This is a genomic window from Luteimonas sp. GW821-FHT14E02, assembly GCF_058803905.1.
This window is the reverse complement of record NZ_JBXAPK010000013.1, coordinates 56,226-101,697: the sequence shown is the minus strand read 5'-3', so window position 1 is coordinate 101,697 and position 45,472 is coordinate 56,226. Positions and strand designations below refer to the sequence as shown.

Here is a 45,472-nt window from a genome sequence, read left to right as displayed (position 1 = left end):
CCGCGCTCGATACGGCCGGTCACCACCGTGCCGCGACCGGAGATCGAGAACACGTCTTCCACCGGCATCAGGAACGCCTTGTCCACGTCGCGCTGCGGCTCCGGGATGTACGTGTCCAGCGCGTCCACCAGCTGCAGGATCGCCGGCACGCCGATTTCGCTCTGGTCGCCTTCCAGCGCCTTCAGCGCCGATCCCTTGATGATCGGCGTGTCGTCGCCCGGGAACTCGTACTTCGACAGAAGCTCACGCACTTCCATCTCCACCAGCTCCAGCAGCTCGGCGTCGTCCACCATGTCCGCCTTGTTCAGGAACACCACGATGTACGGCACGCCCACCTGACGGGCCAGCAGGATGTGCTCGCGCGTCTGCGGCATCGGGCCGTCGGCCGCCGAGCACACCAGGATCGCACCGTCCATCTGCGCCGCACCGGTGATCATGTTCTTCACGTAGTCGGCGTGTCCCGGGCAGTCCACGTGCGCGTAGTGGCGCGTCGGGCTTTCGTATTCCACGTGCGCCGTCGAGATCGTGATGCCGCGCGCCTTCTCTTCCGGCGCCGCGTCGATCTGGTCGTATGCCTTGAACTCACCACCAAACCGCTCCGCGCCCACTTTCGTCAGCGCCGCCGTCAGCGTCGTCTTCCCGTGGTCCACGTGACCGATCGTGCCCACGTTCACGTGGGGCTTGGTGCGCTCGAACTTACCCTTGGCCATGGTTGCTTCTCGTTGAACAGTTGGATGACTGGAATGTTGCGTTGGTGGCCCCGCGCACGGGGCGCAGGCTTTGTATGGTGCTCACGAATGGAATCGAACCATCGACCTCCTCCTTACCAAGGAGGTGCTCTACCGACTGAGCTACGTGAGCGATGAAAATATGTCTGTATTACGGGAAATCAACGCTTGGAAGCATCAATGGAGCGGGAGACGGGAATCGAACCCGCACTAGTAGCTTGGAAGGCTACAGTTCTACCATTGAACTACTCCCGCGCCGTCACACTTGAACCGGCTTGGTGGAGGGAGGTGGATTCGAACCACCGAAGGCGTGAGCCAGCAGATTTACAGTCTGCCCCCGTTGGCCGCTTGGGTATCCCTCCGGTCGTTGCGCAAACCCGTGAAACAGCCCGCGATTTTGACGCTGGGCCGTTTTGATGTCAACGGCTGCCGACGGATTTCTAATTGCCGGGCGGGTGCGCCGGGGCTTCCGTGCGTGCCTGCCGCGCCCCGACGGGCATGGGCAGCTTCTCTTCCGCGTAGATCGCCACGTGCGGGATCCCGTCGGCGCCGATCCAGCCCCGGAACATGCCGTCGGTGTTGAACGGCATGGCGACGCTGCCGTCGGCGGCCAGCACGATGGCACCGCCGTCCCCGCCCAGTGCGGGAATCTGCCGGTTGATGACCGCCTCGCCGGCCTGCGCCGCGGTTTCGCCGCGGTAGGCCATGCGCGCGCAAATCTCATGAGCTGCCGAGACGCGAATGTAGAACTCGCCCCACCCGGTCCCGGAAACCGCGCAGGCGGTGTTGGCGTAGGTCCCGGCGCCGATGATCGGGGAGTCCCCGACCCGGCCGTAGCGCTTGTTGGTCATCCCGCCGGTGGACGTGCCCGCTGCCAGATGGCCCTGGACGTCCCGGGCGACCGCCCCGACGGTTCCGAAATGCTTTGCGGTCTCCGGATCTGAATAGGCCTGCCCGGCTTTCTCTTCCTTGCGGGCCTTCTGCAGCTGCCGCCAGCGCTCCTCAGTGCGGAAATAGCCCGGATCGACCAGTTCCACGCCTTGCGCCTGGGCGAAGGCTTCGGCGCCCTCGCCGGTCAGCATCACATGCGGGGAATGCTCCATGACCGCCCGCGCCAGCAGGATCGGGTTCCTGGCCCGGCGCACGCCTGCCACCGCCCCCGCCTTCAGCGTGGCGCCGTCCATCAGCGAGGCATCCAGCTCGTTGCGGCCCTCGTGGGTGAAGACCGCACCCTTGCCGGCGTTGAAGTGGGGGTCGTCCTCCAGGACGGTGATCGCGGCCGTGACCGCGTCCAGGGCCGGCTTGCCGGCGGACAGCTGCTCGTGGCCCTTGCGCAGGGCCCGCGCCAGGGCCGCCCGGACCTGTTGTTCGGACTCCGGCGTCATGCCCTTGCGGATGACCCCGGCGCCGCCGTGGATGGCGAGGACCGTGTCGCCGGCAGGCTCGCCCGCGAACGCCGGCAGGCACAGCAGCGCCATGGAGACGGCCAGGAACCCGCGCATCGCCTTCATCGTGCCCTTCCTCCGGAGTGATGTTCCGGAATCGATTCTAAGGGCTGGCCATTGCCCTGAAGACTGACGATCGCGCCTCAGACGTTGAAGCGGAAATGCAGGATGTCGCCTTCCTGCACCCGGTATTCCTTGCCTTCCAGGCGCAGACGGCCGGCATCGCGCGCGCCGGATTCACCCTTGTACTTGATGAAGTCGTCGTAGCCGATGGTCTCGGCGCGGATGAAGCCCTTCTCGAAATCGGTGTGGATCACGGCCGCGGCCTGCGGCGCGGTGGCGCCGGCCTTGACTGTCCAGGCGCGCACTTCCTTCACGCCGGCGGTGAAATAGGTCTGCAAGCCGAGCAGCTTGTAGGCGGCGCGGATCACGCGGTTCAGGCCGGGCTCGTCGAGGCCGAGATCGGTCAGGAAGGCGTCGCGATCGGCATCGTCGAGCTGCGAGAGCTCTTCCTCGATCGCCGCCGACACCGGCACCACTTCGGCGCCCTCGCCCACGGCGCGCGCACGCACGGCGTCCAGGTGCGGATTGTGCTCGAAGCCGTCCTCCAGCACGTTGGCCACGTACATCACCGGCTTGAGGGTGAGCAGGAACAGATCGCGCAGCATCGCCTTGTCGTCGTCGGACAGGCCTAGCGCGCGCGCCGGCTTGCCGGCGTCCAGGCCTGTGCGCACGCGGGCGAGCACTTCGACGCGCGCCTTTGCGTCCTTGTCGCCGGTTTTGGCCGAGCGCTCGGCCCGGGCCAAGGCTCGGTCTACCGACTCCAGGTCGGCCAGCGCCAGTTCGGTATCGATCGTTTCGATGTCGGCGATCGGATCGACCTTGTTGGCGACGTGGATGACGTCCGGATGCTCGAAGCAGCGCACCACATGCGTGATCGCGTCGACTTCGCGGATGTGCGCGAGGAATTTGTTGCCAAGCCCTTCACCGCTGGCCGCACCGGCGACGAGGCCGGCGATGTCGACGAACTCGACCGCCGTCGGCACCACCCTCACCGGCTTGACGATCTCCGACAGCGCGTTGAGGCGCGCGTCCGGCACCGGCACCACGCCGACATTCGGTTCGATGGTGCAAAACGGGAAATTGGCCGCGGCGATGCCCGCCTTGGTCAGCGCGTTGAAAAGCGTCGACTTGCCGACGTTCGGCAGGCCGACGATGCCGCATTTGATGCCCATGAGAATCCGGGAAGTGAGAAACGGGAAACGGGAGACGTCGCAAGGCAATAGCTCCCGTATCGCGTCTGATGACGCCGGTGACAATCAGTCGTTGTTTTTGTTTTTTCCCCCCGCCTCCCGCTTCCCGTCTCCCGGAACCGTGTGCAACCGCTTCATCGCTTCGTTGATATCGCCCTGCACTGCCAGCGGCAGCACGTCGAGCGCATCGTCGATGGCGCGGGCGATCTCGATGTCGTCGCCGCTTGATGCGCGGCCCAGCACCCAACCGGTGACCTTGTTCTTGTCGCCGGGATGGCCGATGCCGATGCGCAGGCGATGGAACTTGCCGTGCCCGAGCACGCGGATGGTGTCGCGCAGGCCGTTCTGGCCGCCATGGCCGCCATCGAACTTCAGGCGCGCGACGCCGGGCGGCAGATCGAGTTCGTCGTGCACCAGCAATGCTTCTTCCGGCTCGATCTTCCAGAAGCGCAGTGCGGCCAGCACCGACTTGCCGCTGAGGTTCATGAAAGTCGCCGGCTTGAGCAGCCATACCGAACGGCCGCCGATCTCGGCCTTGGCGCTTTCGCCGAACAGCTTGCTGTCGATGTTGAAGCGCGCGTCGGTCTTGTCCGCGAGCGCGTCGACAAAACGGAACCCGGCGTTGTGCCGGGTCCGTGCATGTTCGGGACCGGGATTGCCCAGCCCGACGATGAGTCGCAAGCCTGCCATCAATAAGCCAGAGACCGAAAACGGCGGATGGGGCTTCGATACCGCCTCATCCACCGGTTCGGAAGCACGTACCCGTGCTTACTTGTCGCCTTCTTCCTTCTTCTCGCCGTTGCCGGCCGCTTCCTCGCCTTCCGCAGCCGACTCTTCCTCGACGCGGGCGTGACGAGCCACCACGACGGCGACGTCATGGTCGGCGCCGAGCTTCAGCTCGGGGATTTCCACGCCGTTGGGCAGCTTGATCTGCGACAGGTGGATGGTGGTGCCGAGCGCGAGGTCGCTCAGATCGACCTCGATGTACTCCGGCAGGTCCTTCGGCAGGCAGCTCACGTTGATTTCGTTGAGCTCGTGCGTGACCACCACTTCGGTGGACTTGCCGGCCGGCGACTTGTCCTCGTTGAGGAAGTGCAGCGGCACCGAGACGCGGATCGCCTCGTTCTCGCTCACGCGCTGGAAGTCCAGGTGCATGATCAGCTGCTTGAACGGATGACGCTGCATGTCGCGCAGGAGCACTTTCTGCACCTTGCCGTCGACTTCCAGATCAAGGATCGACGAGTAGAACCACTCGTGCTGGCTGGCCAGCCAGGTCTTCTCGTGCTCGAGCTGGATGCTCTGCGGATCGGCGTGACCGCCGTAGATGACAGCCGGAATCTGCGCCGCACGACGCAGGCGGCGGCTCGCACCTTTCCCCTCGTCCTTGCGGCCAGCGGCCGTGATTGTGTGTTGGGTTGCCATTGCTGTTTACTCACTTGTTTGCGATGAACCGCCTCGCGGCGGGGATGAGACTCTTCCGCGACCAGAAGAGCCCTGAAGCGCCGGCCGAGGCCGGTTTGCGGAGCGGCGAGGCCGCCTCGCGAATTGCGTCAATCCAGACCGCTTAATCCAGATACAGCGAACTCACCGACTCGCCGAACGCGACCCGGCGGATCGTCTCGGCCAGCAACTCGGCGACGCTGAGCTGGCGGATGCGGCCGCAGCCCCTGGCCGCTTCGGTCAGCGGGATCGTGTCGGTGACCACCAGCTCGTCGAGCTGCGATTTGTTCAAGTTGTCGATCGCCGCGCCCGACAGCACGGGATGCGTGCAGTACGCGACCACCTTGGTCGCGCCCTGCGCCTTCAGTGCCGCCGCCGCCGCGCACAAGGTGCCCGCGGTGTCGACGATGTCGTCGACGAGCACGCAGATCTTGCCCTCGACGTCACCGATGATGTTCATGACCGTGGCCACGTTCGCCTTCGGGCGGCGCTTGTCGATGATCGCGAGGTCCGCATCGTCGAGGCGCTTGGCGATTGCGCGGGCGCGCACCACACCGCCGACGTCCGGCGACACCACGATCAGGTTGTCCGTGCCATGCGCGCGCCAGATGTCGGCGAGCAGCAGCGGCGAGGCGTACACGTTGTCGACCGGGATGTCGAAGAAGCCCTGGATCTGGTCGGCGTGCAGATCCACCGTCAGCATCCGGTCGGTGCCGGCGGCGGTGATCATCTTCGCCGCCACCTTGGCCGTGATCGGCACGCGCGAGGAACGCAGGCGCCGATCCTGCCGCGCGTAACCGAAGTACGGCACCACCGCGGTGACGCTGCCGGCCGATGCGCGCTTGAGCGCGTCGATCAGCACCAGCAGCTGCATGAAATGCTCGGCGGTGGGCGCGCAGGTGGGCTGCACCACGAACACGTCCTGCCGACGCACGTTTTCTTCAATCTCGACCTGCACCTCGCCGTCCGAGAACGTCGAGACCAGCGCCTTGCCCGGCCTCACCCCGAGTTCGCGACACACCGCCTGCGCCAGCGGCTTGTTCGCATTACCCGAGAAGATCAGCAAGTTGCTCTCTTCTTTCATTTTCCTGCTCCGCATCGCTCTGACCGAAGGGGCTCACTAGAACCACATGCCGAAACATGTGGGCTTGTTTGAAAAGCCCGCATACAACACGAGCTTTCCTTGTGGAAAATCCGCACATCGAACCACGCGATCAGCATGGTGAGGCGTGCGGGCCGAAGGGACCCACGTAATGGCAGGGGCGGCAGGATTCGAACCTGCGAATGCCGGGATCAAAACCCGGTGCCTTGGACCTCTTGGCGACGCCCCTGCACTGGCAACGCTGTAGGAACGCTCCTACGAATACGCACTTGCTTATGACAACCGATACATTTCGAGCGCAGCCAGCAACGGCGATCGCGACGCGCCTTCCGCCACCCAGGCCTTGAGCCCGGACGGAAGTCGCATCAACGCAGCCTCCGCGGATTCGCGGTCGGCGAATTCGACGAAGCAGCCGCTACCCGACCCGGTCAGACGTGGCGAACCCACCTGCGACAGCGCGGCGAACACAGCCTCGACGGCCGGTTCGCGGCGGCGCAGCACGGGCTCGAACGCATTCCCGAGCCTGGAACCCGAAACGAAGTCGGATATTGTCGCGGGCAGAGCATTTCTCGTCAATTCAGGCGCTTGGAACAAGGCCGCGGTGGCGGCATGGACGCCGGGATCGGCCAGCAGATACCAGGCCGGGGGCAGGTCCAGCGCCGTGAGCGCCTCGCCCACTCCTTCAGCCCAGGCGTTGACGCCGTGGACGAAAACCGGGACATCGGCGCCCAGTTGCAGGCCGAGAGCGGCCAGGCGATCGGTATCGAACCCGATGCCCCAAAGCTGGTTCAGCGCCACGAGCACGGTAGCGGCGTCCGAGGAGCCACCACCGAAGCCGGCACCGGCCGGAATCGCCTTTTCGACGACGATATCGGCACCTTTTCTGGAATTGGACGCAGATTGAAGCAATTTCGCCGCTCTGACAGCGAGATCATCCGCTTCCGCGACACCATCGACGGAGCTTCCATGCCGAGCAACGACACCGTCGGCACGCACCCGCAACCGGATCGTGTCACCCCAGTCCAGAAGCCTGAATACGGTCTGCAACAGGTGATACCCATCCGCCCGACAACCGGTGATCTGGAGAAACAGGTTCAGCTTGGCCGGCGCGGGCCAGGCGGACCAAGCCTGCTTCGAGTTGCTCGGAGTCATGAATACGGAACTATTCAGCGCCTAGGGGTATTTCAAGTGCAGACTGCGGTACCGACTGTTGCAGGTTCGGCCATTGATGCAGAGCAGTGTTGTAAGCGCGGGCATATCGGTGCGCTTTGACTATCAAAGCCATATGGTCTCCATCTTCGATCGCATCACTGGTCCCGAGCAGCACTCGCATACCACGTGAACGAGCCTCTTCCGACTGCATGCCGGGCGCAAAACATGCATATCCGCAGATGCCCACGGCGCGCAGGTCACCGCGCATGATGTGGATGCGCACATCGGCCGATGGGTCTTCGAGATTCACCGCCTCCAGTTCTCGCCGGAGCGTTTCCTTGTTTGCCTCAGAAAACCCAAGCTCAGGCCGCGTAGCATCCCGATTCCCGTCAGCTGATGCGGCTGATTGCCAGCTATCGACCACCAGCTTGACCCGCGCCTGATCACGCCGGGCATCGAGCCGCTTCGGCAGATCGCCCTGCTCCGGCCATTCGTAGTCGATGCTCCACCCGCCCTGCTCGATCTTCAGCGGGCGGCCATCCCAGCCTGGTTCGATCTTGGGCTCGGCCGCGCCCTCGGCCTGCAAGCCACGCAGCCAGTCGGCGAGCGCGGTCACCGGAATCTCCCAGCCGGTCGCCTGGAACAACAGACTGGCCGCATCGGGACCTTGTCGCGTGCCGCCTTCGAGGCCTTCCAGGCGCGCGCCGTCGGGACCGCCGGTCAGGCGCCAGCTCTGGCGCGTGATCGGAGCGCTGAGCGCGACCTCGTAACGATCGCCCTGCTGGCGCCATTCGATGCGGCCGCTGCCGCCGTTGCGGCCGTTGGAAACGGCGATGCGTCCGGTGAACGACCAATCGCGGATCGCCCGCAGCCGTGTCGCGCGCGCGGCTTCGCGCTCGCCCGCGTCGGCGAGGACGCCCTGCGGCGGCACGCCCCGGCGTGGCGTCGTCGTGCACGCGGCGAGCGCGAGCATGGCCGCGGCAAGCACGAAAACCCGCAACGTCATGCGCCCGTTTTCTCCAGCGCGCGCTTGAGCGAACGGTTGTCCGGATCGAGCTTGCGCGCCTCGTCGAAATACTTGCGCGCCTCGTCCTTCTTGCCGCTCATCCACAGCACTTCGGCGATGTGGGCGGCGATCTCCGGATCCTTCGACAGCGTGTAGGCGCGACGCAGTTCGACCAGCGCCTCCTCCTTGCGGCCGAGGCGATACAGCACCCAGCCGTGGCTGTCGATGATGGCGCCGTTGTCGGGTTCGGCGACGCGGGCGCGATCGATCAGTTCCAGCGCCTCGGCATAGCGCGTGGTGCGGTCGGCGAGCGTGTAGCCGAGCGCGTTGAGCGCGCTGGTGTTGTCCGGTTCGGCAACGAGAATCTTGCGCAGGTCGGCTTCCGCGCGCGGCACGTCGTCGCGGCGCTCCCACATCAGCGCGCGCGAATACAGCAGCGCGCTGTCGTCGGGATAGGCGGCGAGGCCGCGCGCGTAGGCGTCGAACTCGCCCTGGTCGTCCTGGTCTTCCTTGCGCAGTTCCGCTTCCAGCAGGTAGGCGTTGCTGCGTGTCTCGTCGTCGATGGCGGCGTCCGACTGCATCGCGCGCAGGTCGGCAAACGCCTGATCCTTGCGCTTGATGTCGTGCAGCAGCTTGGCCGAGTGCAGCCGGGCGCGCATGCGATCCGGGCCGCCGGGGATGCTGCCGTACCAGTTCAACGCCTCGTCGTAGCGTTCGAGGAATTCCGCGACCTGCCCGAGCAGCAGGCGGCGTTCGGAATCGGGACTGGCGGAGTCGCGATTGAGTTCGTCGTAGAGCGCCTGCAGCGCCGGCTTGTCCTTGGCCTTGTCGAGCAGCACGGCGCGCAGGCCCCAGGTGTCCTCGGTCTGCGGTCCGTTCGCGAGCACGTCGGCCGCGGTCTTGGGATCATCGAGATTGTTGTATTCGCTGGCGACGAGCATGCGCAGTTCCGGCATGAGCATCGCGCGCTCGTCGATCGCGGCGAGTGCCTGGCGCGCTTCCTCGGGCTTCCCGGCCTGGCGCAGCTGGTTGGCGTGCAGCAGACCCACGCGCGGTTCGTTCGGGAAACGCTTGATCACGTCCTTGACGACGCGCTCGGCCAGCGCGGGCTCGCCGAGCTGCTGCGCCAGTCCGCCCACGGTCAGCCACGCCTGCAGTTCGTTCGGGACGGCGCCGGCGTCGACCAGCTGCCGCAGCAGGTCGGCGGCCACGTTCGGATTGCGTGTCCCGGATCCGATCGCGCGGACCGCCTCCCGCCAGCCGTCCGGATCGGGGTCGCGCATCATCGCTTCCAGCAGCTTGCGCGCGGTGCGCTCGTCGTCGTTGCGCAGCGCGAGGATGGCCTCGGCCTTGCGCATCCCCAGCGACGCCGGCGCGCGCTGCCGCCACAGCGCCAGGGCTTGCTCGCTGCGGGCGTTGTCCTTGGCGAGCAGGCCGATGCGGGTGGCGCGCTCGGCCAGCCCGGCGTCGCCGTCGGCGCTGCGCGCGGCCTGCAGGTACCAGTCGACGGCTTCCTCCAGCCGCCCGGCCTGCAGGGCGTATTCGCCGGCCAGGGTCGCGGTCAGGGTGTCGGCGGCCGGGGGCTTGGCCGATCGTGAAACCTTCGCTTCACCGGCCGGGCGGTCCAGCGCCAGCGCCGGGGGGGCCAGAACGACGGCAGAGAGCAGCAAAATCAGGGAAAAACGCATCGGACACTGCCAGGCCGTAGAATGACGACCTCATAAGAGGAGCTTATCGCACGCAACTGAACGAATGAGGCCTCAGCGCTTAACCGATGTTCCATCGACATCGGCCGTGAGACCGAACCGGCGGACCGAAAGTTTCGAACGCCATCACAGTTGCACCACAGCCGGTATGGCGCCATTTCCACTGTCATAGCAAGCCCACCAGCCAGCCATGAGCCTGTTCGTCCTCGGCATCAACCACCAGACCGCGCCGGTCGCCCTGCGCGAGCGCGTCGCCTTCGGCGACGACGCCGTGCCGGGCGCCCTGTCGGCGCTGCGTGCGCTGCCGGGGGTTCATGAAGTGGCGCTGCTGTCCACCTGCAACCGCACCGAGCTGTATGCCGAAGCCGACGGCGACGGACAGGTGCTGACGGACTGGCTCGCCACGCACCCGGCCGACGGCAGCACCGATCTGCATGCCTATCTCTATCGTCATCGTGATGCCGATGCCGTGCGCCATCTGTTCCGCGTCGCCACCGGGCTGGATTCGCTGGTGCTGGGCGAGCCGCAGATCCTCGGTCAGGTGAAACAGGCCTGGGCCGCCGCGCGCGGCGCCGGCACGATGGGTGGCCAGCTCGATCGCGTCTTCCAGCACGCCTTCGTCACCGCCAAGCGCGCGCGCACCGAAACCCGCATCGGCAACAGCCCGGTGTCGGTGGCCTCGATGGCGGTGCGGCTGGCGCAGGAATCGTTCGCGCGGCTGTCGGATTCGGTGGTGCTGCTGATCGGTGCCGGCGAAACCATCGAACTGGTCGCACGCCACCTGTCACAGGCCAAGGTGAAGCGCCTGCTGGTCGCCAACCGCACCTACGTGCACGCGCAGGAGCTGGCCGCGCGTCACGATGGCGTGCCGCTGCCGCTGGAGGAACTCGGCCACCATCTGTTCTCGGCCGACATCGTCTTCTCCGCCACCGCCGCGCGCGAGCCGATCCTGTCGCGCGCGCAGGTCGCCACTGCGCTCGCGGCGCGCAGGCACCGCCCGATGCTGCTGCTCGATCTCGCAGTGCCGCGCGACATCGCCACCGACGTCGCCGAACTTGGCGACGTCTTCCTCTACACCGTCGACGATCTCGAACGCGCGGTGGAGGACAACCGCCGCGGCCGCCGCGAAGCGGCCGACGAGGCCGAGGCCATCGTCGAACTGCAGGTGGCCCGCTACGCCGAGACACTGGCCGCCGGCAGCCGCAACGAACCGCTCAAGCGCCTGCGCGCGCATGGCGAATCCACGCGCAGCGACGTGCTGGCCAAGGCCAAGCAGCAGCTGGCCGCCGGCCACGCGCCGGAAGCCGTGCTCGAATTCCTGGCCCACACGCTGACCAACCGCCTGCTGCATCCACCGACGGCGGCGCTGCGCGAAGCGGCGGTGACGGGCGATATCGATCTGCTGCGCGCGGTCGACAAGCTGATTCCGGAAAGCGGAAAGCGGCCATCGGACATCGCTGAAAGCGGGACATCGGACATTGGAGACCGGGAATCGTAGCGACGACAATTCCGTTCTCGTCGTCGCCGATTCCCGATCTTCCATTTCCGGTTTCCCACACATGCTCCCTACCCTGCGCCGTAAGCTCGAGGCCCTGGCCGAGCGCCGCGACGAACTCGAACGATTGCTCGCCGATCCCGGCGTGGTCGGTGACCAGGAGCGCTTCCGCGCCTACTCGCGCGAATTCGCGCAGCTCGAACCGGTCGCGAGCGCGCTCGCCGACGAGGCGCGCGCGCGCGACGACCTCGCCGCCGCCGAGGCGATGCGCAACGATCCCTCGCTTCAGAACGAGCCCGACCTGCGCAAACTCGCCGACGAGGAGATCGACGCCGCCAACGCGCGACTGGCCGAACTCGACACCGCATTGATGGCTCTGCTCGTCCCGCGCGATGCGCGCGACGACGGCGACCTGTATCTGGAAATCCGCGCCGGCACCGGCGGCGATGAAGCCGCGATCTTCGCCGGCGATTTGTTCCGCATGTATTCGCGCTACGCCGAACGCCAGGGCTGGCGCGTGGAAGTGGAATCGGCCAATCCCGGCGAACACGGCGGCTTCCGCGAAATCATCGCGCGCGTCGAAGGACGCGGCGCCTATGCGCACCTGAAATTCGAATCCGGCACGCATCGCGTGCAGCGCGTGCCGGAAACCGAATCGCAGGGCCGCATCCACACCTCCGCCGCGACGGTCGCGATCATTCCGATCGCCGAAGACAGCGCGCCGATCGAGATCAATCCCGCCGACCTGAAGGTCGACACCTTCCGCTCCTCCGGCGCCGGTGGCCAGCACGTCAACAAGACCGAATCGGCGATCCGCATCACCCACGTGCCAAGCGGGATCGTGGTTGAATCGCAGACCGAGCGCTCGCAGCACGCCAACCGCGACAAGGCCATGAAACGCCTGAAGGCGACGCTCGCCGAGGCCGAAGCGGCGAAACAAGCCGCAGCCACCGCCGAGACGCGACGCCTGCAGGTCGGCAGCGGCGATCGCAGCCAGCGCATCCGCACCTACAACTTTCCACAGGGACGCATCACCGACCATCGCATCGAGGGGCTCACGCTCTACGATCTGCCTAATGTGATGGAAGGCGCGCTAGATGCGCTGATCGAGCGTCTGTCGCGCGAACACCAGGCCGACGAATTGGCGCAGTTGACGGCTGCGACCTGAGTTCTTGCTCGTCATTCCGGCGAAAGCCGGGATGACGAGTTTCCTTATCCCTCTCTCGTGAGAAACTGGAGCGATGAAGACCTCCATCCGCCGCGCCAATCTCGACGATCTCGACGCTCTCACGCCCCTGTTCGACGCCTATCGCGGTTTCTACGAGCAACGCCCGGAACCCGAACTCGCGCGCAACTTCCTGCAGGCGCGCCTGGAACGCGGCGAATCGGTGATCTTCCTCGGACACGTCGACAACGCGCCCGCCGGCTTCACCCAGTTGTATCCGATGTTCTCCTCGGTGCGCGCCGCGCGCGTCTGGATCCTCAACGATCTGTTCGTCGCGCCGGAGGCACGCCGCCACGGCGTCGCCCAGGGCTTGCTGCGGGCCGCCGCGGATTTCGCGCGCGCGGACGGCGCCGCACGTCTCGAACTGGAAACCACACCGGACAATCTCACCGCGCAGGCGCTGTATCGCGCTCAAGGCTGGCAGGCATTCGACGACACCCTGCGCTTCCGCCTGTCACTCACGGATTGACCGGAGCGCGCGCGATGTCCCATCGCGACGACCCGCGTCGCCTGGCCGCCAGACGCGCCGTCGAGCGCGAACCGCGCAATGCCATGGCCTGGGTCCTGCTCGCGGAAGCCGAACTCGACGCGGGCGATGCCAACGCGGGCGCCGCGGCGGCGCAACGCGCGCTCACGCTCGCGCCCGGACACCCGGAAGCACTCGCGCGACTCGGCTATGCGCAATGGATGCAGGGGCGCCACGCCGAAGCCGCCGCGAGCCTGCGCGCGGCCTCGCGCAATGCGCCGAATCATCCCGGCATCGCCCTCTGGCTCGGCCATGTGCTCGAGGACGTCGGCGAAGCCGAGGCCGCCAACGACGCGTACACGCACGCCTACCGGCTCGCGCCCGACCCGGCGATCGCCGCCTATCTGTTGGCGTGGCGGCGCCGGCTCTGCGATTGGCGCGATCTGGATCGATTGACACAACAAGTCCGCGAGGCCGTGCGCCAGGGCCGCGCCGTGATCGAACCTTTCGCTTTCCTCAGCGAAGACGCGGGCGCCGACGAGCAGCTGCAATGCGCGCGTCTGCGCGCACGCGCGATCGCGGCGAACGTGCGACCGCTGCCTCAGGCAACACCGCCCGTTCGTCACTCCCGCGAAGGCGTGAACCCACGGACATCCGCTCCGCCGCTCCGCATCGGATTCCTGTCCAACGGATTCGGCGCGCATCCGACCGGCCTGCTGACGGTCGCGTTCTTCGAAGCGCTTGCCGCGAATTCAGATGTCGAAACACATTTGTTTGCACTGAATCGCGACGATGGCAGCGAAGTGCGGCGCCGCCTGCAAGCCGCGGCACACAAGCTGCATGACGTCGCGCAGCGCCCGCATGCGCAAGTCGCCATGCACATTTGCGACGCCGGCATCGAAATCCTGTTCGACCTGCGCGGCTGGGGCGGCGGCGGCACGCCGGAAGTACTGGCGATGCGTCCGGCGCCGCTACAGGTGAACTGGCTCGCCTATCCCGGCACCTCCGGCGCGCCGTGGATCGATTACGTGCTGGCCGATCCTTTCGTCCTGCCGTCATCGCTCGCGGCATCGTTTTCCGAACGCGTGGCCTGGCTGCCGCGCTGCTTCCAGCCTTCCGATACGCGTCGCGCCATTCCCCAACCGCAACCGCGCGGCGCCTACGGCCTGCCGGAACACGGCGTGGTGTTCTGCTGCTTCAACAACAGCTACAAATTGAATCCGCCGAGCTTCTCGCGCGCGCTCGCGGTGCTGGCACAGGTGGAAGGCAGCGTGCTGTGGCTGCTGTCCGGTCCCGGCAACGCCGATGCGCGCCTGCGCGCGGCCGCGCAGGCGGCCGGCATCGACGCTTCACGGCTGGTCTTCATGCCCAAGCAGCCGCAGGCCGAATACCTCGCACGCCTGCAGCACGCGGATTTGTTCCTCGACACCAATCCCTACAACGCCCACACCACCGCCTCGGATGCCTTGTGGGCCGGCTGCCCGGTGCTGACGCGGCCTGGCGACACCTTCGCCGCGCGCGTGGCTGGCAGCCTCAACCATCATCTCGGCCTGGACGAGATGAATGTGCGCGACGACGCCGGGTACATCGCGCTCGCGACCTCGCTCGGACGCGATCCCGAACGCCTGTCCGCGTTGCGCGCGCGTCTTCGCGAACGCGTGGCCACCTCCGGACTGTTCGACATGACCGCGTTCGCCGCCGACTTCGCCGCCATCGTGACGCGCATGTCGGAACGCCATCGCAACGGCCTCGCGCCCGCCGATTTCACCGGCGCGACGCAAAGCTGACTCAATCGAGCGGCCGCCTCAGCCGTTCGGCGAGCTCGACCCAAGCCGCCTCGGAAATCCCGAGCACCTTGCCCCGCGCCTTGAGCAGCCGGCCACCGACGATGACGGTGTCGACATTGCGTGGCTGGCCGTTGAAGACGATCTGACTGGGCCAATCGACCCGAGGCGCGAAATTCGCCGCCTCCGGATCGACCACGATCAGATCCGCGCGCTTGCCCGGTGTCAGCGATCCGATCTCGCGTTCCAGCCCCAGCACTTCCGCACCGCCGAGCGTCGCCATGCGCAACACCTGCGCCACCGTCGGCGGCGTCGTTGCACTCAACCGGCTCGCGCGCTGCAATCCGACCGCCGCACGCATCAGGTTGAACATGTCCGTGGTGTCGTTGGTGCCGCCATCCAATCCCAATCCAATCTTGATTCCTGCCTGCAACAATTCCGGCATTCGGATCACGCCCGAAGCCAGGCGCATGTTGCTCAATGGGCAATGGGCGACACGTACTCCGCGGCTGGCGAGCAACGCGATCTCTTCATCAGTGAGATGGATCGCATGATTGACCATCAGGTTCGACTTGATCGCCCCGGCCTGCTCCAGCGAAGCGATCTGGCCACTCTGGCGATCGGCGATGTTTTCGTGCAGATGCACATTGGTGTCCACGCCGAGTTCGTCAGCCAACCGTACCATGCCGGCCAGAACCGCTTCGTTGCCAGTGCGTGCGATGCCGCACAGCTGCAGGTACGCCAGCGAATTGCGATCGATCACCTCGCGCTTGACCCGCCTGATATTGCCTTCCTGCGCCGGATCGAAGCAGTAGGCGAACACGAAGCGCAGTCCCGAATCGGTCAGCGCGCGCAGATCCGCATTGGCGAATCCGGCGTTGAACGCGTGCGACCAGTCGGTGACGGTAGTCACCCCCGTGGTGATCGCATCAAAAATGCTCAGCCGCACGGCGGCATAGGTCTGCTCCGGCGTCATGCGCGGTCCGACGTCGCGCATGCATGCGGACAGCCAGCCCACCACGGTCTGGTCGGTGCCGCAGCCGCGGATCATGGACTGCCACAAATGCGTATGGGTATCGACGAATCCCGGCATCACGATCTTGCCGCTGGCATCGATCACCGTGGCGCCGAAAGCCGGTAGCTTCTTTCCAACCTGCACAATCCGGCCCTCCTCGACCAGGACATCGGCCTTCTCGAGCGATCCCAGCTCGCCCTGTCCCAGCTGCGTGTCCATCGTCAATACCAGCTCGGCATTGCGCACCAGGATTCGCGATCCCTGCGCGTTCGCGAGCGAAGCGCAACCCAGCGCGAGCAACAAGGCCGCGAATCGGCCCGCCAGCAGCCGCCATCGTAGTTTCATCGTCTCTATCTCATCGTGGAAGCCAGATCGCGCAGCTTGATGCATGCCGCATCCACGGAAGATCAAGAAACAATCCCTGCGATATGACAGCGAGAGGACTTCCGCTACCGGGCCCGGCCATTGACCCAAGCGGGCCGGCAAGGCCTACACTTCGCCCATGACTGCCTCTCCCGACTTCATTCCCCTGCGCCTATGCCTGCTGACCGTCTCGGACACGCGCACCCTCGCGAACGACAGTTCCGGCGATTACCTCGCCCAGGCCCTCGGCGCCGAGGGTCATGCGCTGCACGAGCGTCTCGTTCTTCCCGACGACCGCTACCAGTTACGCGCCGTGGTGTCGCGCTGGATCGCCGACGCCGCGGTCGACGGCATCCTGGTCACCGGCGGCACCGGCTTCACCGGCCGCGATTCCACGCCGGAAGCGCTCGCGCCGCTGCTGGACAAGGAAATGCCGGGCTTCGGCGAACTGTTCCGCGCCATTTCGTTCGAGGAGATCGGCACGTCGTCGCTGCAGTCACGCGCGCTCGCGGGACTCGCCAACGGCACTTTCGTCTTCTGCCTGCCGGGCTCCACATCGGCTTGCCGCACGGCATGGGAGAAGATCATCCGCGCGCAGCTGGATGCGCGCACCAAGCCCTGCAATCTCGCCACGCTGCGACCCCGCTTATTGGAAAGTCCGCACATGGATGCGCGGGCTCTTGATCAGGGACGATCAAAGGACCCCACTTGAACATGCCCATTGCGACGACTCTACGGTTACTGGCCAAGGCACGCGGCCTGAGCGCCACCGACATCGCCACCGCGATTCCACGCGCGGGCGCGGCCACCGTTTCCGCCTGGCTGCGCGGCGAAAAATTGCCCGGCAAGGACCAGCTCGACGCGCTCGCGCGCACCTTCGGCGTACCGGCGGGCGCACTGCTTGCCGAACTCGCCAGCCAGCTCGATCCCGCGCGCACCAAGGGCGAGCATGCGCTGCTCGCCGCCTATCGCGCGCTCAACACGCGCCAGCAAGGCGCGCTGCTGGAAGTCGCGCGCAGCATGGCCGAGCGCAAACCGGGCAAGCGATAGGCGAACGGCCATGAAGAAACTCAAACGCAAGGAATACGAAACACTGCTGGAGCCGCTGCAGAACGAGCTCGCCGCGATGGCGCGCTGGCTCGCGCACTCCGGTCGTCGCGTGGTGGTGATCTTCGAAGGCCGCGACACGGCCGGCAAGGGCGGCGCGATCAGCGCGATCACCGAGCATCTCAATCCGCGCCAGTGCCGCGTGGCCGCACTGCCGAAGCCAAACGAGCGCGAAGCCACGCAGTGGTATTTCCAGCGCTACATCTCGCACCTGCCTGCCGCCGGTGAACTCGTCCTGTTCGATCGCAGCTGGTACAACCGCGCCGGCGTCGAGAAGGTGATGGGATTCGCGAAGCCGGCGCAGGTACAGGCTTTCCTCAAGCAGGCGCCGGCTTTCGAGAAGCTGCTCATCGACGATGGCATCCTGCTGTTCAAGTACTGGCTGTGCACCGACCAGGCGGAGCAGGAGGAACGTTTCGCCGAACGCCTGGAAGACCCGCTCAAGCGCTGGAAGCTCTCCCCCATCGACCTGGAAGCGCGCAAGCATTACGCCGACTACACCAAGGCGCGCGAGGCGATGCTCAAGGCGACGCACACCAAGCATGCACCATGGACCCTGGTCGATTTCAACGACCAGCGCCGCGGCCGCCTGACCCTGATCCGCGATCTGCTCGCGCGGTTGCCGGAAACGAATGTGCCGGAAAAGGAACTCACTTTCGAGAAGCTGACCGGCAAGCCGCAGAAGGAACGCTTCGGCCCCCTGAAGCCGATCGCTTCTTTCGATCGGAACTGATCGGCGCTTCTTCGATGCAATGACGCGTTAGCGCCCTTCCTGCGATCGGCGGTAAGGATGAAACAGCTGCAGTAGCCACGGCTTCTGCGCCAGGATCAGGCTTACGCCCATGCGCTCCTGCGCTGGCAGCGTGGCATCACGCGCCAGCAGGTTGTCGAATTCCTTCGCCAGTTCGCCCAATCGCTGCCTCAGGTGCTTGATGCCGGCGCTGCTCAGGCTGCCGCTGAGCAGAAACAGCGCGTCCTGTTCGCCATCGAAAGGATCGGCGAAGAAATCGCCGAGCAGCTGGTGGCGGAAATAGCGCTCCATCGGCCCGTCCGAGAGCCAGCGGAAATTGCGCGTGGTCAGCGCACGGCCGCGATTGCCGGGCATCAGCTCGATGATGCCGAGGCGATCCAGTCTCACCAGCAACGCCGTCCACTGCGGCGTGGTGAAGGTGAAATGCGCTTGCACGTCTTCCTGGCGCCAGCGGTTCAACGTCAGGAACATCGCCAGCAACAGTTGTGGATCGTCCACCAGCGCCTGTTCCTGTTCCGCGCTCAGGCTGGCCAGCGAAACTCGGCCGCGCGCCGCCTCGGCGCTGAGTTCGGCCAGGCCGACGTCGAGCACGTCGCAGATTTCCTCCAGCCGCTGCAGGCTCATCGCCCGCAGCGAGAACATGCGCTTCACCGCGGCCTCGCTCAGGTGCAGGCGCAGGGCCAGGTCGCGGTAGGTCAGCGATTGGGCGCGCAGAATCCGCTTCAGGGCCTGGATGAGATCGACGGCAACGGTCATGGGGTATCGAAATCCTATTCCTGGCGGCGATCCTGGCGAAACCTCGTCGATGATTATTGACCGACGCCGAACTCGGGACAAGGCTGCGCCGCAGTTCACCGCCGAGTCGTCGCCATGTCGCGCAAATCCGCATCACTGCTTCGATTCCCCCTGGCCCTGGGCTTGCTGGTCGCCGCCCTGCCCGGTTTCACCGCTGTGCAGTCCGATGCCGCCAGCCGCCAGTCCACCGCCAGCCTGGATGCCTCGATCGAGGTTCCGGCCGCGGTCGCCACAGCGTTGTCCGAAGGCGCCAGGTTCGTCGTCACCGGTGTCGCCGCGAGTGGCGAGGCGGTCGCGATCACCGTGTCGGCGGTGGGCGCCGGCGTGTCCTTCGTGGTTCGCGTTTCGGCCGAGGCCGCCGAGAGGATGGCGCTGGTGGCTGGCGTCGCAGTCAGCGTCACCGTGGTTGCGCCCGGGTGGTTGTTGAGCGCGGGCGGTGAGGCGTTGTGTTTCATCGCCAATGACGCGGCACGCGAATTGATTCATACGCGCAGGCTCGACTCGTGAAGCACTCGCTCGGGATCGGCGTGCTCAAGACCGACCTGCTCAAGAACGGTTTGTTCAAGACCGGTTTGTTCAAGATCGGACTGGCCGCCAGTGCGGCGATCGTCTTCATCACGCTCCCGATACCGGGGCACGCCGGAACCGCATGCGATGAGCAGACCATCGATGCCGCAAAATTGGCGAATGCCGCGGAAACGGCATTGCGTACCGCGAAGGCACTCGACAACAGTGATGCGCCGGTTGCGCTGGTTGCACGCGTCGGCACCGACCTTTCCGCGCATGGCCTGGTCTACAGCCACATCGGCTTCGCACTGCGCGATCATCCGGACGGCCGCTGGACCGTACTGCATCTGCTCAACGACTGCGGCACGGATCGTTCGGGCCTGCATGCGCAAGGGCTGGTGAATTTCTTCGCCGACGATCTGGTGAACCAGGATGCGCGCATCCTCTGGCTGCAACCGGATATCTCCGCGAAGCTGACCGGACATCTGCGCGACTTGCCGCGCCGGGCTCTGCATCAACCGCATTACAACCTCATCGCCAGACCCGGCAGCATCGACTATCAGAATTCCACCGCCTGGGTGCTGGAGATGCTGGCCCCCGCGTTGCCGACTTCAACGATGGTGAAGAATCGGCGCGAGGCGTATGCATCCGCGCGGAACGACGGCTTCACTCCCGATCGCATCCACATTCCTTACAGCAAGCGCATCCTCGGCGGACTGTTCTCCACCAACGTCGCCTTCACCGACCATAGCGTCGGCACGCGTTTGTCCGGCGACTATCCAGTCGTGACGGTGCGCTCGATCTTCCGTTATCTCGATACGCGCGGTTATGTGGTCAAACAGACCGAGTGGCGCAACGGCGTTCTACAGGCTCGGCCAGGTCCGGGCTGAGCAAGCCCTTGCGATCAGGAAGTGACGAAACCGTCGCCGGCCTCGTCCGCACGCGCGGGCTCGCGAGCGAGCGCGTCCACGCGCGCATGCGGCGGGCCGTGGCGTAACCAGTCCGCCAAGGCTTCCAGCGCTGCCGAATCGCCGGCCGCGAGCACTTCAACGCGCCCGTCGGCGAGATTCCTGGCATAGCCGCGCAATCCGAGCCGCACCGCCTGCTCGCGCGTGGAAGCGCGGAAGAACACGCCCTGCACCTTGCCGGCGACGTAGAAGCGGGCGGCCGATTCTGCGGGCATCTCAGGCGCCCGGCTTGCTTCCCGCTATGGCGATCTCGGTTTCGATTTCCTTCGCGGTGACCGGGCCGAGGAAATGCTTGGCGACCTTGCCATCCGGCGCGATCAGATAGGTCATCGGCAAGCCGCGCGGCGTGGCGAAATCCGCCGGCGGGTCGTAGACGTCGACGATGGCGATCGGATAGACCACTGGATGTTTCTGCAGGAAATCCTGCAACTCTTTCGGCTCGATCTCTTCATAGGCCAGGCCGATCACATCGATGTTCTCGCGCATCGCATCCAGCGCCGACAGTTCCGGCATCTCCTTGCGGCACGGCGCGCACCAGGTGGCCCAGAAATTCACCACGACCCACTTGCCGCGATGCGCGGCAAGGTCGAACTGCTTGCCGTCGAGCGTGGCGATGCGCAGTGCCGGCGTTTCGGGTTTTGCCGCCGCCGTGTCGTCGGCCGGCTTGGCCGGTTCCGAGGCAGGCGGCGTCTGGCCTTGTGGTGGCTGCGTCGCTGCGGGCGCCGCTGCCGGTGTCGGCGTTTCCTTGCCCGCTTCCGTTTCGGGACGCTTGCAGGCGGACAACGCGAGTGCGGCGAAACAAACGGCGAGCAGGACACGTTTCATGGGGATTCCTTGGGAAGATCGTACAAACCGGAGACGCGACGCTTGAGCAGATCGCGCAGGGGGACGCGCAGTTCGTCCAGGATGCCGATGGCCGTCGCGCCCAGTGCATCGTCGCGGCACGGCAGCATGGCCTCGCCGACCGGGATGCGCAGGTTGCAGGCTTCGTAGAGTTCGGCGAGCGTCAGGTCGTCAAGGTCGCGCGCGAGCACCCATTCTCCGGATTCCGCGCGCGTCAGCAGGCGGATCTCGCTGAGCTGGAACAATACCTGCTGCACCAGGGTATCGGTGAGCATCGGCTCCAGTTCCTGAATCTCGTCGCTGTGCAGACCGCGGCCTTCCTGCCGCGCATTGACGAAGCGGCCCAGCATGCGCAACAGCGCGTAGATTTCGTAGCCGACAGGCAGGCGCATCGAAACGGGCTGATAACGGAACGCCGAGATCGACGAGGCGAACGAGGCGCCAAGCAGCACCGCGATCCAGCTGAAGTAGATCCACAGCAGGAAGATCGGCGCAGAGGCCAGTGTTCCATAGATCTTCTGGTAGGAACCGAAATTGACCAGATACAGGCCGACGCCCCACTTCATGATTTCCAGCAGGATCGTCGCCAACAGGGCGCCGGCGACGGCATAGCGCCAGCGCACGGTGCGGTGCGGCACGACGCGATACAGCGCTGTGAACGCGGCCAGCTCGATCAGCATCGGCGTCAGACGCAGCATCGTGCCTTCCAGCCACTGCCCGGATGCGGTCTTGAAGATCTCCAGGGCAAAGAAGCGCGTCGACAGCGCCAGACTGGCGGTGGCCACCAGGGTGCCGAGCGTCAATACGGTCCAGTAGACGAGGAAACGGCTCAGCTGCGGCCGCGCCGCCTTCACCCGCCAGATCCGGTTGAAGGCGGACTCGATGCTGTTCAGTGTGATCAGCAGCGACACGACCAGCGCGATGACACCCACGGCGGTCAGCTGCCCGGTGTTCTGCGAGAACTGCAGCAGATAGCTTTCCACCGCCCGTGCCGCGCTGGGCACGAAATTGGAAAAGACGTAGTTGCTGAGCTGGGTACTGAGCCGGTTGAACACCGGGAACGCCGACAGCACGCCGAACACCACCATCGACAGCGGCACCAGCGCGAACACGGTGGTGTAAGACAAGGCGCCCGCCGATTCGAACAGGCGGTCGTCAAGGAAGCGGCGCCACAGAAAGCGCAGGAAGGTGCGGTTGCGGGCGCTGTCGCGCAGGCGGTCGCTCCAGCGATTGAGGGTGTCCAGCGGTTCCATCATCCGAAGGGTAGCAAAGTGCGCGATCCGGTTCGCCGCCTCGCGGGCTCTGGCTCCCGGCCGCCGGCCCTGCAACACTATCGCGATGCCCGATATCCTCATCCTCTACTACAGCCGCGGCGGATCGGTGGCGAAACTGGCGCGGCACATCGCGCGCGGCGTCGGCGAAGTCGCGGGCATGCACGCACGCCTGCGTACGGTGCCGCCGGTGGCCGCGGTCACCCAGGCGGCGGCGCCACCGGTGCCCGAGGAAGGCGCGCCCTACGTGAACGCGCAGGACCTCGCCGAATGCGCGGGCCTGGTGCTGGGCAGCCCGACGCGGTTCGGCAATATGGCCGCACCCCTGAAGCATTTCATCGACGGCCTGGGCGCGGAATGGGCCAGCGGCACGCTGGTCGGCAAGCCGGCGGCGGTGTTCACCTCCACCGCGACGATGCACGGCGGCCAGGAATCGACCCTGCTGTCGATGATGCTGCCACTGCTGCATCACGGCTGCGTGCTGGTCGGCCTGCCCTTCACCGAGCCCGCGCTCGCCGCCACGCGCAGTGGCGGGACGCCTTACGGTGCCAGCCACGTGTCCGGCGCACAGGACGATCCGACGCCCAGCGACGACGAAGCCGCGCTCGCGCGCGCGCTCGGGCGCCGTGTCGCGCAGATCGCGGCCAGGATGTCGGCATGAGTCACGTCAATGTGAGTCCGTCGACATGAGCCTGCGCCCCGCCCGCATTGTCCTGGCATCGGCGCTGTTCGTGCTGTCGGTACTGTTCTCGTTGTGGTTCTACGAAGACCGTCACCGCATCGCCGTCCTGCTGGTCTTCGTGCTGCCGCCGCTGCTGCTGTTGATCGGCGTGCTGCGCGGCGGCGCCAAGGCGGCGTTCTGGAGTGGCGTCGCCGGCCTGTTCTGGTTCTCGCACGGCGTGATGGTGGCCTGGAGCCGCCCCGCCGAGGGCGGCTACGCGTGGGGCGAGATCGTGCTGGCGCTGCTGGTCGTCGTCGCATCGAGCTGGCCGGGCCTGAAAGCGCGCTTCAGCAAGCCCAAGCAAAAGCAGTCGGAGTAAAATCCACGCTTCGCAGGCGCGCGCCCTGCCCACTTCCGGACATCCGCATGGACGAGCTGCTCATCGTCACCACCGGCGGCACCATCGACAAGGTGTATTTCGACGACAAATCCGACTATCAGGTCGGCGAGCCGCAGATCGGCCGCATCCTCGAGGAACTGGGCGTGGCGTTCCGCTTCCGGGTGATTCCGATCATCCGCAAGGACTCGCTGCACATCAGCGCCGAAGATCGCGAGTTGATCCGCGCCACCATCGCCGCGCAGCCGACCAGGCACGTGCTGATCACGCACGGCACCGACACCATGGTCGACACGGCGAAGGTGCTCAGCGACATCGAAGGCAAGACCATCGTGCTGACCGGCGCGCTGAATCCGGCGCGCTTCCGCGGCTCCGACGCTGAATTCAACATCGGCTGCGCGGTCGGTGCGGTGCAATCGTTGCCACCGGGCGTGCACATCGCCATGAACGGCCGCATCTGGGATCCGCTGAAGGTACGCAAGAACGTCGCCGCCAATCGTTTCGAGGCGGCCAATTAACGCGGTGGATGCCGGCGGCGATCCACGCATGGCCGGATTGCCGGCCGATGCGGTCCAACGCATGCATGGCGCGGCGCGCGCGATCCGCGATGGCGCGTTCGACATCGCAGAGCATCTGCTCGGCGAAGTGCTCGATGCCGTGCCTGAGCACCCGGAAGCCCTGCGACTGAGCGGCATCCTCAACAACCAGCGCGAGCGGCCTGCCGATGCGCAGGCATTCCTGTTGCGCGCGCTGGCGCAGCGCCCGGACGACCCTTACATCTTCATGGACCTCGGCAGCGCGCAGCAGGGCCTGGGCGAACGCGATGCCGCGCATGCATCGTGGCGCCGCGCCTGCGAACTGGCGCCGCACGAACCGATGCCCTGGTACAACCTCGGCCGCAGTCTGCAACTGGAAGGCAGCACCGAAGCCGCGGTGGACGTGTTGCGGCGTGCCTGCGAGCTGGCGCCGGATCTGTTGCCCGCGCGCATCCTGCTCGCCGACGCGTTGGCGCATCTCGGCCGATTCGATCAGGCGGATACGGAGTATCGCGCCGCGCTGCAATTGCATCCGGCCTGCGGCGATGCCTGGCGCGGGCTCGCCAACATCAAGATGCGTCCTCTGACTGATCGTGATCGCGAGGAGCTGGCGCTGCAATTCCGGCGCGCCAACATCGCCGAAACCGATCGCATCGCGATGGGCTACGCACTGGGCAAGGTCTACGAAGACCATGGCCGCTATCCCGAGGCATTCTCGGCGCTCAACGAAGCCAACTTCCGCATGCGGCGCCTGTCGCCCTGGGACGCCAATGGCTTTCACACCTATACCGATGCCGTGATCGCTGCGAGCGAGACGCTGCCGGCGCCGCTGGACGCGACCCTGGGACGCGAAGCGATCCTGATCGTGGGCCTGCCGCGTTCGGGTTCCACCTTGTTCGAGCAGATCCTGGCCGCGCATCCGCAGGTGGAAGGCGCCAGCGAACTCAACGATCTTGGTGAAGTGATCCGCGACGAGTCGATCCGTCGCAACGAGCCTTTCCCGCGCTGGGTCGCCGCCGCCACCGCACAGGATTGGCATCGGCTGGGACAGGACTATCTGCAACGCACGGCGCGCTGGCGCGTGAACCGCCCGCATTTCACCGACAAGATGCCGGAGAACTGGCTGTACGCCGGCGTGATGCGCGCCATGCTGCCCGGCGCGCACGTCATCGACACGCGACGCGATGCGCTGGAAACCGCCTGGTCGTGCTTCAAGCAACAGTTCTACCGCCTGCCGCACTTCGCCTGCAGTCTCACCGACATCGCCGCCTATCTGCGCGACTGCGAGCGCGCGATGACGCATTGGCGGAACGCCGATCCTCAACACATCCGCACCCAGTCCTACGAAGCCCTGCTCGCCGATCCCGAGAACGAGATTCGTGCACTGCTCGACTTCTGTGGCTTGCCCTTCGATGCGCGTTGCCTCGACTACCACCAGGCCACGCGTAGCGTGCGCACGCCCAGCGCCTCGCAGGTGCGGCAGCCATTGCGTCATGACACGGCGCGCTCCGCGCATTACGGACCCCTGCTCGATCCGCTGCGGGCAGCTTTGCAAAGCTGATCTTTATTTCGTCGCGAAAAAATTGCGGCCGTCTTACGACGGCCGCAATCGTGTTGCATGCCCTCTCGGGCCTTGAAACGACTCAGTTCGGTGAACGTGTGGCCTTCAGGTTGATCCCCGAGGCCGCGGTATAGCCGCGCACGCGAATGTAGTACGTGCTGCCCGAGGTCGGATTGTTGAAGGTGCAGGTCTCAGTGTTGCCGCCGGTGTACGGACGGCAGTTGTAGGTGCTTGTGGTCGGTGCCGAACCCACTCGCACATACAAATCACCATCCCCCGTGCCGCCCGAGGTGGCGACGACCAGCTTGGTCGTGCCCGACGGGATCGCCACGGTATAGGTCGACGACCAGGCGCCGGAGGCAATTGCCGGCAGGTTCACATTCAGCACGACCACGCCATCCGTGGGAGTTCCGGCGCAGCCCACGCCCACCGAAGTGAACGCCGCGGTGACGTCAGCCTTGGTGAGGCCGAGATCCGTCGCCGCCGTCTCCACGCCGCAAGCGCCCTGGTTGAAGTTCGTGCTGGAAGTCCAGTACAGGTCGTTGGCGCGCGCGAAGACCTTGAACGCATTCACGGTGCCCCAGCCCGGCTTCTGCGCCAGCAGATAAAACGCCTTGTTGTACACACCGGACGAATAGTGCACGTCCAGGCCGTTGTAGTAATCGGCGGCGTTGTCGATCGACTGGCCATCCTGCGGCGGATCGTTCATGTAGCGCAGCGCCTGACCGGCTGCCTTGAAGATCTCGGCACCCACCCAGAAATCGTTGCTGCCCTTGAAATAGAACTCGGCCGCTTCACCCGCCATGTCGGAGTAGGCTTCGTTGATGCCGCCCGACTGTCCGGAATAGGTCAGGTTGGAGTTCTGCTCGGTGAAGCCGTGCGAGACCTCGTGCGCGGAAACGTCGAGTCCGACCAGCGGATAGAACGTGCTGGCACCGTCGCCGAAGGTCATCGACGAACCGTTCCAGAACGCGTTCTGATAGTTGTTGCTGTAGTGCACGCGCATCATCAGCTGGAAGGTCAGCGGCGGCTTGCCGATGTAGGCGTTGTACATGTTGTAGACGACGCCACCGAAATAATGCGCATCGTTCAGCGGCGAATAGGCGCCGTTGATCGTCTTCACGGTGTTGCGCGGACAGGTATACGAGAACGCCGTGCTGCCGCTGGTGCCGTGGTTGAGGTTGACGGTCTTCACGTTGGCGTTGTTCATCGTGCACGTGGTGCCGCTCTGCGTCACGTCCAGGTAACCGTAGTCGGTGCCGTACTCGTACTGACCGGTCTTCTGGTTACCGCCGGGGCCCGTGCCGATCAGGGCATGCTGCAGGTTCTCGTAACGGTGCAGCACCTGACCCGAATTGGCCTCGAGGATGAGGACCGGACGCGTCGGTCTGCCGCCCTGGGCACTGTCGGCGAAGAAGGTCACGACATAGGCCAGATGCGCGCGGCCGTTGTCGTCGATATAGATCATCTTGGTGCTTTCCTCGCGCTCGATACGCGAGGCGAGCAGCTGCTGGCCGAGCACGATGCTCTTGCCGAGGTTCAGTGCCTGGGTGCGGCTCAGTTTCGACGCGGTGCTGGTGATCTCGCTTTCCAGGCCGGTGACGCGCGTGCCGAACAGGTTGCGCGCATTGCCCTGGCTGTCCTCGCTCACGACGATCTGCTCGGCGTAGATCGGGACGCCCTGATAGGTCTGCTGATAGCGGTGATAGGTCCCGAGCTTGTCATGCCGCGTGCGGATTTCGCGCAGCGAGGATCCGGCATCGAGGCCGACGAGTTCGGCGTGACGGTCGGCGGCCTTCGCGGCCACGCCCAGGGAAGCGCTGGCCCTGGCGTACTGGCTGTTGAGCTGCGCGAGATTGGCTTTCTGCAGGTCGTCGCGATTGGCGGCCTGTGCCGAGAGCGCCGACAGGGCGAGCGCGAGCGGCGTGATGGCGATGAGCTTCAGGGAACGATTGCGGGAATTCACGATCTGTATCTCCTCAAGGTTGGATTTGCGATCGCCCGGATGGGCGTCTCTCTCTGTGCTATTCCAACTGCACGTCGATACGGCCTTTGCGGGCCGCGCGACGTTTCCGCTGCTGTTCGAGAACACCACTCCTTCCCATCCCCAATGGGTCAGGTGTTCTGCGCAGCTCTTGGGGTTACGCGGTGCTGTGTCCGACGAATGTGACGCCAATGCACATCCACGCCGTAGCCGGCGCGGCAGCGCCATGGCCGATGCCGGAGACCCGCACCCGCGCGCCGGCACCACGCGTCATCACCACCGGCCAGGAAGCCGGCGGCGATTGCCGCGAAGTACGCAAACGACCAGACATGAAGGTTCCGACCTCCGCACGATCAGCCATGGAGAGCTGCACGTCGGGATCGAGTCGAACCATCCTCCCGACGAAAAAAACGGACGCAAGACGTTCCGCGCCCTGAAACGACCTTATCGAAGGTTTCAAACTCGATTCACGCCGCAGTTGCAGCAAAAGCGAGCGTGAAATCGTGATGGCACCCCCAAAACCATCAGACGAACAATTTCACCTGCAACTGATCACGACGTCCGTGTAGAGCGCGTGAAAACACAATGTGCGCGAGTTCGCACATCAATCGACGTGACAAAAAAAGACCCCGGTGCCACCGGGGTCGGAGAGGCCCGACATTGTCGATGCGCCTGCTTGAGCGCAACGCTTCGGGGATTCGAACGTGATGCCGCCGTATCTGACCGCGGACTCGGGAGCCTGACGCTAAGCGACGCTGCACGCGGCGATCAAGCTGCGGTGCAATACGAGGAAGCAACCAGCATCATGAGATCCAGGCGCGAATCATGGGCGGTGCGACGTCGGCAATCGGATATCGATTCCGTTCGCATCCATGATCCCGCCACAGCCATCGCCGCAAAACAAAACCCCGGCGCTTGGTCGGGGTTTTGTTCGGTCTCCTTTACTTCCGCTTAGAACGTGACGCTCCAGCTGTTGATGTAGCCGGTGTCACCGCCAGCGTTGTCGTTCACCCGCAGCTTCCACGTGCCGTTGAGCGCTTCGCTCGACAGGTTGAAGGTGAAGGTGCCCGTCAGGTTGTCGGCGCTGCCGCCCGCGTAGTTGCTGATGTTGTATAGACTGCCGTCCGGCGCCACCAGATCCACCTTCAGATCACCGCGATAGGTGTGGACGATGTTCACCGAGACCGATGCATTGGTCGGCGCGTTGCCGGTGCGGCCGGACACGGTGATCGGGCTGTCCACCGTGGCGTTGTCGCTGATGGTGTAGTCCGTGTTGTTGGTATAAGTCTGCGCGCTGCTGCCGGTGGTGTAGCTGCCGGTCAGGCTGAGGCCGGAGAACGTCGAGTAGCCGCGTACCAGGACGTGATACGTGCCGGTCTGGGCCGTGGTGATGGTGCAGGTCTCGGCATTCGTGCTGCCTTCCGACTTGCAGTCGTAGCTGGACGTGGACGGCGCGCTGCCGAACTTCACGTACAGGTCGGCATCGCCGCTGCCGCCGGACGTCACGAACTTCAGATTGCTGGCTCCGGCCGGAACGCTCAGGGTGTAGCGCAGTTCGGTGCCCGCGCTGCCCGACAAGCCGGTCACCGCCACACCGTTGGCCAGCGTGCCGCCGGTCGGCGGCGGCGTGGTGCCCGTGGCCGCGTCCACCGCTGCCCTGGCATTGACGATGCCGGCACCAATGGCTTTGTCCGGCGTGCTCGGGAACGGTTTGACGCTGCCCTTGATCAGGCTTTCGATCTGCGCCGGTGTCTTGGCACCGCCATTGGCGGTGGCCGCGGCCTGCATCAACGCCACCACACCCGCGACGTGCGGCGTCGCCATCGACGTGCCGCTGTAGCTGGCATACGTTTCCGAACCCTGCGTCTTCGAGCCGGAGTTGAGCGTCGAAAGAATGCCGGTGCCGGGCGCGGCCAGGTCGACCACCGATCCATAACTGGATTCCTGGAAGCCGGTGCTCCAGATCGAACGCTTGCCCTGGCTGTCCACCGCGCCCACGGTGATCACGTTGTTGCAGTTGGCCGGATTGTTTTCCGAAGCGTCGTTGGCATCGTTGCCCGCGGCCACCACCACCGTGGTGCCGCGACCGACCGCGCCATTGATCGCATTCTGCGTGGTGGTGTCGCAAGCGCCGTAGCCGCCGAGGCTCATGTTGATGACCTCCGCCGGATTGGCGTTGGCCGGTACGCCGCTGACCGTTCCGCCCGATGCCCAGATGATGGCGTCGGCGATGTCGGAGGTGTAGCCACCGCAACGTCCGAGCACGCGAATGGGCGAGACCTTCGCGCCGTAGGCGACGCCGGCGACACCCTTGGCGTTGTTGGTGACCGCCGCGACGGTGCCGGCAACATGCGTGCCATGCCAGCTGGAAGAGGAAGACGGCGGCGCGTTGGAACCGCAATGAGAGTTTTCGTACCAGTCGCCCGGATCGTTGGGATTCGAATCGCGGCCATCGCCGTCCACCGACACGTCGGTGTCGCCGATGAAGTCGTAGCCGGCCACAAGGTTGGCACTGAGGTCGCTATGTGGCGTGATGCCGGTGTCGATCACGGCCACCACCGCGCCGCTGCCAGTGGTGACGTCCCATGCCAGCGGCGCGTTGATGCCAGCATCGGCGTCGGTATAGCCCCACTGCTCGCCGTAGCGCGTGTCATTGGGCGTCAGCAATGCATGCATCATGCGATCGACCTCGACGTATTCGACGTTCGGGTCGGTGGCGATCTGCCGCATCAATGCTTCGGCCTCGACGCGGTTGAGCTTGCGGTCTGACTTCAGCACATCGGACTGGATCGCCAGACGACGCAGATGCGTCAGGCCCAGCGCCTTGCCTTTCGCGGCGACGGGCAGTGCGCGCGCGGCCGCGCTGGCGGCACGACGCACGGTGGCGACGTCGGCCGCCTCCGGGCTGCCGCTACGGTATTTGACGATGAAGCGATCGAAACGCTCGTCGCTCTTCAATCCATTGAGATTGATGCGATCTGCAGCGAACGAAGACACGGATACCAGGGAAGACAACGCCATAGCGGTAGCGGCGGCGAGCGCATGTACGCGCACACGGCGATTCGAAATATCGGACATGGAAAACGCAACTCCTGGACGTAGTGTGTGCCGCGGATGCGGCAGACAAGCCCCAATGAGAACAGACGCGGCGAAGGCCGCGTCGCCCCTTCTCTTTGAGCGCCTGGACGGGAACCCAGAACCGGGTTCCCGTCCGACGCTAAGCAAGAGCCGTTATTCCTTCAAGCTGCGACCGCAGCATTTTTCGGCAACGCAAATCGGGGCGAATCCCCCACCCTCATTGATTGCATTTGTGCGTGAAAGCACGCTTTCGCAATCGCGAGTTCGGCGATGCGGGCTTGGCGTTCAGAACGTGACGCTCCAGCTGTTGATGTAGCCGGTGTCCTGGGACGCATTGTCATTCACGCGCAGCTTCCACGTTCCGTTCAATGCCTCGCTCGACAGGTTCAGCGCCACCGTCTTGTTGATGTTGTCGGCGCTGCCGCCGCTGCGGTTGTGGATGTTGTACAGCGTGCCGTCTGGCGCCACCAGATCGACTTTCAGGTCGCCGATGTAGGTATGCACGATCGCTACCGTCACGGAGGCGTTGCTCGGTGCATTGCCGCTGCGTCCGGAGACCGCGATTGGGCTGTCGACGGTGGCGTTGTCATTGATGGTGTAATCGCCGGTATTGCTGTAAGTCTGTGTCCCCGGCTCCGGATCCGGACCGCCACCGCCCGTGGTCTTGCCAAGCTCGCCGAGGAAGGCCAGGCCGAGCTTGGCGAACTTCGCGCTGTTGGCGGCGCTGTTGCCCATGTTGGTGAGCGTGTCGCTGGATGTATGGATGTACGGGAAATACTCGCCGGTTTCGTCCCCGGCCTCGAACATCATGGCCGCGGGGAAGCCGGCACTGGTCCAGGATGCATGATCGGAGCAGCCGTAGCCGCAGGTGTAGGTGCCACGCGTGAGCCCGAGCGGCTGGAGATACGTATCGAACAGATCGGTGAGGAACTGTTTGAGCGCCGTATTGCTGTTGTCGGTGATCAGCTGCATGTCGACGCCCGTGCCGACCTTGTAGTTGGTCATGTCGAGCTGGAGCACGCCCACGACATTCTTGCCCTGCGTCTTGAACGATTGCGCGATCGCATTGGAACCGCGCAGACCGACTTCCTCGGCGGCATAGCCCATGAACATGACGGTGCGCTTCGGCTTCCACCCGCTGGCGGCGGCCACGCGGATGACTTCGGTGAGCGTGGCGATGCCGGAAGCATCATCGTCGGCGCCCGGCGCGTTCATGCTCGAACCGCTGCCGCTGGAACTGATCGAATCCAGATGCGCGCCCAGCACGACGATTTCGTTGGGCAGCTCGTTACCCTGGATGGTGAGGATCACCGAGGGCTGCGTGGAGCAGGTGCTGCAAGTGGTGAACAACGCCGCAGAGGCATCGGTACGACCGCTGACCAGGCCTGCCCAGGTGTCGCGAATCCAGTTCGCGGACTGCTGGCCGGTCGAGGTGGAGTAATAGCGGTTGTTATATGAGGTCGAGAGATGGCTGATGGTGTTGAGGATGTTCGACGCCTGCACCTGCGACAGCCACGGGTTGACCGTCGTCTGGTTGTCGATGGTGTAGCTGACGAGTGCGGCGCGCTGTACGGCCTGCGTGGTCTGGTCGGAGCGGATGAAGGCTTCCGCTTCGGCGAGCGTGTCGAAAGCGAAGAAGCCGCCGCAACGCTTCTCGCGGGTATGGATCGTCTCGCTGATCGCGGGCAGCTGATGCGTCTTGACCTCCGAGATCACGAGGGAATGACCGAAACTGTCCTTGCGCGCGAGTCCTGTGCGCGCGGCGTTCTGGATGCCGGCGCGATACGTTGCGTCTGAGCTCACCAGATAAACCGGCGCCAGTGCATCTTCTCCAGCGGCCGCTCCAGTGCCCGATACCAAATGGCCGGTCACGTTCTGCGCCGAAGCGCTCGCGAAACAAAGCGGTGCACAGACCGCCAGCAACCCTGCGAAGGTTCGAAGTGATTTCATGAAGTCGCTCCTGCTCTTCCGTTGACGGATGTCATCGGATATGGATGGTTGGTTGGATGCGATGATGGCCTCGTGAAATGCGAGGCATCACGACGCTAAGTGACGCTTGCAACGACGATCAAGTTGCAGTCGCAGCATTCCGAGTGCATCAAGCGTGAGATGGCTCACGGTTCGCACCAACAAAAACCCCGGCACATGGCCGGGGTTTTTGCTGTTATCACCTGCCAGCTTCCGATCAGAACGTGACGCTCCAGACGTTGAGCTTGCCGACGTCGCCGTTGGCGCTGTCCTTCACGCGCAGATTCCACGTGCCGTTCAACACCTCGCTCGACAGATCAACGGTGTAGGTCTTGTTGATGTTGTCGGTGCTGCCGCCGGTACGGTTATGCAACACGTACACACTGCCATCGGGCGCGATCAGGTCGATCTTGAGATCGCCGATGTAGGTATGCGTGATGTCGACCTTCACCTGGGCGTCGTCCGGTGCGTTGCCGCTGCGGTTGGCGACCGCGACCGGGCTGCGGAACGAGCCGTAGTCGGTGATGTTGAAGTCGGTGTCGTTGGTGTACGTCTGCGTACCGCCGCCGCCACCGCCGCCGTAGTCGCCCACCAGGGTCACGCCCGAGTAGGACGAATACGCCTTCAGGCGCACGTAGTACTTGCCCGCGGTCGGCGTCGCGAAGGTGCACACCTCGCTATTGCCGCTCTTGTAGGGACGGCAGTCGTAGCTGGTGTCGGTCGGCATGCTGCCCAGCTTCACGTACATGTCGGCATCACCGGTGCCGCCCGAGATCGTGAAGGTGAGGTTGGACGAACCTGCCGGCACATCCATCGTGAAGGTCAGCGCCTTGCTCGTCGCCGCGGCAAGATCCGTGACCGCCACGCCCTTCTCCAGCACGACCGGATCCGGATCAGGCGGCGGGCCACCACCGCATTCGACATCGACCGCGGCGAACGCCGCCGTAACGTCGGCCTTGCTCCAACCCTGGTCTTCCGCCGCCGTTTCGACACCGCAGGCGCCCTGGTAGAAGTCGGTGGTCGTCGTCCAGTAGTCGCGGTTGGCCACTGCGAAGGCAAGGAATGCCTTCTTGGTATCCCAGCCGGTGGTGTGTGCCAACGTGTAGAAGGCCTTGTTGAAGACGCCGGACGAGTAATGCACGTCGAGGCCGTCGTAGTAATCGTTGGCGCTGCCGATGGAATCGCCGTCCTGCGTCGGATCCTCCATGTAGCGCAGCGCCTGTCCAGCGGCCTTGAAGATCTCGGCGCCGACCAGGAAGTCATTGCTGCCCTTGAAGAAGAATTCGGCCGCTTCGCCGGCGATGTCGGAGAAGGATTCGTTGATGCCGCCCGACTGCCCTTCGTATTCGAGACCGGAGTTCTGCTCGGTGTAACCGTGCGAGACCTCGTGCGCGAGCACGTCCAGGCTGACCAGCGGATAGAACGTGTTGAAGCCGTCGCCGAACGACATCGTCTGCGTCGACGGGCTCCAGAACGCATTCTCGTAGTTGGTGCTGTAGTGCACCTTCAGCGTCACCTTGCCGGTGAGCGGCGACGAATCGAGGTAGTCGCTGTACATGTCGAAGACGACATGGCCGAAGTAGTGCGCGTCGTTGAGCGGCGAATAGGCGCCGTTGATCTCCTTGACCGTGTTGCGCGGGCAGGTGTACGTCCAGGGCGTGGAGCCGCTGGTGCCGTGGTTGAGGTTGACCGTGGTGACCTTGTCCGAGTTCATCGTGCAGTTGGTGCCGCTCTGCTCGACGTCGAGGAATCCGAAGTCGGTGCCGTACTCGTACTGGCCGGTCTTGGTGTTGCCACCCGGGCCGGTGCCGATCTCGGCATGCTGCAGGGCGTCGTACTGCCTGAGGACGTTGCCGTTGTCGGCGTCGATGAAGGTCACCGGATTGGTCGCGGCGCCGCCCCTGGCGGAATCGGCGAAGTACGACACTTTGTATGCCAGACGCGCACGGCCGTCGTTCCCCACGAACACGACCTGCTCGCTGCGTTCTCCCTCGATACGCAGGGCGAGCTGGCGATCCCCCAGATTCACGCTCTTGGCGCGCGAGAGTGCCTGGCTGGCCGTCAGCTTCGGCGTGGCGCCGGACAGTTCGCGTTCCAACCCTTCGATCTTCTGGCCGAACAGCGTGCGAACGCGTCCATTGGCGTCTTCGCTCACCACGATCTGCGCGCCGTGCACCGGCATGCCGCGGAACTGCTGCTGGTAGCGGTAGTTGCGCACGCCATTGGGCAACGTGTGCGACCTGAGCGGACGCAGCGTCGACTCCGAGCCGAGCGTCAGCAGTTGCGCATGGCGCTGCTCCGGCTGCTTGAGAACGCCGACCGCGGCCACGCTGGCACTCGGTCCGGCATTCAGTTGTGCGATGTTCTCTCGATGCAGATCCACCTTCGTCGCCGCTTGCGCGGACAGGGCGGCGCAGGCGAAAGCGAGAGGTGTGATTGCAAACAATCGCAGAGGATGTTTCTTGATCACGTCTGTGGTTCTCCTAAGGGTTGGATATGCGACCGACCATCCGGGCGGCCTCTCTCGAGCGTTTCCAACTGCGGAACGTCCGCCGGCCCCCTACCGGGCGCGAAGTCCGCACTGCTGTTCAAAGGTCCGGCGCTGCACGATGCCTGGCAGGTGCCGGCATCTCCGGGCCCTGCGCAGTTTCAGTTCTTGCCTGACATCACCTTCGACGAAGAGACACCAACCCATGCCCACGCTCCTGCCGGCACGGCTGCGATGCGGTGGCGAGATTCCCTGGAGGCGCATTCGATGCCGACCATTCGCGGCGCGTCCATGCACACGCGCGGCAGCAGCCTGCGCGCCTGAGGACGGCCTCGGGTTTGGTGCGACATCAAAACCCCCGGGATTCAAACCGCAACGCGGACCGGCGGCGTTGTCGAAACGGCACCGCCGGAAAAAGACGCGTGAAGTCGCGCGTCCATGAATCGACCTTAAAGGACAACGGGGGTGCGGTCCATGCCGCAAACGGCGCGATACGACATTCCTCGCGCGCCTCTCATCACAGTTTTGCGACGCGACCGTTACAGCCGCAACGGAATAACGGGCCTATAACATCCCGGTTTCGAGACGCGCCGCTTCCGACATCATGTTGCGGTTCCAGGGCGGGTCGAAAACGAGCTCGACGTCGGCCTCGGCGACCGTCGGGATCATCTCCAGCTTGCTGCGCACGTCGTCCACGAGGATGTCGCCCATGCCGCAGCCAGGCGCGGTCAGGGTCATCTTCACTTCCACGAAGCGGTTTCCGTCGTCGCGACGGGAGACGTTGGCTTCGTAGACCAGGCCCAGGTCGACGACGTTGATCGGGATTTCCGGATCGAAGCAGGTGCGCAGCTGTTTCCAGACCAGCACCTCCACGGCCTCGTCGTCGGCACCGTCGGGCAGCGACAGCGGCGATGGCGGCTCCTTGCCGATCGCATCCGCGTCACGCCCGGCGATCCGGAACAGGTTGCCCTCGATGAAGACCGTGTAGCTGCCACCCAGCGCCTGGGTGATGTAGCCGATGCTGCCGGCCGGCAGGGTCACGGCCTCGCCCTGCGGCACCAGGACGGCGGCGCAATCGCGTTCGAGGCGGACGGGTTCGCTGCTGCGGGAATACATGCGGGCAAAATGGTGGCGGCGGCCACGCCGCGCAAGGTGCGCATTGTATCGGTGGCATAGGCGGTATGCTGTTCCGTTTTGCGACCGGCACCGTTCCGCATGGCCTCCGCTCCGCCAGCCCCCCGACCTGCTTCCCGACCGCCCTCCCGCTTTCCGACGCCGCTGACACTGATCCTGCTGCTGATCATCAGCTGTGGCATCGCCGCGGTCTGGGCGCTGGTGTCCCTGTATACGGGCAAGCAGAGCACCTGGATGGCCGTGGTCGCCGCCTTCGACGCCGTGTGGGTGCTGCGCGCCTGCCGCATGCGCGCCGGCTGGGCACGGGCCGCCAGCGCGGTGCTGGGGACGCTCGTGGCCGTGGCCTTCGCCAACTGGAGCATCGCCGCCACCCGCATGGGCCTGCCGCTGGGCATCCCGCCCTGGGATTCGTTCGTGCGGCTCGGGAGCGACCACGCCTGGACGCTGATCTCGCTCACCAATTCGGCGCTGGACCTCGCCTGGATCGGCGCGGCGCTTGTAGTGGCGACCGTCGCCGGACGCTGACCGGGCCGCGACAGCCGCTAGCGCAGCACCACCGACAGCTGCTGCTTGAACAGCCGCTCCGGGATGTAGTTCAGGTAGCCCAGATAGATCGCCTGGTCGATCAGGGCGCCCTTGTTCTCCACCGCGAACTTGCCCTTCATCGCGTCGATGTGGTTTTCCACCGTGCGCGGGGACAGGGTGAGGATCGCGGCGATCTCCTTGATCGTCTTGCCGCGCACGAGGAAGAACAGCACTTCCGCCTCACGCTGGCTCAGCTTGATCGCGCCGCGCTGATGGTGGTCGAGGATGTAGCTGCCCTGCCCGGTCAGGTGGCTTTCGAGCTGGATGCCGGTCTGCACGCGCCCCAGCAGCGAGCCCAGCTCGACGGTATGGGCCGAGGTGATGTCGGCGAGATGGAAGATCGTGCCGACGACCTTGCCGTTCTCCTCGTCGACCAGCGGCGTCTTTGTGGACAGGTAGGCACGCCATTCGCCACCGGCGAAAGGATGAATGTCGAGCACGCGCAGCGGCTGCATGCTCAGCATCACCTCCTTGTCCTGCGCGCGGAACAGATGTGCGCAGGCCACGGTATCGCAGGGCATGTCGAAATCGGTGCGGCCGATCGCTTCGAGATTGTGCTTGAGGCCGACGGCTTCCGTGTAGCGCGAATTGGCGTAGAGGAAGACCGAATTCTCGTCCTTGCAGCCCCACAGCCCGGGCATCTGGTCGAACAGCGAGCGCAGCCGCGCATCGATCTCGTGGGTCATGCCGACGCCTCCTCGCGCGCGGGAGCGGATGGCACCACGAACCGGTCGCTGCCCAGATGATCGGGGCTGCAGGCGAACAGCAGGATCAGCGGATCGGTGCCGGTGTTTTCCAGCTGGTGCGCCGTGCCGGGCGGTATGCGGAACAGCGCGCCGCTGCCGATCGGCTGCGAATCCACCTGCGCCGGTGCCTCGTGATGCCAGGTATGGATCGTGCCGACACCGCCGAGGATGATGTAGATCTCGTCGCCCTGACGGTGATAGTGCGGATTCACCGAGCGGCCCGGCGCGATCTCGGTGATGTAGTAGCTGCAGGCCGGATCGTCCAGCACGCTGGCGATGCGGATGCCGGCCGTATCGTCCTGACGCGTATCGCTGGCCAGCAGGCTGAACGCGTTACGGATGGTCAACGGGACGAACGAGGCTGAAGAAGCTAAATCGGCAGCGGAAGAACGGGCCTTCATGCCCGAAGTATGGCATGCGTCACGCTGTGAATCATGACGAGGCAGGCGGCGCGAAACGGACCGAAAATCGGGTTCGCGAAATCGCACCCAGAAAGCGGCACATCCCTGTGCCAATCCGTGCCCCAATGGGCCAGGGCCGGCTCACTTTTTACGCGTGTGCCGGCGATGCGACATCCGGGCAAATCACGCTTGTCGCCCTCGCCAAAATCTGTTAACTATCGCGCTTCCCGCGCGGCACAGGCATGCCTGCCCGCGACTTACGCGGACAGGCGGAGTTGTCGGGCACCTCATGGGCAAAGTCGCGGATCGATTCGAGATCATCGCCATCCGGCTGTCGAGCCAGGCGATGGTCCGCGCCTGGTCCAATCCGCGTGACGGGAAGCCCAATTCAAGCCCAGGCCCGCCCTGGCCTCCCGTGCAAAACCAGCACGCACGCGTACAGATGCCGGTGAATCACCGGGTTACGAGCGGATCGAGCACTGGCGGCAACGATATTCTTTGCGCAAGATCGCCGAACTCACAGGGGAAGACGGCATGAACGACACATTGCGCGGCGCGCGCGCGTCCAGACCATGGCGATGGCTGCTTCTGGGCGGGATCGTGCTCGGCACTCTCGATGCGATCTTTGCCATCGCGTTCTGGTATCCGAAAGGCGTCACCGCCACGCAGGTGTTCCAATCCATCGCCAGCGGCCTGCTCGGCAAGGCCAGTTACGAAGGCGGCGAGGCAACGGCGTGGCTCGGCGCCGGTCTGCACTACTTCATCGCGACGATGATGGTGGTGGTCTATTACCTCGTCGCGCGCTGGTGGCGCATGCTCGTGCGCCATCCCATCACTTATGGATTGCCGTATGGCGTGGTGCTGTATCTGGTCATGAACTTCGTCGTGCTGCCGCTTTCGGCATTCGGGATGCCGAAATTCAACGACCTGCGATGGGTAGGCAGCAGCATCGTCATGCACGCCATCTTCGGCGTGATCTGCGCGCTGACCGCGCGCAAGGCGTTACGAGGCTGATGCCGGCGACGGCGTGGCTCAGTGCCCGCCGCCGTCCAACGCCTTCAGTTCGCTCACCAGCGCATTCGCCATCTCGCTGCCGTCGCCGTACAGCATGCGGGTGTTGTCGGCATAGAAGAGTGCGTTCTCGATGCCGGCGAAGCCGGTGCCCTTGCCGCGCTTGATGACGATGGTGTTCTTGGAATTCACCACGTCGAGAATCGGCATGCCGTAGATCGGCGAGGCCGGATCGGTCTTCGCCACCGGATTGACCACGTCGTTGGCGCCGATCACCAGGCTCACGTCGGTGTTGGCGAACTCAGGATTGATGTCGTCCATGTCGGCGATCAGATCGTAGGGCACACCCGCTTCGGCCAGCAGCACGTTCATGTGGCCCGGCATGCGGCCCGCCACCGGATGGATGGCGAATTTCACCTTCACGCCGCGATCCATCAGCTTCTGCGTCAGCTCCCAGATCTTGTGCTGCGCCTGCGCCACCGCCAGGCCATAACCCGGCACGATCACCACGCGTTCGGCATACGCCATCATCGCGGCGACGTCGCCGGCCTCGATGGGCTTCTGCGTGCCGGTGATCTCCTGTGCCTGCCCACCACCGCCGAAGTTGGAGAACAGCACCGACTTGATCGAGCGGTTCATGGCCTTCGCCATCAATCGCGTCAGCAGGATGCCGGCCGCGCCGACCATCATGCCGGCGATGATCAGGGCTTCATTGCCGAGCACATAGCCTTCGAACGCCACCGCCAGACCGGTGAAGGCGTTGTAGAGCGAGATCACCACCGGCATGTCGGCGCCGCCGATGGGCAGCGTCATCAGCACGCCGAGCGCGAGTGCGGCGATGAAGAACGCGACGATCACCGGCACGCTCAGCGAATGGATCGCCAGAGCGCCCAGCACCGCCGCCGCCAGCGCCACCAGGGCGTTGAACACCTGCTGCCCCGGGAAGGTGTAGCGCTTGTCCATGCGGCCATCGAGCTTGGCCCAGGCGATGATCGAGCCCGTCAGCGACACTGCGCCGATCAGCGCACCGATCACCGCGAGCACCAACGTGACGATCGGCGGCTCCACCGACATGGCCATCGGCGTGCCGGTCACCGCATCGACTTGATAGACGCTGTTCAACGCAGAGAACTTGAACAGTTCCACCGCGCCGATCGCCGCCGCCGAGCCGCCACCCATGCCGTTGAACAGGGCCACCATCTGCGGCATGTCGGTGATCGCGACCTTCTTGCCCCAGACCCAGGCGACCGCGGTGCCGATGGCGGTCGCCGCGACGATCAAGCCGAGATTGTGCAGACCGGGCAGGAAGAACGTCGCCACGGTGGCGATCAGCATGCCCACGCCCGCCCACTGGATGCCGCTGCGCGCGGTCTTGGGCGAGGCCATGCGTTGCAGGCCAAGCAGGAATAGTGTCGCGGCGACGAGATAACTGGCCTTCACCAGAACGGAAAGCCACACCATCACTTCTTCTCCGGCTGCTTGGAGGACTTGAACATGTCCAGCATCCGCTCCGTCACCACGTAGCCGCCGGCGGCGTTGCCCGCCCCGAGCAGCACGGCGAGGAAGCCGATGATTTTTTCGAGCGTGGTATCGGCGTGGCCGAGCACGACCATGGCGCCGATCAGGACGATGCCGTGGATGAAGTTGCTGCCGGACATCAGCGGCGTGTGCAGGATCACCGGCACGCGCGAGATGATCACGTTGCCGGCGATGGCGGCCAGCATGAAGATGTAAAGCGCCACGAACCCGTCGCTCACCGCTCGTCTCCCCGCAACCGAAGTTCCCCGCATCATAGAGCCAGTCGTGTGATTTTGGGCACGTCGCCGCAACTGGCTGTCAACCGATGTCGCGACCAGACGTTTCCATTGCAACCAACCCGATCCGTTCGCAGACCCGATGACATGGCCTCGGCCGCGCGCCCGCAAGCGAAAACTCCGCCTGTTTCCAGCGGATTCCCAGGCGATTTCCGGCACGCGGCCGGTACCGGCGCCGCGACAGCCGCGGTTGCGCGTGGGCGGCTTATGCTCGTGCCGGTGAGCGCAGACGCTGCCCGCCTCGATCCCCCACCCGCGCCGGGCACGGCGCCGGAGGCGGGCAGCCTGGACCAGTTCCTGGCCGACACCGGGCCGCGCGCGTTCCGCTTCGCCGAGCTCGGCCTGCGCCACCGCGAGGACGCGCTCGACGTCGTGCAGGAGGCGATGATGAAGATGCTCGCCTACCGAGACCGCCCGACCTCGGAATGGTCGCCGCTGTTCTGGAGCATCCTGCGCAGCCGCATCATCGACGCCCAGCGGCGCCGGACGTTCCGGCTCGGCTGGCTGTTCAACGCGGGCGATGCCGGCGACGGCACGCCGGACTGGGCCGATCACCAGCCCGATCCGGCCCGGGCGCACGACAGCCGCGAGGCCTACGCGCAGTTCGTCACGGCACTGCGCGAGCTGCCGCGCCGGCAGCGCGAAGCGTTCACGCTGCGCGTACTGGAAGAATTCGACGTCGCCGATACCGCGCGCATCATGGGATGCAGCGAGGGCTCGGTGAAGACACACCTGTCGCGGGCACGCGAAGCGTTGCAACGGCGACTGGAGGATTTCGCATGAACGACACCCCTGAAAACGAGATGCAGCAGAAGGATCGGGATTTTGACGCCGCGATGCGGCAGCGCTATGCCGAGGCGACGACGCAAGTGTCGGCGCGGACCCAGGCGCAATTGCATCAGCGCCGTCGCCAGGCGCTCTCCACGCCGCGACGGGCGGCTTCACCCCTGCGCCGTTATGGTTTGGCGGGCGCGACCGCATGCGCGGCATTGTTCGCCGCCGCGCTGGGCCTGCAGTGGCAGCAGGAAAACCGTGTGCAGCCCACGCTCGCCGCGCCGTCGGCGCCGGTCGCCAGTGTGGACGTCGATGATGACGACGGCGGCCTGTACGACCAGAATCCTGATTTCTATCTTTGGCTGGCCTCCCAGGACGCCCAGTCCCTCGCGATGGAGTGACGCATTCATGACCCGCCTCGCCCCCCGCCGACTCCTCTCTGGCATGTTCCTCGCGCTGCTGCTGGGCTCCCATACCGTGAGCGCGGCACCGCCGCCGCTCCCACCCCCACCACCGCCCGGCTCGGTGTCGATGCCGGACTGGGAACACCTGTCACGCGAACAACGCGAACTCCTGCTGGCCCCCGTGCGCGAGCGCTGGAATTCGAATCCGGACGAGCGCGCGCGCATGTTCGAGCGCGCGCGACGCTGGCAGGAAATGACGCCGGAACAGCGCGTGCGCGCCCATCGCGGCATGAAGCGCTGGGACCACATGCCACCGGAGCAACGCGAGCAGATGCGGACCATATTCGAGAAGCTGCGCGCGCTGCCGCCCGAGCAGCGCAAGGTGCAGATGGAACGCTTCCGTGCGATGACGCCGGAGCAGCGCAGGATGTGGCTGGAGAAGCAGCCGACACCGCCATGAACGCCGAGGCGGGCTTGCGATCGCAGGTGAGGCGTTGAGAATGCCGATGCGCGAGGAGCTTTTCGATGGGAGAGCTGTTAAACGGTGGAAAGCGCCTGCGCCAAGGTCAAAAGCGTTTCGCCCCTGAAGGGGCGAGTTCATTTCTTTTGATAAGCGTCAAAAGAAACGAACCAAAGAAAAACGCTTTTCTCGACACAGCAATCCCATGGCGGGTTGAGCCCCAGGATTTTCCGACTCGCCATCCATGGCTCGGTCGGAAAACGGCGGGCTTCCTGCCCGCCGCCCTTCGGGTCTAGAAGCAATCATGGCTCGCAAGGCTTAGCAGCCAAGAGCAAAAGCTGCTCGGCTTTGCCTCGCCTTTCGCTTCTAAAAATGCTTGAGCGCCCCCACCAGCCGGAGACCCGGAGGGCGGCGCACAGGATGTGCGCCGTTTTTCGACCGAGCCAGGATGGCGAGTCGAAAAATCCTGATAGCAATGAAACCCTGGGGCTGCTTCGTCGGGAAAAGCGTTTTTCTTTGGTTCGTTTCTTTTGACGCTTATCAAAAGAAATGAACTCGGCCGCGTAGCGGACGAAACGCTTTTGCCTTCAAAACCAATCAACAAATAAGAGCAAGCCACCCCCAGCCGCGCCAACAGACGATCACGCCAGCGTGGCAGCAATCTCGCCAACACGAGCCGATTCAGGCACCGCCGGCCACACGGTCTTCGCCAGCAATTCATCGTTCCAATCGAACGCAACCGCACCGTTCTTCACCAGCAACGAAACGAAATTGAACACATTGCGTGCATACATCTCACTCGCATGCAACGCACCGCTACTGGCGAGGTTGAGCGGGCCAGCAACCGTCACGCCGTTGACGTCGACCGTTTCACCAGGCCTGGTCAACTCGCAATTGCCGCCGGTCTCGGCGGCGAGGTCGACGATCACGCTGCCGGGCTTCATCCCTTCCACCATCGCGGCGGAGATGATCTTCGGCGCCGGACGCCCCGGCACCGCGGCCGTGCAGACGATCACGTCGATGCCTTTCAGATGTTCGGCAAGCCGGCGCTGCTGCTCGGCGCGCTCCTCGTCGGTGAGCTGGCGCGCGTAGCCGCCCTCGCCCGCTGCACTCACGCCGAGGTCGAGGAACTTGCCACCCAGCGATTCGATCTGCTCGCGCGTTTCCGGCCGCACGTCGAAGCATTCCACCTGCGCACCGAGCCGTTTCGCCGTCGCCACCGCCTGCAGACCGGCGACGCCCGCGCCCACGATCAGCACCTTCGACGGCCGGATCGTGCCGGCGGCGGTGGTCAGCATCGGAAAGAAGCGCGGCGCCAGCTGCGCGCCGATCAAGACGGCCTTGTAGCCGGCCATGCCGGCCTGCGAGCTCAGCACGTCCATCGCCTGCGCGCGCGTGGTGCGCGGCAGCCGTTCGAGCGGGAAGGCCAGGACGCCCTTCGCGCGCAGCGCGTCGGCACGCGCGGGATTGGCATCGGGTTGCAGGCTGCCGATCAGCACCGCGCCCTGCTTCAGCGTCGCGATCGTCTCCGGCGGCGGCGATTGCACGCACAGCACCAGATCCGCATCGGCCAGCGCCGTCGCATCGACCAGTTCCGCGCCGGCCTCCGCATAGGCCTGATCGGCGATGCTCGCGCCCACACCCAGGCCGCGTTCCGCGCGCACTCGCGCGCCGGCGGCCACCAGCTTCTTGCAGGTTTCCGGCGTCAATGCGACGCGGCGTTCACCCGGCGCGGTTTCACGCACAGCTGCGATCAGTACCTTGCCAGTCTGGACGGCTCCGGTTTCCACTGCCATGCAACGCTCCGCTGGGGGGGTTGCCCTCATCCTAGCGAATCGGATCGGCCCCGGCGATGTCCCGGTGGCAGAATACGAACTCGTTTTATCCGAAACCATCGCATTCACAGGCGCGCTCCCCACGTGACCCCACTCGAAGTCCTCGACGCCCGCCGCTCCGTTCCCGCCAAGCAACTCGGCGAACCCGGACCGGACGCTCCCACCCTGCTGCGCATGCTGCGATCGGCCGTGCGCGTTCCCGATCATGGCAAGCGCGTGCCGTTCCGCTTCCTGCGCATTGCCGGCGATGCGCGCCAGGCGCTTGGCGAGGCGCTGGTCGCGCGCACGCTGGAACTCCAGCCCGATGCGCCCGAAAGCGCGATCGACAAGGATCGCCACCGCTTCTCGCATGCGCCGCTGGTGATCGCGGTCGTCGCCGTGCTCGACGCCGACGACACTCAGATTCCCGAACAGGAACGCCTGCTCTGCGCCGGCTCGGTCTGCTTCGCCCTGCTGCAGGCCGCCCAGGCGCTGGGTTTCGGCGCCAGCTGGCTGACCGGCTGGCCGGCCTACGATGCCAGGATCCTGTCGTTGCTCGGACTCGGCCCGCAGGAACGCATCGCCGGCTTCGTCCACATCGGCACGCCGAAGCTGGAGGCGCCGGAGCGCGAGCGTCCCGATCCAGCATCCTTGCTGAGTGATTGGACGCCGGCGTGAACGCTCCCCGGCCACCACTGCATCTGATCGACGCCAGCCTGTACGTCTTCCGCGCCTGGCATTCGATGCCGGACGAATTCCACGACGCCGACGGCTGGCCGACCAATGCGGTGCATGGCTTCGCGCGCTTCCTGATCGAGCTGCTCGAACGCGAGCGCCCGCGCCACATCGTGGTCGCCTTCGATGAAGCGCTCGACAGCTGCTTCCGCAATGCGCTGTATCCCGCCTACAAGGCCAATCGCGCGCCGGCACCGCCGGAACTCAAGCGCCAGTTCGCCTACTGCAAGGCGCTGTGCGACGCACTCGGGCTGGTGGTGCTGGCGCACAGCGACTACGAAGCCGACGATCTCATCGGTAGCGCATTGCATGTCGCGCGCGGTCACGGCCATCGCGGCATCATCGTTTCGGCCGACAAGGATTTGTCGCAGCTGCTGCTCGAACATGACGAGCAATGGGATTTCGCCCGCGGCCAACGCTGGGGGATGGCCGGCGTCAAGGCGCGCCACGGCGTGGAAGCACACCAGATCGCCGACTACCTCGCATTGAGCGGCGACGC

At 65.3% G+C, this 45,472-nt stretch carries 45 protein-coding genes, 4 tRNA genes and 2 pseudogenes (1 of these 51 running past the window's edge); 21 read left to right on the top strand and 30 right to left on the bottom strand.

Translation table 11 applies throughout. The annotated features are described in order from the left end of the window. From AC1RNP_RS17990 to AC1RNP_RS17930, 13 genes are all read right to left on the bottom strand, one after another. On the bottom strand, positions 1-710 hold a 710-nt coding region (locus tag AC1RNP_RS17990), incomplete at its 3' end, for an elongation factor Tu (protein WP_493052664.1). A gap of 75 nt (positions 711-785) precedes the next feature. After that, positions 786-861: transfer RNA gene (locus AC1RNP_RS17985), tRNA-Thr, on the bottom strand. 48 nt (positions 862-909) lie between these two features. Beyond that, positions 910-983: transfer RNA gene (locus tag AC1RNP_RS17980), tRNA-Gly, on the bottom strand. Between the two features lie 21 nt (positions 984-1,004). Continuing rightward, positions 1,005-1,090 (bottom strand) — tRNA-Tyr (locus AC1RNP_RS17975). A gap of 78 nt (positions 1,091-1,168) precedes the next feature. Next, entirely contained in the window at positions 1,169-2,230 is a 1,062-nt protein-coding gene (locus tag AC1RNP_RS17970; protein ID WP_493052670.1) for an isoaspartyl peptidase/L-asparaginase family protein, read from the bottom strand. Between the two features lie 86 nt (positions 2,231-2,316). Next, the gene (ychF, locus tag AC1RNP_RS17965) at positions 2,317-3,408 is read right to left on the bottom strand and encodes a redox-regulated ATPase YchF (protein WP_493052663.1); all 1,092 of its coding nucleotides are present in this window, start codon (positions 3,406-3,408) and stop codon (positions 2,317-2,319) included. Positions 3,409-3,492: 84 nt separating this feature from the next. Continuing rightward, positions 3,493-4,116 carry an aminoacyl-tRNA hydrolase gene (gene pth / locus AC1RNP_RS17960; protein ID WP_493052662.1) on the bottom strand — a complete coding sequence of 208 codons (624 nt, stop codon included), beginning with the start codon at positions 4,114-4,116 and terminating at the stop codon, positions 3,493-3,495. A gap of 78 nt (positions 4,117-4,194) precedes the next feature. Then, complete coding sequence (locus AC1RNP_RS17955) at positions 4,195-4,848, bottom strand: 50S ribosomal protein L25/general stress protein Ctc (protein ID WP_493052661.1); 654 nt, start codon at positions 4,846-4,848, stop codon at positions 4,195-4,197. A 142-nt stretch (positions 4,849-4,990) separates the two neighbouring features. Continuing rightward, entirely contained in the window at positions 4,991-5,950 is a 960-nt protein-coding gene (locus AC1RNP_RS17950; protein WP_226470311.1) for a ribose-phosphate diphosphokinase, read from the bottom strand. Positions 5,951-6,120: 170 nt separating this feature from the next. Further along, a tRNA-Gln gene (locus AC1RNP_RS17945) sits at positions 6,121-6,197 on the bottom strand. A 44-nt stretch (positions 6,198-6,241) separates the two neighbouring features. After that, positions 6,242-7,120, bottom strand: coding sequence for a 4-(cytidine 5'-diphospho)-2-C-methyl-D-erythritol kinase (gene ispE, locus AC1RNP_RS17940; RefSeq protein ID WP_493052660.1), 879 nt, complete (start codon positions 7,118-7,120; stop codon positions 6,242-6,244). Between the two features lie 10 nt (positions 7,121-7,130). After that, positions 7,131-8,126 (bottom strand): lipoprotein insertase outer membrane protein LolB, encoded by a 996-nt coding sequence (lolB, locus tag AC1RNP_RS17935; protein ID WP_493052659.1) that lies wholly within the window; start codon positions 8,124-8,126, stop codon positions 7,131-7,133. Then, entirely contained in the window at positions 8,123-9,814 is a 1,692-nt protein-coding gene (locus AC1RNP_RS17930; RefSeq protein ID WP_493052658.1) for a tetratricopeptide repeat protein, read from the bottom strand. Before AC1RNP_RS17930 ends, lolB begins: the two co-directional genes overlap by 4 nt. A gap of 208 nt (positions 9,815-10,022) precedes the next feature. On the opposite strand from AC1RNP_RS17930, the gene hemA reads away from it, so the two are divergent. The 4 genes from hemA (at position 10,023) to AC1RNP_RS17910 (ending at position 14,805) form a co-directional block, all read left to right on the top strand. Then, positions 10,023-11,330, top strand: coding sequence for a glutamyl-tRNA reductase (hemA, locus tag AC1RNP_RS17925; RefSeq protein ID WP_493052657.1), 1,308 nt, complete (start codon positions 10,023-10,025; stop codon positions 11,328-11,330). A gap of 61 nt (positions 11,331-11,391) precedes the next feature. Further along, the gene (prfA, locus tag AC1RNP_RS17920; protein WP_493052656.1) at positions 11,392-12,495 is read left to right on the top strand and encodes a peptide chain release factor 1; all 1,104 of its coding nucleotides are present in this window, start codon (positions 11,392-11,394) and stop codon (positions 12,493-12,495) included. A 73-nt stretch (positions 12,496-12,568) separates the two neighbouring features. After that, positions 12,569-13,021 carry a GNAT family N-acetyltransferase gene (locus tag AC1RNP_RS17915; protein WP_493052655.1) on the top strand — a complete coding sequence of 151 codons (453 nt, stop codon included), beginning with the start codon at positions 12,569-12,571 and terminating at the stop codon, positions 13,019-13,021. A 14-nt stretch (positions 13,022-13,035) separates the two neighbouring features. Beyond that, positions 13,036-14,805 carry an O-linked N-acetylglucosamine transferase, SPINDLY family protein gene (locus AC1RNP_RS17910; RefSeq protein ID WP_493052654.1) on the top strand — a complete coding sequence of 590 codons (1,770 nt, stop codon included), beginning with the start codon at positions 13,036-13,038 and terminating at the stop codon, positions 14,803-14,805. Between the two features lies 1 nt (position 14,806). On the opposite strand, the gene AC1RNP_RS17905 is transcribed toward AC1RNP_RS17910, so the two are convergent. Further along, positions 14,807-16,162 (bottom strand): amidohydrolase family protein, encoded by a 1,356-nt coding sequence (locus tag AC1RNP_RS17905; RefSeq protein ID WP_493052653.1) that lies wholly within the window; start codon positions 16,160-16,162, stop codon positions 14,807-14,809. Positions 16,163-16,319: 157 nt separating this feature from the next. Between AC1RNP_RS17905 and moaB the strand changes: the two genes are divergently transcribed. The 3 genes from moaB to ppk2 are packed head-to-tail and all read left to right on the top strand — an operon-like array spanning position 16,320 to position 18,020. Beyond that, positions 16,320-16,892 (top strand): molybdenum cofactor biosynthesis protein B, encoded by a 573-nt coding sequence (moaB, locus tag AC1RNP_RS17900; RefSeq protein ID WP_493052652.1) that lies wholly within the window; start codon positions 16,320-16,322, stop codon positions 16,890-16,892. Positions 16,893-16,894: 2 nt separating this feature from the next. Next, the gene (locus tag AC1RNP_RS17895; protein WP_493052651.1) at positions 16,895-17,230 is read left to right on the top strand and encodes a helix-turn-helix domain-containing protein; all 336 of its coding nucleotides are present in this window, start codon (positions 16,895-16,897) and stop codon (positions 17,228-17,230) included. A gap of 10 nt (positions 17,231-17,240) precedes the next feature. Next, on the top strand, positions 17,241-18,020 hold the full coding sequence (ppk2, locus tag AC1RNP_RS17890; protein ID WP_493052650.1) for a polyphosphate kinase 2: 780 nt from the start codon (positions 17,241-17,243) through the stop codon (positions 18,018-18,020). Between the two features lie 27 nt (positions 18,021-18,047). On the opposite strand, the gene AC1RNP_RS17885 is transcribed toward ppk2, so the two are convergent. Next, positions 18,048-18,794 (bottom strand): helix-turn-helix domain-containing protein, encoded by a 747-nt coding sequence (locus AC1RNP_RS17885; RefSeq protein ID WP_493052649.1) that lies wholly within the window; start codon positions 18,792-18,794, stop codon positions 18,048-18,050. Between the two features lie 114 nt (positions 18,795-18,908). Here AC1RNP_RS17885 and AC1RNP_RS17880 point away from each other — a divergent pair, with 114 nt between their 5' ends. Further along, complete coding sequence (locus AC1RNP_RS17880) at positions 18,909-19,340, top strand: hypothetical protein (protein WP_493052648.1); 432 nt, start codon at positions 18,909-18,911, stop codon at positions 19,338-19,340. Continuing rightward, on the top strand, positions 19,337-20,230 hold the full coding sequence (locus tag AC1RNP_RS17875) for a DUF2145 domain-containing protein (RefSeq protein WP_493052647.1): 894 nt from the start codon (positions 19,337-19,339) through the stop codon (positions 20,228-20,230). The genes AC1RNP_RS17880 and AC1RNP_RS17875 overlap by 4 nt, the downstream gene beginning before the upstream one ends. A gap of 14 nt (positions 20,231-20,244) precedes the next feature. Here the strand turns inward: AC1RNP_RS17875 and AC1RNP_RS17870 are convergent, their stop codons facing one another. The 3 genes from AC1RNP_RS17870 to AC1RNP_RS17860 are packed head-to-tail and all read right to left on the bottom strand — an operon-like array spanning position 20,245 to position 22,404. Continuing rightward, entirely contained in the window at positions 20,245-20,523 is a 279-nt protein-coding gene (locus AC1RNP_RS17870; protein WP_493052646.1) for an acylphosphatase, read from the bottom strand. A 1-nt stretch (position 20,524) separates the two neighbouring features. Then, positions 20,525-21,133: a TlpA family protein disulfide reductase gene (locus tag AC1RNP_RS17865; RefSeq protein ID WP_493052645.1), complete on the bottom strand. Its 609-nt coding sequence runs from the start codon at positions 21,131-21,133 to the stop codon at positions 20,525-20,527. Beyond that, positions 21,130-22,404 carry a YihY family inner membrane protein gene (locus tag AC1RNP_RS17860; RefSeq protein ID WP_493052669.1) on the bottom strand — a complete coding sequence of 425 codons (1,275 nt, stop codon included), beginning with the start codon at positions 22,402-22,404 and terminating at the stop codon, positions 21,130-21,132. The genes AC1RNP_RS17865 and AC1RNP_RS17860 overlap by 4 nt, the downstream gene beginning before the upstream one ends. Positions 22,405-22,489: 85 nt before the next feature. Between AC1RNP_RS17860 and wrbA the strand changes: the two genes are divergently transcribed. The 4 genes from wrbA to AC1RNP_RS17840 are packed head-to-tail and all read left to right on the top strand — an operon-like array spanning position 22,490 to position 25,577. Beyond that, a complete protein-coding gene (gene wrbA / locus AC1RNP_RS17855) occupies positions 22,490-23,083 on the top strand; it encodes an NAD(P)H:quinone oxidoreductase (RefSeq protein ID WP_493052644.1) in 594 nt (197 codons plus the stop codon). 25 nt (positions 23,084-23,108) lie between these two features. Further along, entirely contained in the window at positions 23,109-23,462 is a 354-nt protein-coding gene (locus tag AC1RNP_RS17850) for a DUF2069 domain-containing protein (RefSeq protein WP_493052643.1), read from the top strand. 47 nt (positions 23,463-23,509) lie between these two features. Further along, positions 23,510-23,998 carry an asparaginase domain-containing protein gene (locus tag AC1RNP_RS17845; RefSeq protein ID WP_493052642.1) on the top strand — a complete coding sequence of 163 codons (489 nt, stop codon included), beginning with the start codon at positions 23,510-23,512 and terminating at the stop codon, positions 23,996-23,998. A 28-nt stretch (positions 23,999-24,026) separates the two neighbouring features. Then, positions 24,027-25,577, top strand: a complete 1,551-nt coding sequence (locus AC1RNP_RS17840) for a tetratricopeptide repeat-containing sulfotransferase family protein (RefSeq protein ID WP_493052641.1) — start codon at positions 24,027-24,029, stop codon at positions 25,575-25,577. Between the two features lie 82 nt (positions 25,578-25,659). Here the strand turns inward: AC1RNP_RS17840 and AC1RNP_RS17835 are convergent, their stop codons facing one another. The 6 genes and pseudogenes from AC1RNP_RS17835 to AC1RNP_RS17810 form a co-directional block, all read right to left on the bottom strand. Next, positions 25,660-27,543 carry a M4 family metallopeptidase gene (locus AC1RNP_RS17835; RefSeq protein ID WP_493052640.1) on the bottom strand — a complete coding sequence of 628 codons (1,884 nt, stop codon included), beginning with the start codon at positions 27,541-27,543 and terminating at the stop codon, positions 25,660-25,662. Between the two features lie 175 nt (positions 27,544-27,718). Further along, positions 27,719-27,892 (bottom strand): hypothetical protein, encoded by a 174-nt coding sequence (locus AC1RNP_RS17830; RefSeq protein ID WP_493052639.1) that lies wholly within the window; start codon positions 27,890-27,892, stop codon positions 27,719-27,721. A gap of 620 nt (positions 27,893-28,512) precedes the next feature. Continuing rightward, positions 28,513-28,743, bottom strand: a pseudogene (locus AC1RNP_RS17825) (proprotein convertase P-domain-containing protein); the annotation flags it as partial. Between the two features lie 126 nt (positions 28,744-28,869). Beyond that, positions 28,870-30,639 (bottom strand): annotated as a pseudogene (locus AC1RNP_RS17820) (S8 family peptidase); the annotation flags it as partial. Positions 30,640-30,924: 285 nt separating this feature from the next. After that, entirely contained in the window at positions 30,925-32,589 is a 1,665-nt protein-coding gene (locus AC1RNP_RS17815) for a M20/M25/M40 family metallo-hydrolase (protein WP_493052638.1), read from the bottom strand. Positions 32,590-32,824: 235 nt separating this feature from the next. Beyond that, the gene (locus tag AC1RNP_RS17810) at positions 32,825-35,077 is read right to left on the bottom strand and encodes a M4 family metallopeptidase (protein ID WP_493052637.1); all 2,253 of its coding nucleotides are present in this window, start codon (positions 35,075-35,077) and stop codon (positions 32,825-32,827) included. A 186-nt stretch (positions 35,078-35,263) separates the two neighbouring features. Here AC1RNP_RS17810 and AC1RNP_RS17805 point away from each other — a divergent pair, with 186 nt between their 5' ends. After that, positions 35,264-35,419 (top strand): hypothetical protein, encoded by a 156-nt coding sequence (locus AC1RNP_RS17805; protein WP_493052636.1) that lies wholly within the window; start codon positions 35,264-35,266, stop codon positions 35,417-35,419. A 240-nt stretch (positions 35,420-35,659) separates the two neighbouring features. On the opposite strand, the gene sufT is transcribed toward AC1RNP_RS17805, so the two are convergent. Beyond that, positions 35,660-36,211 carry a putative Fe-S cluster assembly protein SufT gene (sufT, locus tag AC1RNP_RS17800; protein WP_493052635.1) on the bottom strand — a complete coding sequence of 184 codons (552 nt, stop codon included), beginning with the start codon at positions 36,209-36,211 and terminating at the stop codon, positions 35,660-35,662. A gap of 99 nt (positions 36,212-36,310) precedes the next feature. On the opposite strand from sufT, the gene AC1RNP_RS17795 reads away from it, so the two are divergent. Continuing rightward, positions 36,311-36,754, top strand: a complete 444-nt coding sequence (locus tag AC1RNP_RS17795; RefSeq protein ID WP_493052634.1) for a hypothetical protein — start codon at positions 36,311-36,313, stop codon at positions 36,752-36,754. Between the two features lie 17 nt (positions 36,755-36,771). Here AC1RNP_RS17795 and AC1RNP_RS17790 read toward each other — a convergent pair whose 3' ends face one another. Together AC1RNP_RS17790 and AC1RNP_RS17785 are read right to left on the bottom strand one after the other, a co-directional pair. After that, entirely contained in the window at positions 36,772-37,500 is a 729-nt protein-coding gene (locus tag AC1RNP_RS17790; RefSeq protein WP_226470339.1) for a helix-turn-helix transcriptional regulator, read from the bottom strand. Then, positions 37,497-37,907, bottom strand: a complete 411-nt coding sequence (locus AC1RNP_RS17785) for a cupin domain-containing protein (protein ID WP_493052633.1) — start codon at positions 37,905-37,907, stop codon at positions 37,497-37,499. Before AC1RNP_RS17785 ends, AC1RNP_RS17790 begins: the two co-directional genes overlap by 4 nt. A gap of 588 nt (positions 37,908-38,495) precedes the next feature. On the opposite strand from AC1RNP_RS17785, the gene AC1RNP_RS17780 reads away from it, so the two are divergent. After that, positions 38,496-38,975: a hypothetical protein gene (locus tag AC1RNP_RS17780; protein ID WP_493052632.1), complete on the top strand. Its 480-nt coding sequence runs from the start codon at positions 38,496-38,498 to the stop codon at positions 38,973-38,975. Between the two features lie 18 nt (positions 38,976-38,993). Here the strand turns inward: AC1RNP_RS17780 and AC1RNP_RS17775 are convergent, their stop codons facing one another. Together AC1RNP_RS17775 and AC1RNP_RS17770 are read right to left on the bottom strand one after the other, a co-directional pair. Then, a complete protein-coding gene (locus AC1RNP_RS17775) occupies positions 38,994-40,433 on the bottom strand; it encodes an NAD(P)(+) transhydrogenase (Re/Si-specific) subunit beta (RefSeq protein WP_493052631.1) in 1,440 nt (479 codons plus the stop codon). After that, positions 40,433-40,729: an NAD(P) transhydrogenase subunit alpha part 2 gene (locus AC1RNP_RS17770; RefSeq protein ID WP_493052630.1), complete on the bottom strand. Its 297-nt coding sequence runs from the start codon at positions 40,727-40,729 to the stop codon at positions 40,433-40,435. Before AC1RNP_RS17770 ends, AC1RNP_RS17775 begins: the two co-directional genes overlap by 1 nt. 264 nt (positions 40,730-40,993) lie before the next feature. On the opposite strand from AC1RNP_RS17770, the gene AC1RNP_RS17765 reads away from it, so the two are divergent. The 3 genes from AC1RNP_RS17765 to AC1RNP_RS17755 are packed head-to-tail and all read left to right on the top strand — an operon-like array spanning position 40,994 to position 42,424. Continuing rightward, on the top strand, positions 40,994-41,569 hold the full coding sequence (locus AC1RNP_RS17765; RefSeq protein WP_493052668.1) for an RNA polymerase sigma factor: 576 nt from the start codon (positions 40,994-40,996) through the stop codon (positions 41,567-41,569). After that, a complete protein-coding gene (locus AC1RNP_RS17760; RefSeq protein WP_493052629.1) occupies positions 41,566-41,961 on the top strand; it encodes a hypothetical protein in 396 nt (131 codons plus the stop codon). The genes AC1RNP_RS17765 and AC1RNP_RS17760 overlap by 4 nt, the downstream gene beginning before the upstream one ends. Before the next feature lie 7 nt (positions 41,962-41,968). Then, positions 41,969-42,424: a DUF3106 domain-containing protein gene (locus tag AC1RNP_RS17755; protein WP_493052628.1), complete on the top strand. Its 456-nt coding sequence runs from the start codon at positions 41,969-41,971 to the stop codon at positions 42,422-42,424. Positions 42,425-43,065: 641 nt separating this feature from the next. Here AC1RNP_RS17755 and AC1RNP_RS17750 read toward each other — a convergent pair. Continuing rightward, positions 43,066-44,220: an NAD(P) transhydrogenase subunit alpha gene (locus AC1RNP_RS17750; RefSeq protein ID WP_493052627.1), complete on the bottom strand. Its 1,155-nt coding sequence runs from the start codon at positions 44,218-44,220 to the stop codon at positions 43,066-43,068. A 123-nt stretch (positions 44,221-44,343) separates the two neighbouring features. On the opposite strand from AC1RNP_RS17750, the gene AC1RNP_RS17745 reads away from it, so the two are divergent. Together AC1RNP_RS17745 and AC1RNP_RS17740 are read left to right on the top strand one after the other, a co-directional pair. Next, positions 44,344-44,916: a nitroreductase family protein gene (locus AC1RNP_RS17745; protein ID WP_493052626.1), complete on the top strand. Its 573-nt coding sequence runs from the start codon at positions 44,344-44,346 to the stop codon at positions 44,914-44,916. Next, on the top strand, positions 44,901-45,472 hold the 5' portion of the coding sequence (locus AC1RNP_RS17740) for a 5'-3' exonuclease (RefSeq protein WP_493052625.1). Its footprint extends 382 nt past the window's final position; the window shows 572 of its 954 coding nt (coding positions 1-572); it begins with the start codon at positions 44,901-44,903; its stop codon lies off the right edge, out of view. Before AC1RNP_RS17745 ends, AC1RNP_RS17740 begins: the two co-directional genes overlap by 16 nt.

What these genes read in the sequence shown, in the direction of transcription:
- AC1RNP_RS17750 (WP_493052627.1), bottom strand. Translation starts at nt 44,220, where the DNA reads ATGGCAGTGGAAACCGGAGCCGTCCAGACTGGCAAGGTACTGATCGCA.
- AC1RNP_RS17760 (WP_493052629.1), top strand. Translation starts at nt 41,566, where the DNA reads ATGAACGACACCCCTGAAAACGAGATGCAGCAGAAGGATCGGGATTTT.
- AC1RNP_RS17870 (WP_493052646.1), bottom strand. Translation starts at nt 20,523, where the DNA reads ATGCCCGCAGAATCGGCCGCCCGCTTCTACGTCGCCGGCAAGGTGCAG.
- AC1RNP_RS17880 (WP_493052648.1), top strand. Translation starts at nt 18,909, where the DNA reads ATGTCGCGCAAATCCGCATCACTGCTTCGATTCCCCCTGGCCCTGGGC.
- AC1RNP_RS17915 (WP_493052655.1), top strand. Translation starts at nt 12,569, where the DNA reads ATGAAGACCTCCATCCGCCGCGCCAATCTCGACGATCTCGACGCTCTC.
- prfA (WP_493052656.1), top strand. Translation starts at nt 11,392, where the DNA reads ATGCTCCCTACCCTGCGCCGTAAGCTCGAGGCCCTGGCCGAGCGCCGC.
- AC1RNP_RS17790 (WP_226470339.1), bottom strand. Translation starts at nt 37,500, where the DNA reads ATGACCCACGAGATCGATGCGCGGCTGCGCTCGCTGTTCGACCAGATG.
- AC1RNP_RS17955 (WP_493052661.1), bottom strand. Translation starts at nt 4,848, where the DNA reads ATGGCAACCCAACACACAATCACGGCCGCTGGCCGCAAGGACGAGGGG.
- AC1RNP_RS17970 (WP_493052670.1), bottom strand. Translation starts at nt 2,230, where the DNA reads ATGCGCGGGTTCCTGGCCGTCTCCATGGCGCTGCTGTGCCTGCCGGCG.
- AC1RNP_RS17885 (WP_493052649.1), bottom strand. Translation starts at nt 18,794, where the DNA reads ATGACCGTTGCCGTCGATCTCATCCAGGCCCTGAAGCGGATTCTGCGC.
- AC1RNP_RS17755 (WP_493052628.1), top strand. Translation starts at nt 41,969, where the DNA reads ATGACCCGCCTCGCCCCCCGCCGACTCCTCTCTGGCATGTTCCTCGCG.
- hemA (WP_493052657.1), top strand. Translation starts at nt 10,023, where the DNA reads ATGAGCCTGTTCGTCCTCGGCATCAACCACCAGACCGCGCCGGTCGCC.
- AC1RNP_RS17840 (WP_493052641.1), top strand. Translation starts at nt 24,027, where the DNA reads ATGGCCGGATTGCCGGCCGATGCGGTCCAACGCATGCATGGCGCGGCG.
- sufT (WP_493052635.1), bottom strand. Translation starts at nt 36,211, where the DNA reads ATGTATTCCCGCAGCAGCGAACCCGTCCGCCTCGAACGCGATTGCGCC.
- AC1RNP_RS17795 (WP_493052634.1), top strand. Translation starts at nt 36,311, where the DNA reads ATGGCCTCCGCTCCGCCAGCCCCCCGACCTGCTTCCCGACCGCCCTCC.
- ispE (WP_493052660.1), bottom strand. Translation starts at nt 7,120, where the DNA reads ATGACTCCGAGCAACTCGAAGCAGGCTTGGTCCGCCTGGCCCGCGCCG.
- AC1RNP_RS17775 (WP_493052631.1), bottom strand. Translation starts at nt 40,433, where the DNA reads ATGGTGTGGCTTTCCGTTCTGGTGAAGGCCAGTTATCTCGTCGCCGCG.
- AC1RNP_RS17860 (WP_493052669.1), bottom strand. Translation starts at nt 22,404, where the DNA reads ATGGAACCGCTGGACACCCTCAATCGCTGGAGCGACCGCCTGCGCGAC.
- ychF (WP_493052663.1), bottom strand. Translation starts at nt 3,408, where the DNA reads ATGGGCATCAAATGCGGCATCGTCGGCCTGCCGAACGTCGGCAAGTCG.
- AC1RNP_RS17830 (WP_493052639.1), bottom strand. Translation starts at nt 27,892, where the DNA reads ATGTCTGGTCGTTTGCGTACTTCGCGGCAATCGCCGCCGGCTTCCTGG.
- AC1RNP_RS17780 (WP_493052632.1), top strand. Translation starts at nt 38,496, where the DNA reads ATGAACGACACATTGCGCGGCGCGCGCGCGTCCAGACCATGGCGATGG.
- AC1RNP_RS17895 (WP_493052651.1), top strand. Translation starts at nt 16,895, where the DNA reads ATGCCCATTGCGACGACTCTACGGTTACTGGCCAAGGCACGCGGCCTG.
- ppk2 (WP_493052650.1), top strand. Translation starts at nt 17,241, where the DNA reads ATGAAGAAACTCAAACGCAAGGAATACGAAACACTGCTGGAGCCGCTG.
- lolB (WP_493052659.1), bottom strand. Translation starts at nt 8,126, where the DNA reads ATGACGTTGCGGGTTTTCGTGCTTGCCGCGGCCATGCTCGCGCTCGCC.
- AC1RNP_RS17910 (WP_493052654.1), top strand. Translation starts at nt 13,036, where the DNA reads ATGTCCCATCGCGACGACCCGCGTCGCCTGGCCGCCAGACGCGCCGTC.
- AC1RNP_RS17845 (WP_493052642.1), top strand. Translation starts at nt 23,510, where the DNA reads ATGGACGAGCTGCTCATCGTCACCACCGGCGGCACCATCGACAAGGTG.
- AC1RNP_RS17950 (WP_226470311.1), bottom strand. Translation starts at nt 5,950, where the DNA reads ATGAAAGAAGAGAGCAACTTGCTGATCTTCTCGGGTAATGCGAACAAG.
- AC1RNP_RS17850 (WP_493052643.1), top strand. Translation starts at nt 23,109, where the DNA reads ATGAGCCTGCGCCCCGCCCGCATTGTCCTGGCATCGGCGCTGTTCGTG.
- AC1RNP_RS17765 (WP_493052668.1), top strand. Translation starts at nt 40,994, where the DNA reads ATGCTCGTGCCGGTGAGCGCAGACGCTGCCCGCCTCGATCCCCCACCC.
- pth (WP_493052662.1), bottom strand. Translation starts at nt 4,116, where the DNA reads ATGGCAGGCTTGCGACTCATCGTCGGGCTGGGCAATCCCGGTCCCGAA.
- AC1RNP_RS17930 (WP_493052658.1), bottom strand. Translation starts at nt 9,814, where the DNA reads ATGCGTTTTTCCCTGATTTTGCTGCTCTCTGCCGTCGTTCTGGCCCCC.
- wrbA (WP_493052644.1), top strand. Translation starts at nt 22,490, where the DNA reads ATGCCCGATATCCTCATCCTCTACTACAGCCGCGGCGGATCGGTGGCG.
- AC1RNP_RS17865 (WP_493052645.1), bottom strand. Translation starts at nt 21,133, where the DNA reads ATGAAACGTGTCCTGCTCGCCGTTTGTTTCGCCGCACTCGCGTTGTCC.
- AC1RNP_RS17905 (WP_493052653.1), bottom strand. Translation starts at nt 16,162, where the DNA reads ATGAAACTACGATGGCGGCTGCTGGCGGGCCGATTCGCGGCCTTGTTG.
- moaB (WP_493052652.1), top strand. Translation starts at nt 16,320, where the DNA reads ATGACTGCCTCTCCCGACTTCATTCCCCTGCGCCTATGCCTGCTGACC.
- AC1RNP_RS17815 (WP_493052638.1), bottom strand. Translation starts at nt 32,589, where the DNA reads ATGAAATCACTTCGAACCTTCGCAGGGTTGCTGGCGGTCTGTGCACCG.